A 43,751-nucleotide genomic window follows, 5' to 3' on the forward strand; every position below is an offset into this window, starting at 1 on the left:
ATGTGGGAAAGTGAAATGATTACCGGAAATCCTCGTAACTCGCAATATATCAGAGGTGAAGAAAATGAGTAAAGAAGGGGAGTTTTTTATTTATCTTTTGGAAAGATATGCAGATTTCAAAAAGCAAAAAGCAAGTGATATTTTAAAGCTATGGGATGAGGCAGACTTGACCAAGCTGATTTATGATTTATACGAAATTTATCATGTGGAGCGTTTGGAAAATGCCTTTGAAGATATAGATATCTTATTAAAAGAAAGAAGTGGCTTAGTAGAAGCCTAAAACAGAAAGGAAAACCCATGAATACATTTATTTGCTATGACCGTTGCAGTACCTGCAAAAAGGCGGAGGATTTTTTAAAGGCTCACAATATTTCTTTTGAAAAGCGTCCGATTAAGGAGCAAAACCCCAGCACCAAGGAAATCCATGATATGAAGGAGCGATCCGGCCTTCCCTTAAAGCGTTTCTTTAACACCAGCGGACAGCTGTACAAGTCCATGGAATTAAAGGATAAGCTGCCCAATATGCCCGAGGAAGAACAGGAAGCACTATTGGCTACAGACGGCATGCTGGTAAAGAGGCCTATATTCCTTTATGGGGAGAAGGTCTTGGTGGGCTTTAAAGAGAAAGAATGGGTAGAGGCTTTAGGAATTTAGGACATAAGAGATAAGAAGAACTAAGATAGAAAAAAGATACAAGAAAATACAAAAATAGAAAAAATCAAAGCTACAAGAAAAACTGAAAGCTTGAATAATTTTATAAGATCATAAGAAGAGAGGATCAGAAGATGGTACTGGCACGATTACGGATGAAGTTGGAGACAGAAGAAAGGCTATCTATGGGGATGTCCTCTCTTTTTCATGGACTTTTAATGGAGCTTATCGACGAGGATTTGGCGGGAAGACTGCATAGCGGAGGGTTACAGCCCTATACTCAACATTTGGAACTTTCTAAAGAGGGAAATTATTGGGTGGTCACCGCCTTTACAGAAGAAATCCTGGAGGGCATTATCAAGAAATCTTTGCTTTCTTTACAGGAATTCACTCTGAAAAAGCAGGGAATTCATGGGAGAATCGTGGAAAAACATTATGAGGAATTTCCCTTTCAGCAGTTGACCTCCGCCTTTTATACAGAAAAGGCGAATCCTTATATTTCCCTGCAATTTTTAAGCCCGACCTGTTTTAAGCAAAATGGAAACTATATTCATTATCCTGATTTACGTCTTTTATTCAAAAATCTCATGCATAAGTATGATGAGGCAGGCTTTGGGGAAGAGGGCGAGGATGAGGAAACTTTGAATGCCTTGGTAGAGGACGCTGTGGTAAGTCAGTATCATTTACGCAGTACGGTCTTTTATTTGGAAGGGCATAAGCTTCCTGCATTTACCGGAACACTGACTTTGAAAATGAAGGGGACACAGGCTTTATGTAATTTTGCCAGATTTTTATTTCGCTTCGGAGAATATTCCGGAGTAGGTATTAAGACTGCTTTAGGAATGGGAGCCTTAAAGCTTATGGAGGAAAATGACTATAAAAGAGAAAATCCTAAAGAAAAATCCTAAAGTAAAATTTCAAAGGAAATATATAAAGCAGAAATGATAAGGTGAATATTGTAAACAAATATCAGCTGAAATATGGATTTGAAATAATAGAGGGAAATAGCCGGAATGCAGAGGAAAGCGGCTGGCATCTAGAGGAAATTTAGCTGAAATCCAGAGGAAAAACAGCTATATCAAAAAATAAAAACCAATAGAGAGGAATGAGTATGGAAAAGCGACAAGTCCAACTAATTTACGGAAGTCTCTTGCATGACATCGGAAAAGCAGTGCAACGAGCCGGAGGAGAAGGAGGAACACATAGTAAAATCGGAGGAGATTTTATCGCCTCTCTTGACGGCAATTCTAACGCAGAAGGAGATGGAAGAACTAAGGACGATGCCATTCACTGGGCAGAAGAAACAGAAATCCTGAATTGTATTCGTTATCATCATGGTACATCTCTGGGAAGAGCTAAAGATTTAGCTCCGAACTCTTTAGCGTATCTAAGCTATATAGCAGATAATATGGCCTCTGCAGCAGACAGAAGAGAGAAGCAAAACGAAGGGGATGAGCAAAAATTCGGTTTCGACAGTTCCGTTCCTTTGGCTTCAGTATTTAAAGTCTTTAATGGCGTGAGTAAAGATAGTGAGGAAGATGGAAAATGGCATTTTGTTCGTCGGATTTTAAATCCGGAGAATCCTATTCCCTATCCGGAAAACAGAGCAGCTTGCCAAAGAGAAAATGATGAAATTTTCTATACAGAGGTTAAAAGAAATCTTCGGGAGAATTTAAGGGGAATGGAAATAAGGGAAGAATACATTTCCTCTCTTTTGTCCTTACTGGAAGCAAATTTATCCTTTATTCCTTCTTCTACGGCAGTGCAGGAGCAGGAGGATATTTCCCTTTATGACCATTTAAAGCTGACAGCGGCATTTTCTGAGTGTTTATTCCAATATTTAGAAGAGAAAAATATTTCCGATTATAAATCTTATGTGTTTGAACAGGTAGAGAAGGCTTGGGATAGCCCTTCCTTTCTTTTGTATTCCATGGATGTATCCGGAATTCAGTCCTTTATTTATACCATTAGCAGTAAGGGAGCTTTAAAGGGATTAAGAGCTAGAAGCTTTTATCTGGAAATCATGATGGAGCATGTAATGGATGAGCTTTTGGAACGGCTTAGCTTATCCAGAGCATCTTTACTGTATCAGGGGGGAGGGCATGCCTACCTGCTTCTTCCTAATACGGAAAAAATAAAGATAAGCTTAAAGTCCTTTAAGGAAGAACTGAATCAGTGGTTTTTGAAAAAATTTGATATTTCCATTTTTATGGCAGACGGCTATGCGGAATGTAGTGCCAATGTCTTATGTAATAGGGATGCCGGTAATACAGAGTCCTATACTGCACTTTATCGAAGAGTTTCAGAGGAAATTAGTAAACAAAAGCGGGCAAGATATACGGCAAAGGACATTTTAAGCTTAAATCAAGGGAAAACCTCTGGCGGGAGAGAGTGTAGTATCTGTCACCGCATGGAGAATGTGGAAACACTTCCCGATCATAGAGGAGAGGCTTGTCCCATTTGTCGAGCCTTAGAGAGCTTTGCGAAAGCCCTTTTTCAGGAGAAGAAGAACAGCTTTATCATCTTGGATCAGGATAAACTGAAAAATGCCAAAGCTATTAAAAGCTTAAAAAAAGAGCAGTATCTGCCCCTGCCTTCCAACAGACTTCTTCTGGTAGAGGAAGAAAAAGAGCTAATCAAGTGGATGAAAGAAGAAGCCTATGTTCGTTCCTATATCAAAAATGAGTATAAGACAGGAAATAAGCTTAGCACCAAGCTTTGGATAGCAGATTATGCGGAGTCGGAGGAATTGGATGAAGAGAGTAAGACGGTAACCTTCCAAAGCCTTGCCAAGAGTGCCAAGGGGATAGAAAGACTATCGGTATTGAGAGCGGATGTGGATGATTTGGGAGCAAGCTTTGTAAGCGGATTCCGAAATCCGGAGCTGGGAGGACGATTTAATACACTATCCAGAACCTCCACCCTGTCCAGACAATTATCTCTTTTCTTTAAGCTTTATCTCAAAAAAGTAATTCAAGGAGATGAAGGAAGTAGAATTTCAGAATCAGAGAAAGAACTCTACCATTTTTATAAAAAAGCTGAAGAATTTGGAAAAGATTCTAATGGAAGAGAGGAAGAGAAAAAGGAAACAAACAACTCCAAAACTTTTTTTGATGAAGGCTTTTGGAAAGAGGATAAAGAGAATAAGCCGGTGCAAAAACAAGAGAAAAGAAGTATTGCGGTGGTATATTCCGGGGGAGATGATGTCTTCCTGGTGGGAGCATGGAATGATGTTATTGACGTGGCTTTGGACTTACAGGAAGCCTTCAGACGATTCACGGGAGGAAAATTGCATTTTTCTGCCGGTATAGGATTTTATTCTCCAAGTTTTCCTATTCACAGGATGGCAGTGGAAACCGGAGAATTGGAAGATAGTGCTAAGCGAGTAGAATGGCAGAATCCGGAAACGCATAACTTAGAGAAAAAGAATGGAATCTGCCTTTTTGAAGAGAAAGAATGTTATTCCTTTACGCAATTTAGAAATACAGTACTGGGAGAGAAGTATGCGAAGATTGAGCGTTTCTTCCGGAGCACTAACGATTATGGAAAGGTGTTTTTATATCGGCTCTTGGAAATGCTTAGAGAGGCTCGAGATAAGAATGGAAAAGGATTTAACCGAGCCAAATTAGCCTACTACCTTTCCCGAATGGAGCCAAAGGATAAGGGAGAATATATGCAAAGCTTGTATCAAGACTTTGCTCATGCAATCTATACATGGGCTCCCCGGGAAAATGAAAGAAATGAACTGATTCTTGCGATCTATCTTTATGTATATTTGATTAGAGACCGTGAGTAAAAAAGCTAAAAAAAGGATACCGATGCTAGAAGGCGGCTAAAAAACTTAAACAAAACGCCGGAAAAAGAAAAGAAAGAGAATAAGCAGAAGAAAAAGGAGAATAGATATGGATCTTTCAAGCATCAGAGAGGAAATAATGGATATTGATTGGAAGGCGATAGATGCTAAAAAGAAAAGTTCAGAGAGCTTTAAACAAAAAGAATATTCAGGAGGAGGGAACAACATGGAGAATAAAAGTACCGGTGGATATAGCGGGGGAGGATATACGAAGTCTTCCAACTGTGCAGGGAACCGAGGTGGAAACTTTAACAAGAGTGCTTCTGTTCCTAAGGCAGAGGAGAAAGAAGCAGTATTCTGGATTACGGAGGAAAACTACTTAGACCATGCTGAGAAAGTAATTAAAGATTTGAAGGCTGAAAATGCCATGATTACCACCTCCCAAATTAGGAATATTTTGGCCAATATATCAGATATTTTTAATGTAGTGCAAAGAACGAAACAATCAGGAGATTTACCTTCGGAAGTAAGAAGTAAAATCAGAGAACTTACTATGCATTGCTACTATGCGGCAGGGAGAGAAGAGAAAGTCAAAAAATTCTTTCTTCGTTCCTCATTGTTTATGAATTTAAAGGGTATTTTAGAAGCTTCTTCAGAGGCGAATAAAGAAATACCGGAGACCCTACGGAAGGTAGGAGAAAAAGAACGATTCTTACTGCTTCATAAATATATGGAATCTTTGGTTGCCTTTCACCGTTTTTATGGAGGAAAAGACAGTTAAAAGCTTCTTTACCATTAGAGTGCGAAAATACGGACGATAGATTTATATTTCGATGAGATTATAAAGTCAGGATAATACACCCCACCATGGGGATAAAGGAGAATACTATGTACGGAAAGATTTTAATTGAAGGAAAGCTGGAAGTGGTTACAGGACTTCATATTGGAGGAGCCTCCAGTTTTGCGGCTATTGGAGCGGTAGACTCTCCGGTAGTGAGAAACAGTAGAGATAACCAACCCATGATTCCCGGAAGTAGCCTAAAGGGAAAGATGAGAAGCCTTTTGGCGAGACAAAGAAATCAAAAAATAAGTGGAAATATGGATGAAGATGAAGAGGGAATCTTACGGCTTTTCGGTTCTGCTAAAAATGGAAATGTTCGTGTAGGCAGATTGATATTTTCCGATTTGTTCTTGGCAGAGCAGGATAGTCTGGAAAGCCCGGTAGAGGTGAAATTTGAAAATAGTATTAATAGACTTACCGCTGTGGCAAATCCAAGACAATTAGAAAGAGTAATTCCCGGAACGCAATTTAACTTGAAATTACTTTATGAATTAAAGGATACAACAGATAGAGAGAAGGAGAAGCACTCGGAATATTATCAAGGGACAGAGGAAGAGCGGATTCTGAAAGACTTCCAATGCCTTATTGACGGCATGAAGCTTTTAGAATTGGACTATCTTGGAGGAAGCGGAACCAGAGGTTATGGCCAAGTACGGTTTTGTAACTTAAGTGCCGACTTGGTTTACGGAGATGAAGTTTTGGAAAAATATGCAGATCTATTAAACGATCAATTAATAGCATTGGAGGAGGAAAATGAATCATAGCATTATACGATTTAGCTTTTCCACTCCGGTGCACTTTGGGAAAAGTAAATTGGAAGATGGGGAGATGTGCTTTTCTGCCGACACCCTGTTTTCGGCTCTTTTTCTAGAGGCAATGAAAGAAGGGAAAGAAAAGCTTCTTTTAGAGTATGTCCAAGAGGAAAAGCTACTATTTACCGATGCCTTTCCCTTTTCTGTGAAGCAAGAAGGAAGCAAGGGCAAGAAGGAGTATTGCTACTTTTTCCCCAAACCTATGTGTCCGGTAGAAAAGGGAGAGGAAGAGGGGAGAGAGAAGGAACATTCTATTCTTAAGAAAGCCTACAAAAAGTTAAAGTACCTTTCCATGGACTCGATTTCCGACTATTTAGAAGGTAAGCTAGACCCGTTGGAAGAGCTTAAGAAACAAAACTTCGGTTCTTTTTTCAGTCAGGAAATGGTTCGTATCTTGGAGGATGAGGATAATCTGCCTTATCGAGTTGAACAATTCCAATTTGCTGAGGATGCGGGACTTTACTGTATTTTTTCTACAGAAGATGAGGATGTAGAGGATTTTCTCGTGGATTTACTGGAATCTCTCTCCTATGTCGGAATCGGAGGAAAAAGGGAATCCGGAAAGGGAAAGTTCAGCATTACAGCAGGAGCCCTTGGAGAGGAAATGGCAGAAAAAATCAAATTAGCCGGAGAAGTTAAAGAAGATGATTTATCTTCTGCTAGAGTCGAATCTTCGACTAAAAAGACAAAAGACAGTGACTTTCTGCTTCTCTCCTCTGCTATGGCTAAGACAGAGGAAGACCTGGAGAGTATCTTGGAAGATGCGTCTTATCTACTCCAAAAGCGATCCGGTTTTATATACTCTGAAAGCTATGCGAAAGAACAAAGAAGAAAAAAAGACTTTTTTAGCTTTCAAGCCGGCTCCTGTTTTAAGAAGCCTTTTTCAGGGGATATCTTTGATGTATCGGATGGGGGAAATCATCCGGTTTACCGTTACGGAAAAGCGGTCTTTATGGAGATATAAATATGAATCCTAAGAGAGAAGAAAATATAATGACTCCCTATTTAAAACGCTACAGAATGAAAATTACGGCAATTGGACCGATTCATGTGGGAGATGGGAAGCAATTAAAGAAAACGGAATATCTTTATGACAAACAAAGGAATAGAGTGTTTGTTTTAGACTCGATGAAAATGTATGCCTATTTGGAAAAGGAGAAACTACTGGACCGTTTTCAAGACTATGTTCTTGGCATGGGAAAAAATGCTAATTTATTTCCTTTTCTTCAAAATCAAAATATTCCCAGAGAAAGCTGGGAAAGTTGGAAAAGCTATGATTATGGCATTTCAGTACGAGAGAATACAAGCTTAAATGAAATTCACTCTTTTGTAAAAGATGCAAATGGAAGGCCTTATGCTCCCGGTTCCAGTATTAAAGGAATGATTCGCACGGCACTTTTATCCTATCTTCTTGGAAATAACAAAGAGGGTAGAGACGAAGAAGGGATGTTTTCCTACCGAGATATAAATGAGGGAAAAATACAATCTATACGCAGAACAGTGAAGCAGGGGAGAATAGATGGGGGAAAGCGAGGCTTGCGTAACGAAGTAGGAGAACTGGAGGCTTTGGCTTTTCATCAACTGGAGCTAAAGGATGGGACTAGATTGGAAAATCCAAGGAATGCCGTCTGCTCTATCCTTCGTGGACTTCTAGTACGAGACAGTCAGCCTTTATCTTTAATGGATTTGGATCTTGCTCAAAAGGTGGATTTATTTTCGGAAAATCCGAGTAGAAGAGATTCTCGTTTTTCTCGGGATGGTAAGGAAAAAACAAATGCTATCTCCACCTTTAAAGAGGTATTGCGCCCGGGGACTGAGATTTATTTTGATTTAATCTTAGATTCAAAGGTGTTCCCCTATTCCTTAGATACGATTTTAGCCGCATTGGATTATTTTAATGAGAAATGTTATTATTACCACTACAAGCATTTTCAACGCCCTACTTTAGAAAAGGGAATTGTATGGCTTGGTGGCGGTGCAGGTTACTGTACCAAAACAGTTAGCTATCCTCTTTTGCAAAAGGAAGGCTTGGAACTTGTAAGTGAAATACTGGTGAATAATTTTAAAAACCATCATCATGATAGGGATAAAGAGCTGGGGGTTTCGCCCAGAACAACACCAATCTTCCCTCAGTTAAATCATATCTACGATCAAGGGATGGGCAAGATAGAGCTAGTAGAATCGTAGTTTTGCACCGCAGGGCATAAAATCAAGGGTCAGAGCAGTTTACAAGCTTCGAATCCCCCGATTTTACCGGAGAAAACCTTTTGCACCGCAAAGTGCAGGTTTTCTCTATGCCCGGCAAGGTTTCCATAGGACAGAATAGAAATAAAAAAGATCCCCATAGGGGACGGAAACTTCACTAGCTTTTCTTATACGTTGAAGTGTGCTCATAGAAATAAAAAAGATCCCCATAGGGGACGGAAACTCTCTTTCCAGTCTTTATAGTTTCCTGTACTTGAATAGAAATAAAAAAGATCCCCATAGGGGACGGAAACTCATCTTTCTTTCGATGATAAATCAATTTCAAATTGATAGAAATAAAAAAGATCCCCATAGGGGACGGAAACATTACCGGCCAATAATGACAAACTGTCCATAGTGTTTTTATAGAAATAAAAAAGATCCCCATAGGGGACGGAAACTGAGAGGGGGAGAGAATAGATAATCAATCATCATAAATAGAGATAAAAAAGATCCCCATAGGGGACGGAAACATTTGCGAAAATTCATCTTTACGCATTTTCTTTTTCCTATAGAAATAAAAAAGATCCCCATAGGGGACGGAAACCAGCCTTCCTCAGACTTGAACCAGCCCTTGATCATAATAGAAATAAAAAAGATCCCCATAGGGGACGGAAACGATATCCATCTCCTTCCTTTATCCTTCTTGTTAGTGCCATAGAAATAAAAAAGATCCCCATAGGGGGACGGAAACATATAGATATAAAATCAATGAAATTTTCTATATTCAATAGAAATAAAAAAGAACCCCATAGGGGACGGAAACTGAAAGCGGATTGCCCTAATCACTATATCTTGCTGTTTATAGAAATAAAAAAGAACCCCATAGGGGACGGAAACCAAAAGTATTGTGTATTGAATGGAAAGAACCATCTAATAGAAATAAAAAAGATCTGATAGAAATAAAAAAGATCCCCATAGGGGACGGAAACACATTGATGTTAAACTTCTCTGTCACAATAACGCAAATAGAAATAAAAAAGCTCCCCCAAGGGGACGGAAAAACTGCATTATCAACAACTTCAACTTCCACTGGTTCTTATAGAAATAAAAAAGCTCCCCATAGGGGACGAAGTTTCTTTTCTTATGTTATACTTAATTTATAAGAAAAGAGAGTTCTTAATTGTCATGTTAGAAGGAAGTAGGACTAGAATAAGTAACATCTATATTTCTGAAAGAAAACTTGAAGAAGGAGAGCAAAAATGAGCTACGTGTACATCTGTGAACAGGGTAGTAGGGGTTGAAGGAAATCGTTTGCAAGTAAAGTACAAGGATGGTATGGTTAAGACCTTGCCCATAGAGCCATTGGAATCTATAGAGCTTTTTGGGCGAATTCAGGTATCTACCGCCTGTATGACGGAATGTTTGAAGAGAGGAATTACCTTAGGCTTCTTTTCCACCACGGGAGCCTATTATGGAAGATTGTTTTCTACCAATCATGTCCATGTGAAACGACAAAGGCTACAAGCTTCTATGTCTCCGGAATTCTGTCTGGGCTTAAGTAAAAGATTGGTGTCAGGAAAAATATCCAATCAAATGGTGACGGTAAGACGCTATAACCGATACCAAGAGATGGACTTAGAAGAAAATCTAAAAGCTATGAAGCGGAACTTGGAAAAAATTGAGCAGTGCAGTGGAATAGAGGAGCTTATGGGTTATGAGGGAGCTGCTGCAAGGATTTATTTTTCCTGTCTGGGCAAGTTGATAGACCGAGAATTTTACTTTGAAGGGCGTAATCGAAGACCGCCTAAGGATCCATTTAACTCTTTAATCAGCTTGGGATATGCTATTTTGCTCAATGAAATCTATGGAAAAATTGAGGCAAAGGGCTTAAATCCTTATTCTGGTGTTTTGCATCAAGATCGGGAAAAGCACCCTACTCTGGCCAGTGATTTTATGGAAGAGTGGAGAGCGGTGTTGATTGATTCCTTAGCAATGAGCTTATTAAATGGCCATGAGTTAAAGGAAGGGGATTTTTACAAGGGAGAGAATGGCGGTATTTTCCTGGAGAAATATGCCTTTAAACTATACCTGGATAGACTGGAAAAGAAGTTTCGCACAGATCAAAAATATTTAAGCTATGTAGATTATCCCACCAGTTTTCGAAGGGCGATAGAATTACAGGTCAATCAGTTTGTAAAGGCCTTGGAAGAAGAGGATTTCAACTTGTATGAGCCAATCTATATTCGCTAAGTCTCTGAGATAGGAAACGGTATGGAAAATTATTTTTGGAACACGGAAGAACAGCAATCTACAAAAAAGATTTTTGTTTTGGTGATTTATGATATTGTAAGTAATAAAAGAAGAAATCACTTTGCGAAGCTGTTGAGCGGATATGGGATGCGGATTCAGAAATCCTCCTTTGAAGCTTTGGTGGATAAGAAACTCTTAGAGAAGTTGGAAAAAGAGATTCCTAAAGCAATCAATCCGGAAGAGGACAGTGTCCGCATTTATCGGATGACAGGCTATGGAGAAGTGATTCTCTTTGGGCAAAATCAAAAACTGGAAAATGAAGAGGTAGTAATTCTATGAGTAAAATACTGTTTTCTCCTGTAGGAGGGACTGATCCCTTATCTAATGACAATTATCAGGATGGTGCTATCTTACACATTGTAAGAAATTATCGTCCGGAGCGAATCGTGCTCTTTCTTTCTCAGGAAATGTTACGATTTCATAAAGAAGATAATCGCTATATCAAGTCTTTGTATTTGCTTTACAGGGAGTTTTTGAAGCAGGAAGATCCGGAACAGTTGGAAAAGCTTACAGTGAATGCTTTAAAGCCTATACAGAAGCTACAATTAGAGGATGCAAGTTTAGAGCTTTATCAGATTGGAAATATGAAGGTGGAGACTATAGAACGGGAGGATTTATCGGAAGTCCAAGACTTTAATACATTTTACAGGGAATTTCCGAGGTGGATTCACTATAGTATGAAAGATTTGGGAGAGGCAGATACATTGCTCCTAAATGTTTCTTCCGGAACACCTGCTATGAAGGGCTGTCTTCTTAGTATGCAACTTTTACAGGATATCCATTGTAAGGTAATACAGGTTTCCACTCCTGTACGAAGAATGAATGAGCATCGCCATAGTGGCTTTGTTTTGGAGGATGCGTGGGAGAACAATATTGATAATTTAGAAGGCTTTACCAATCGTTGTACAGAGGTTAAGGTTCCGGATTTTGCCTATATGATACAGGAAAATCAAATCAAGAGACTGATTCAAGAGTATGATTATAAGGGAGCCCTTGCCTTAGCCAAGTCTTTACCGGCGGAGCGGACGGAAGAGTATTTATCCTTTTTGAAAATGGCGTTACAAAGAAGCCTTTTGGATATGGATTCTGTAGAAAGCTTTATTAAGCATAATAAGGGAAAATTTCAATTTCCTGTAAAGCAAGCCGGAGGTAAAGAAGCGGAGAAGTCTTGCTTAGTATTTGAGTATTGCCTTCAAATGCAGCTAAAACTTGCCAGAGGAGATTTTGATGGCTTTATTCGTTCCCTTACCCCTGTGATTTGGGATTTATTCTTTCAGATTATAGAGAAGGATTTAGGACTTCCAATTTCTAAATATATTGAGAATGTTTATAGTGATACAAAAGTAAAATATTGGAAATTGGATGTCTTACAACAGCAAACTAACGAGAATGAAAAAAAGATTTATACGGTTCTTCTCACAAAAATGAATTCTCAAGATCCAAATAAGAGAATGACGGTTTATTCCCCACATTTCTTGGCGTTAATCCAGGCGTATCACTCTCTGGACTTAGTGAAAAATACAGTAGGAGATCTTAGAACTGTAGAAGAAAACCTGCGTAATATGGTTGCTCACCAAATGATTCCGGTAACAGAAAAAATTATTTTAGAAAAAACCGGTTTCACGCCAAAAATCATTATGGAGAAAGTAAAATTGCTTTATTCCACAGCTTATCAAGACCTTGGAGAAGAAAAATGGGCCTCCTATGATAGGATGAATGAGAGCATATTACAATTACTTTCAAAGAGGACTTAAATATACTGTTTCTCCTGTATGGGCTAAAAAAGGGGGCTTACAGCCCCCTAATAATCTCACAGCACTTCTTCACATCCTCTTCTCTTGTGGACCAACTTGTACAAAAACGAATCACGCTGGAGTTTTCATCGTAGCGTTCCATGTAGGCGTATTGCGCCTGCTTTTTTAATTGTTCCATTTTTTCATGGGAAATGACAAAGAAGACCTGATTGGTGGGATAGTCTCCAAAGAGGGGGAGCCCCGCATCCTTTAAGGCTGCCTTGATTTCCCGGGCGTAGGCATTTGCCTTTTCGCCGATATGGAGGTATAGCTCATCCTTAAAGAGCTCATCAAATTGCATGCCCAGAAGCCAACCCTTGGCAAGGAGGGCGCCATGCTGTTTGATGGAGGTGAAGAAGTGAGGAAGTCTACCGGCATCCGGAATGACTACCGCTTCTCCGAACATAGCGCCACACTTGGTGCCTCCGATATAGAAGACATCGCAGAGCTTAGCCAGATCCGGAAGGCTGAGGTCATTTTCCGGGGCGGCAAGGGCATAGGCCAGTCGGGCACCGTCTAGGAAAAGCAGCAGCTGATGCTTTTTACAAAGCTCGGAAATGGCAGTAAGCTCGGCCTTGCTGTACAGACTGCCGTATTCCGTGGGCTGAGACAGATAAACCATGCCGGGCTGGACAGTGTGGGCTTTGTTTTCATCCAAGGTAAAGTTGGAAAGAAAAGCTTCCAGTGCTTTTGGGGAGAGCTTTCCGTCCTTTCCCTTTAAGGGAAGCACCTTGTGCCTTGTCAGTTCAATGGCTCCCGCTTCATGCACTGCAATATGTCCGCTGTCCGCACAGAGTATGCCTTGGTAGGAAGGGAGGAAGGAGTCAATCACCGTGGCATTGGTCTGGGTTCCGCCCACCAGAAATTCCACCTGAGCGGTAGGGCAGTGACAGGCCTTTCGGATTTTTTCTTTGGCAGCTTCGCAAATGCTGTCGCTTCCGTAGCCGGGATAGGGCTTTCTATATTCTTCCGTCAGGCGCTTTAAGATATTTTCGTGGCAAGCCTCTTGGTAATCGGACTGGAATTGCAGGATATCGGTATTCATTTTGCCTCCTTTTTTCGGAAAAACTTTTTTTCGATTTTTTTATTTTAAATAGGGAAGAAGAAAAACGCAAATCGGAAACATCGGATAAAGGAAAGGTCCAAACCGAAAATTCACAGGTGGAAGACAAAAAGAAAAAGCCCGATTCGATATGTACCGGAACAGGAAAAGAGATAAAAAATTAAATCAAACGCTTATCTTGTCAAAAACCTTGCCGATTATAATAAAGACGGATTCTTCCAGGGATTTCGGATTTAGAGACGAAGGAGAGTCTTCCGTCGAGGAATGTTACGCATTTTCCGGCTTTGCAGTTTAAGATAAAGCATTTTCCTCTTGTAAAGACAAGAGCTTTGCGAAACATTGGCCTCGACCTTTTTAGAGGTATAGAGTGTTTAAGGGAGTAGTTAAAAAACGGTTACGTTGGCTCAAGGCTTTGCAGCATATTGCAGAGCCGAATTACCCCTTAGGAATAGAGAAAAGTCGGTCAGGGAGGTCCTTCTTTTTTCCGGAATGGAGGCAAAATGAAGAAACAAGGAATAGACAGAGTACTGTTTCCCTTGGCTACGGCCATTCTGCTTGGTTTGTTCAGCGGACAGGCTTTCGCGGAGGGACAGGGTACTGCGGCTTCTGAAGGAAGATGGCAACAGGATGGAAACAACTGGAAGTACGTGGACGGAAACGGTCAGGAGAAGACCGGTTGGGTGGAAAGCAAGGGACAGTGGTACTTTGTGGATCCCCAGAGCAAGAATTTAAAAAGTGGATGGATGGAGAAGGACGGAAAATGGTTCTTCCTGGACACCAAGGCGGATTCTTTGGGAAAGATGGCTACAGGTTGGCAGTGGGTTGACGGCTACTGTTATTACTTTGCCGGTGATTCCGGAAGAATGTATCACAATGAAAAGACACCGGACGGCTTCTTTGTACAGGAGGGCGGAAAGTGCGCCAATGAGAAGGGCGAGCCTTTGTTCGATCTTTCCAAGGGCGTACAGAGCACGAAAGAAAAGGAAGCGGTAGCGGAGCAGGCCAGAAAAGAAGGCAAGAGTCTGGAGGAAATCGTAAGTCTTGTGGCGCAGGTAAAATCTGAGGCTACAGGAGCTTCCCAGTCCCAGGCTGCAGAGGCCAATGCAGGAGCGGTGAAGTTCTCCGGCGTGGTGAAGAGTGCAGGAGGCTCCGGCGGCGGAGGTGGCGGTTCCAGCTCCGGTGGCGGTGGCGGAAGCTTTTCCGGTGGCGGCTCCGGCGGCGGGGGAAGTTCTTCCGGAGGCGGAAGTTCCTCCGGTTCAAGCAGCAGTGCTTGGCAGACCAGCTATAACCCCTCTACCAAGAATCCCTTTGCAACAAAGGAAGAGCTGTATAGCTTCCATTTGCAAAATGAGCTACGTAGAAAACAAGGAATTGAGGAACGCTCTAGGGAACGTGCTAAGCAGGAACAAGAACGCCTGGATAGGCAGAGAGCGGAACAAAAAGAGGCTGCTAGAAAAGCAAGAGAAGCACAAGAGCGGAGAGACCGTGAAAATGCTGAGCTTTTAAGACAGCAGCAGGCTAAGAGAGAGGCGGCTTTCCAAGAGACTCAGGAGAAATTTAAAAACGGTTTAGCAGAGCCTTATCGCCTTCAAGAGATTAATAGGAAGGGAGACAGCAGATTCGCTTTATTTGCCAAGGGTGTCGATTTAAATGCAGGAAGCTTTAGAAAAGATGAGAATCTGGTTATTGCAAAGAATACTTACGCCTTTGAAAGCATTCCCCAAACCGCTTCTTCCGGCTTTTATGATACTGCGAATGTAGCGGAAAGAGTATATGGCGCAGGAGAAGAGAACTACATTTCCAGATTAAGCTACTATGCGGCAGAGCGAGATGCTTTACGGCATGCCCTTTTACAAAGAAGTAGTGACGTGGTGACTCTCCGGGGAACAAGCCCTCAAAGCGGAAGTTTTAAGGCGAAAATCTTTGGAAAACTCCATAGTCTGGATGAGCTTTATACCGAGGCCGTTGCTCCTACAAGGTCCAGTGCTTATGCCCTGTATCCAAAGACACAGGAAGCCGGTCAAAGCCAAAGAGCCAGCGCGTCCACCCTTTCTCGTTCAGAGGCAACAGCTTCCGCTTCCAACTTGAGAAGAGAGGAAGCACAGAATAGCACCCTTCCCCAGAACTTAAAAAATGAAGCTCTCTTTGATGAGCGGAAAGTTAATCCTTCCGACTTTTCCGAGAAGGTTTTGGAGCATTTGAAAAAGGGAGAGGTTCTGCTTCTGGAGCATAGTGGCTTTAATACAAGCGGAAATCAGATTGCCGTAGTTTACGGTGCAGAGTGGGATATCTACGGAGAATTAACCGCACTATATCTTACCGAGCCGGATGATAGCTTGCAGGCAATGAAGCGTTATCCTGTGAAAAAGCTGAGCAGTAATAATGAAGAAAAACTGGTCTTCACACCGGAGAAGAACGACAAAGTACAGTCTAAGCTGAAGTACTTCTATACGGTAGAGCTGTATGAGAAAGAGCCGGAGAATTTATTCTTTGACATAACAGACTAACAAGCTTTGGAATAATCATTTTTTCGAATAAGAGAAATAAAACATAGAAAAAGGTGCTGTAAAAATCAAAATTGCTTAGAAAATGTTTTTGATTTTACAGCGCCTTTTTTAATAATGATCCTTGCAGGAATAGATGTATAATACATCATCCTCAATAGCATAAATCAGCCGATCTTCTTCCGTGATACGTCTGGACCATTTTCCGCTAAGCTCGTATTTTAGAGCCTCCGGTTTGCCGATTCCTGAGAAGGGACTTCTTTCTATCGCCTCAATAAGGCGATGAATCTTTTTGATGGTACTTTTATTATTTTGGGCATACCAATAGAGGTAATCTTCCCATGCCTCATCGGACCAGGCTTTAATCATCTTCTTTTACCTCAAGCAAGTCATGGGTTTGGAATTGTTTTTTTCGGAATTGTGTATCTCCACGTCGTATTTTTTCCATTAAATAAGAATTGGATAGAATTCTAAGACTTTCTTGCAAACTGTCATATTCTCTTTTAGAGAGTACGACTACGGTATCCTCCGCATCCTTTGCGGTTACAATCAGCGCATCAGCATCTTCATTTACCTGCTTCATGTATTGCTTTAAATTCTGTCTGAAATTGGAATAGGCAACAGCTTCCATAGTTTTTCTCCTTCGAATTAGTTGTACAAAATATTGTACGACTAAAGCAAAAGAAAAGCAAGAGTAGCTCTTGCTTTTCTTTTCTGTATGCTTAACAAGTACTACCTGCAAAGCATGTAAATCTTCTTTTATTTCTCTTCTTTTTCTTTTATTTCTCTTCTTCTACAGACTCTGTAAGCTTTGCCACCTCCATGTTCTTAGGCAAAATCGCACTTAAAATCAAAGCAACAACAAAGACTACCGCTACGACATTTTCCCCGAATACGGTCTGTACGATGGAGGGGAAGATATGCCAGATGCTGCTCTCCGTGCTGGAGGTAAAGCCGATTCCTACTGCCAAAGAAAGAGAAGCGATAACGATATTTCTCTGGGTGAAACCGCAGGAAGCAATCATCTGCATTCCGGAGACTACGATGCTTCCGAACATCATGATGGTGCATCCCCCTAAAACGCTCTGGGGAAGGGAAGCGAAGAAATGTCCTACAGGGGGCAGAAGTCCTGCCAACAGCATTGCTGCTGCACCGGTTGCAATGGTGAAACGGTTTACCACCTTGGTCATAGCGATAAGGCCTACGTTCTGGGAGAAGGAGGTTACGGGAGCACAGCCGAAAAGTCCGGAAATGCTGGATCCGAATCCGTCACATGCCAGAGAACCGGAAATTTCCTTTTCGGTAATTTCTCTGTTTAGTCCGGAGGCTACCATGGCTGTGGTATCTCCGATGGTCTCTGCTGCGGAAACCAGGAAGATAATACAAACGGAAAGGATGGCTCCGATATTAAACTGTGGGGTAAAGGGGAAGAGTCTTGGTAAAGACACAAAGCCGTCAGAGAAAATCAGGCTTAAATCTACCTTGCCCATAAATATGGAAAGAATATATCCAACAATCAAGCCGGCCAATACGGAAAGCTGCTTCATATAGCCCTTTACGAAGATGCTCCAGCCGATGCAGGTAAGTAAAGTTACGGTGGCAATGATTAAGTTTTCTTTGGAACCGAAGTCATCTCCGTAGCCTCCGCCGAAGGAACGAGCACCTACGGTAAAAAGGGAGAAGCCGATGGCGGTTACTACGGTTGCGGCAACGATGGGAGTAATGATTCTCTTCCAATACTTTGCCAAAAGTCCTAAAACACCTTCAAAGCAACCGCCTACGATTACGGCACCGATGACGGTGGGGTAACCGAAGTTTGCGGCAATGGTGGATAGGATGGTCACAAAGGTAAAGCTTACACCCATTACGATAGGAAGCTTAGCGCCAATCTTCCAGACCGGATACAGCTGGATAAAGGTGGCGATACCTGCGGCAAACATCGCGTTTTGTAAGAGCATGGCGATTTCCTGCTGGGTAAGGGCGGGCTGAGCGGCTCCTGCGATAATAGTAATAGGGGCTAGGTTGGATACGAACATGGCTAAGACATGCTGTAAGCCGAAGGGGATGGCCTTTCCGATGGGCACTCTTCCGTCCAGCTTGTAAATGTTCTCCATGCGCGCTACTGACTTTTCTTGACTCATTTTTCCTCCTTCATTTGTTTGAAAAAGAAAAAAGATTCCTGAAATATCACCGGGGAATAGATATTTTCAATGGTTTGTGCCTAAGGAGCTTCCTGATTTGCTCCCAAGCAGCATTTTCCGATGTCGGACTGTAGAGCTTTCTTCCTTGAAAATGTAGCTATTCCTTTTTGTGATTTTTCATAGAAATCTTTCCTGTTTTTTCAAAAAGATAAAAAATCCTATAACAAGAATCTGGACTGTATTGTAACATCCTGTAAAGTGCTTGTCTATATTTTGACAATGCACCAAAAATTAGACAAGTTCACGGAAATTTCTAAAAATAAAGGAAAAACCTTGGAAATATTAAAATGGCATTTTGGCAAAAAATCCAGTAATATCAAGCTTGTAGGAAGATGCAAGGATAAGCTGTAATGGAAGGGATTTTTGCCAGTCAGTACAAAATTTTAGATTATCAAAAAAATTTTTTTGTTAAATTTATGACAGAAGCACCAAAAAAGCTTGGCAAAAACTGTGAATAGACTCCAGAAATGGGTGATTTTATACTTAGACAAAGCCATTCCGGAGGAAGAAGGCCTTGTATTTTCGTAATCAATGGATGCATTTGCAAACAGTCAGGAGGGTTTCCATGCGTGCAGTAGGGAAAGATAAGATTCGTGTTGATGCCTATGGAAAAGTCACAGGCGAAGCAAAGTATACTGCGGACTTAGAGCCGAAGAATATTTTGCACGGTAAGGTTTACCATTCCACCATCGGAAATGGTTTGGTAAAGAGCATTGATACCAGTGAGGCGGAGAAGGTACCGGGAGTCGTAAAGATTCTTACCTGCTTTGATGTGCCGGATATTCAATTCCCCACAGCAGGACACCCCTGGTCTGTAGAGAAAGCCCACCAGGATATCTGTGACAGAAAGCTTCTGAATCAGAGAGTCCGGATTTATGGAGATGATATTGCCTGCGTCATTGCGGAAAATGAAGTGGCCTGTGACCAGGCTCTTCGCCTTTTAAAGGTGGAGTACGAAGAATATCCTGTGATGACCACCGTGGAGGAGGCATTGGCGGAAGGAGCTCAGGCGCTTCACCCGGATCTTCGTAAGGACAATGTTATCGTTCATAGCCACATGACCATGGGAGAGAAGGATTATACCTTTGAGGAAGGTCTTAAGAAGGCCAAGGAAGAGTACGGAGAGGAAAACATCGTCACCCACGAGCAAGTGTATGATACGCCGAAGATTTCTCACTGCCATATCGAGCTTCCTGTATCCTTTGCCTATGTGGATGTCAATGATAAGATTACCATTGTCTGCTCCACCCAGATTCCCCATATCGTTCGTTTATATACCGCTATGGCGCTTGGGGTTCCTGCAGGAAGAGTTCGTATTATTAAACCCTATATCGGCGGCGGCTTCGGTAACAAGCAGGACGTATTGTATGAGCCGTTAAATGCTTACATGTCCATGCAGGTGGGAGGAAGACCGGTGCGCTTGGAGATTTCCCGTGAGGAAACCATTTACGGCACCAGAACCAGACATCAGATTACCGGACATACCAAGGCTGTGGTAACAAAGGACGGACAGATTCTTAGCAGAAAGATGGAAGCCTTTGCCAACAACGGAGGTTACGCTTCCCATGGCCACGCCATCTGTGCAAACTGCGGAAATGTCTTCAAAGAATTATATATTGATAAGATCGGTACAGAGGTAGACTGCTGGACTGTTTATACCAACGCGCCTACAGCAGGTGCTATGAGAGGATACGGTATTCCCCAGTCTGTATGGATTACCGAGTGCTTAATCGATGATTTAGCAAGAAAAATCGGAATGGATCCTCTGGAGATTCGTTTAAAGAACTGTATTCCTGCAGGATTTAAGGATCCGCACAATGGCATTACCTTCCACTCCTATGGATTAAAAGAGGCTATGTTAAAGGGGGCGGAGCTTGCCAAGTGGAAGGAGAAGAGAGCGGAGTACGATAAGCCTCAAAGCGGAGACAAGAGAAGAGGTATCGGTATGGCGATTTTCTGCTATAAGACCGGTGTTCATCCTATCGCTTTAGAGACTGCTGCGGCTCGTATGGTATTGAATCAGGACGGTTCCTGCCAGCTCTTTATGGGAGCTACGGAAATCGGACAGGGTGCGGATACCGTATTTACCCAGATGGCAGCAGAAGCCTCCGGTATTCGCTACGAGGAGGTCTATATCGGATCTACCCAGGATACAGACACCTCCCCCTTCGATACAGGAGCTTACGCTTCCCGCCAGACCTATGTTTCCGGTATGGCTTGTAAGAAGGTGGCAGAGGAGTTTAAGGATCGTATCTTAGACTATGCGGAATATATGTTAAACAATGCGGTACAGGATTTCTCCAAAACCGTATATGTTGAAGAGGTTAGCGCTGCGGCAAAGAAGATTCGAGAGCTTCTTTCCGTTTCCGAAGAGACAGAGATTTCCAAGGATTCCTTAGATTTGGTGGATTCTCAGATTGTGGAAAAGAAGAGCGGAAACCCATTACTTCCCCTTGCTATTTTGGCAGACACCGCGTTCTATTCTTTGGATAAGTCCGTGCATATTGCGGCGGAATGTACCAACCACTGTAAGAGCAATACCTTCTCCTCCGGTGTGTGCTATGCCGAGGTGGAAGTGGATATGCCCTTAGGTTTGGTGGAGATTTTACGAATCGTGGAAGTGCATGATTCCGGAATCATTATTAACCATGATACCGCAAGGGGTCAGGTTCACGGCGGAATGGCACAGAGCCTTGGCTTCGGTTTATCCGAGGATTTACTGGTAGATCCGAAGACCGGAAAGGTATTAAATGCCAACCTCTTAGACTTTAAGATTCCTACCGCTATGGACGTTCCCGATCTGGAAGTGGATTTTGTAGAGCTGGAGGACCCCACCGGCCCCTACGGTAATAAGTCCTTAGGAGAGCCTCCTGTTATTGCAGCGGCTCCTGCAGTAAGAAACGCTATCTTACAGGCTACCGGCGTTGCCATGAATGTGGCGCCGATGACCAGCCAGAGACTCACAGATGCCTTCCGCGAGGCAGGATTAATTAAGACAATCTCTGTAGACTAAGGAGGAAAGCGATAGGGAGGGCTTCCTCCCTATGCCGGTTTCTTCTCAAGATTGTATAGAACATAGAGGACAGGGGCTCCTGTTTTAAGCGGGATTCCCGTCCGTAAAACACAAGAGTGATATTTATCTTATGGTAAAGGAGAGGATAAAGACATGTTTGATTTACAGGGATTTCATGAAGCAAAGGATGTAGCGGATGCGGTGCAGGCCTTAACTGCCAATCCCAATGCGGAAATCATTTCCGGCGGAACCGATGTATTGATTCGTGTTCGTGAGGGAAAGGATGCGGGGAAAGTGCTGGTATCAATTAAAAATATTGAAGAAATAAAGGGCGTAAAGCTTTTGGACAACGGAGACCTTTTCATTGGAGCAGGAACCTGCTTTACCCATTTGACCAATGACCCTCTGGTACAAAAGCATATCCCCATGCTGGGAGAGGCCGTGGACACCGTTGGAGGTCCCCAGATTCGAAATATGGGAACCATCGGCGGAAACATCTGTAACGGAGCAACCTCCGCAGACTCTGCAGCAGGCATGCAGGTTTTAAATGCCATTGTTTGCCTGACAGGCCCCAATGGGGAGAGAAGAGTTCCGATTTCCGAGTTTTATACCGGCCCGGGAAAGACTGTCCGGGAGCAAAATGAAGTTTGTACCGGCTTCTTAATCAAGAAAGAAGATTACGAAGGCTTCAGCGGAAAATACATTAAGTACGGAAAGAGAAAGGCAATGGAGATTGCCACTCTGGGCTGTGCGGTAATGGTAAAGCTGGACAAAGAGAAGAAGCATATTGAAGAAGTAAGACTGGGCTACGGTGTAGCGGCTCCTACGCCCATTCGTTGTCCGAAGGCGGAGGAAAGCCTGAAGGGTGCGGCTTGCACCGATACGGAAAGAATTGAGAACTATGTAAATATCGCCTTAACAGAGGTTCGTCCCAGAAGCTCTTGGAGAGCTTCCAAGGAGTTCCGTTTACAGGTGATTTCAGAGTTGGCAAAGCGTGCTTTAAAGGAAGCCATTGTTTTACAAGGAGGACAGATCAATGCTTAAAATTATTCATTTTAAGGTGAATGGAAGAGATGTGGAACTGGCTGTAGATGAGAGAGAGTCTCTCCTGGATGCCTTGAGAGTGCGTCTTGACTTAACTTCTGTAAAGAAGGGCTGTGAGGTAGGAGAGTGCGGAGCTTGTACCGTTTTGGTAAACGGAGAGGCAGTGGACAGCTGTATCTACCTGGCTATGTGGGCAGACGGAAAGTCCGTTCTTACCGTAGAAGGTCTTAAGGGGCCAAACGGAGAGTTAAATCCGGTTCAGACCGCATTCATCGAAGAAGCAGCGGTGCAGTGCGGCTTCTGTACTCCCGGACTGATTCTTACCGCTGTGGAGATTGTGGGAACAGGAAAGGACTATACCAGAGACGAGTTAAGAAAGCTCATTTCCGGACATTTATGCCGTTGTACAGGTTATGAAAATATTTTAAATGCCGTAGAAAGAGTAGTGAAGGAAAATCTTCAGAAAGCAAACTAAAAAATATTTTGGTTTTGCCTAAAAATTTGTTAGGCAAATCGCACAAAAGTTTTTACTCTCTTTTGGAAAAAAGGGAAGTCTTTGCGGTGAGGGTGGTAACTCTCACCGCTTTCGTTTATAATCATATTGTTAATTTGTAAACGACATAATTATTTTTTAGATTACAGGAGCGACCTAAAAAATAAAGAGATATCCTGCAGGGGTACAGATTGCGATAAGCAAGCGAAGGCTTTTCAAAACAATGAAAAGCTTAGTCGATAAGAAAAGGAAACATTCCTTTATCTGCATTGGCTTAGGAGAGAGTAAAAAGGGAAGAGGATACCTTCGTCGTTAAATTGAGTTTAGGAAGTAGGAGATGCTTATGGAAGAGATGGATGTATTTCGTTTTATTGTAAACGGAAAAGAGGTGGAAACAAAGGAAGATAAGCCTTTGCTTCGTTTTCTTCGTGACGATTTAAAGTGCAAGTCCGTAAAAGACGGTTGTAGTGAAGGAGCCTGCGGTACCTGTACCATTTTGATTGATGGAAAGGCTGTACGTTCCTGTATTTTGTCCACCAAAAAGGCAGTGGGAAAGAACATTGTTACCGTTGAGGGACTGAGCCTTCAGGAGAAGGAAGCCTATGTCTATGCCTTTGGACGTGCCGGCTCCGTACAGTGCGGATTCTGTATTCCCGGTATGGTGATGAGCGCCAAGGCTTTAATTGACGTGAACCCGAATCCCACAGAAGAGGACATTAAGAAAGCCATCCGTTCCAACATTTGCAGATGCACAGGCTATAAGAAGATTATTGAAGGAATTGCGCTTGCCGCAAAGGTACTTCGGGGCGAAGAAAAGATTCAGTCCGATCTGGAGACCGGAGAAGACTTCGAGGTTGGACAGTCCGCCTTCCGTGTGGATGTTCGAGAGAAGGTTCTGGGAACCGGAGAATATCCTGATGACGTGGAAATGGAAAACATGGTTTACGGTGGGGCTGTTCGTACAGAGTATCCGAGAGCCAAGATTTTGAAGATTAATACAGAGGCGGCGGAGAGCCTTCCCGGTGTTCTTGCTATCTTAAAGGCTGAAGATGTTCCCAACAACAAGGTGGGACATATTCAGCAGGACTGGGATGTTATGATTGCTGAAGGCGACACTACCCGTTGCATCGGAGACGCCCTTTGCTTAATCGTTGCAGAGACTCCTTCTATTTTAGAGGCTGCTAAGAAGCTGGTGAAGGTGGAGTACGAAGTGCTGGAACCGGTAAGAAGTATTGCAGAGGCTAAGGCGGAAAATGCTCCTAAGCTTCATCCTAACGGAAATCTTTGCCAGCAAAGACACGTAACCCGTGGAGATGCCAAGGCGGCCATTGCGGGAGCAAAGTATGTAGTAACCGACAGCTTTAAGACCCCCTTTACCGAGCATGCCTTCATGGAGCCGGAGTGCGCCATTGCCTTCCCTTATAAGGACGGCGTGAAGGTTTATACCAGTGACCAGGGTGTATATGACACCAGAAAAGAAATTTCCATCATGATGGGCTGGGATCCTTCCAGAATCGTGGTAGAGAACAAGCTGGTAGGCGGCGGATTCGGCGGTAAGGAAGACGTTTCCGTACAGCATATTGCCGTGCTGATGGCTTTAAAGGTGGGAAGACCGGTAAAGGTAAAGTTTACCCGTCAGGAATCCATCAACTTCCACCCCAAGCGTCATGCCATGGAGGGTACCTTTACTCTGGCTTGTGATGAAAACGGTATTTTCCAGGGCTTGGATTGTGAAATCTACTTCGATACCGGAGCTTATGCATCCCTTTGCGGACCGGTACTGGAGAGAGCTTGTACGCACTCTGTAGGTCCTTACACCTATCAGAATACCAATATCTATGGATACGGTTATTACACCAATAACCCGCCTGCAGGAGCATTCCGCGGATTCGGTGTGTGTCAAAGTGAGTATGCATTGGAAATGTTGATTGATAAGCTGGCTGAGAAGGTAGGCATCAGCCCCTGGGAAATTCGTTTCCGTAATGCCATCGAGCCGGGAAAGGTTCTTCCCAACGGACAGATTGCGGACTCATCTACAGCCCTTAAGGAAACCTTATTGGCTATAAAGGACATCTACGAAGCCAACAAGGGTAGAGCAGGTCTTGCCTGTGCCATGAAGAATGCCGGTGTAGGTGTAGGTCTTCCGGATAAGGGAAGAGCCAGAGCGGTTATTAAGAACGGCGTGGTAGAGTTGTATACTGCGGCTTCCGATATCGGACAGGGCTGCCGTACCGTATTTATGCAGATGATGCACGAAAGTACCGGTCTACCGGTGGAGAAGATTGATCTTTCCAAGGGATCCACAGAGGATTCTCCGGACTCCGGAACTACTTCCGGATCCCGTCAGACTCTGATTACCGGTGAGGCGGTAAAGGGAATTGCCTTAGAGATTAAGGGAGATTTGGACAAGGTAGGCGGAGACCTTTCCGCATTGGAAGGAAAAGAATACTTCTTCGAGTTCTTTGATCCCACAGATAAGCTTGGCGCTGACCTCCCCAACCCCAAGTCTCACGTGGCCTATGCCTTTGCAACCAATCTGGTACTCTTGGATGAGCAGGGACAGGTAACGGATGTGTATGCTGCCCATGACTCCGGAAAGGTTGTAAACCCGGTTGCGATTCAAGGACAGATTGAAGGTGGAGTATTGATGGGAATGGGCTATGCCTTAACTGAGGACTTCCCCTTAAAGGATTGCGTACCCACTGCTAAGCTTGGAACCTTGGGACTGCTTCGTGCAAACCAGATTCCGAATATTCACGCCATCTATGTAGAAAGAGATACTCCTATCCCATTTGCATACGGCGCTAAGGGTATCGGAGAGATTGCCAGCATTCCTATTGCTCCGGCCATTGCCAATGCTTATTATGCCTTTGACCATGAGTTCAGAACTAAGCTTCCTATGGACAATACATTCTATAGAAAGAAGAAGGCATAACCCGGAATAGCAAAAATATAAGCTCATGAAGAAGGGACTATAAAAATCAAAAAAAATAGATTTTCGGCAATATAGGTCTAAATGAGGGGGTAGTCTGAGCCCGTCGGTACTTGCGAAAAACAAGCAAAACGCAGTTTTTCGCTTAGTATCCGCTACGAGGCGAAGCTAGCGAGAGCGTGCCCCAAATTTAGACCTATATTGTTTAGAAAACTATTTTGATTTTTACAGTCCCTTCTTATAATTAAAGGAAAACCCCGAGGTTAGGGAAAAAACCTGGATTATGGGAAAAAGCTTCCGAATAACGGTAGAAATAAAATTAATTTTTTGTTAAAATAGGAGCATTATGAATCTTACCGCAATGCCAAAGGAGTAAAAATGGATAAGGAAGCATTGAAGAAAAGAATATTTGCAGAAGGAGAAAAGGCTAAGGGCGGTGTAAACCGCTTTCTGGAGGAAGAAAAGCAGGAGCTGTCGCATGAACCGGAACGGAAGGTAGAACAGCCACAAGCTATCCTTCAGAACTCGGAAAAATCCGGCCTTTCCTTTAAAGCGCGAAAAGCCAGAAGGTGCAGATTTTTTAAGACAGCAAAGGAAAAAACAGAGGCATTTATCGAAAAAGCCACCGCTCATGCAGAGGAAAGAGGCGTAAGAGGGCTTCCGGAAAGAAAGTTTATTGCTTTAAAGAAGAGAAAGAAGGTGTTGCATGCCTTTGTCATTCCCTGCTATGGAGAATCCTCTTATCTGGAAGCATGCATTCAATCTCTTTTAAAGCAAAAAAATCCATCTCCTATTTATCTTTGCACCGCAACTCCCAATGCATTTTTAAAGAGGATTTCCAGAGAATATCGTTTGCCCTTGTTTGTTCGAAACGGAGAGCCCTCTTTGGCAAGGGATTGGAATTTTGCTTTGGAGGTAGGCAGAAAGAGAGCAAAACTGGTGACCATTGCCCATCAGGACGATTTGTATCATGAAGATTACACTAAGGCTGTGGAGCATGCCTATTCCCTCTATCCGGATGCCAGCTTGATTTTTACTGCGGTGCAGGACATTGACGGTATGGGACAGAAGCTGCCGAATGTTACCGAGAAAGTGAAAAGAATCCTACGACTTCCCTATCATTTTACCCATCATACGGAAAAGAGTCTCTGGAAAAAGCTTCCCCTGCTTTTTGGCAACAGCATCTCCTGCCCCAGCTGTACCTATGTGACAGCACATTGCAGAAGATTATTATTCAAAAATGACTATCGTTTTATTACGGATTGGGATGCCTTCCTGCATTTGGCGGATAAAGAGGGGCGTTTCCTCTATATTAAGAAGGCTTTGCTTTCCTATCGAAGACACGAAGAGGCGGAAACCAGAAAGCAAATGAAGAACAAAAACCGCCTAAAGGAAGAAAAGGAACAATTCAGGAAGCTTCACGGCAAGTTTTTGGGAGGTCTTTTGGCGAAGATTTACAGCCTGTCCGGAAAATGGGCGTAACTTCTTTTAGGCCAAGCTGAGGCTTCGTTTCATAGCTTGTCTTTGTAAGAGGAGGGACACCAGTACGCAGGACAGCAATTTATCCACCAAGTTTCCACTGACTGCTCCAAGGTAAACGGAGGTAAAGAGCTCTTGACCGGATTGCTTTAAGGCCATAATCACCAAGTCTGTTCCGGATCCGGTCAGTCCTCCGAAGAGGAAGATACGAATGGGAGCTCCAACCATTGGGCATAAAATGGCTAAAAGCAGTCCTGCAAGGATTGCCTTGGGAAGGCTGAAGCCCTTCTTTCCGGCTTTACTGATCAGGGCTACCACGACTGCAACCACTACATTAACCAAGGCAAAGGGGATTGCGCTGGGGCTGGCTGTAAAGCCCATCAAAAGGTTGGTGGCCACACCGGTAAGAACGCCATAGCCCATACCGTAGCATGCCGCAATGAAAATGGTGCCGATGGTATCCATAAAAAGAAGGGGTATCTTTAGCATGCTGACAAAATCTCCAAAAACCACATTTACCACCACTGCAAGTGCACAAATCAACAAAATCTTCGTATTTTTATTTAGCTTATTCATTATTCTCTCCTTCATTTTCTTTCTATTCTGCTTTTTTTATCTTATCTCCATTACTTATTTCTGCTTTCTCTTCTACCTGCTATCCCTGTTCTTAATACATGGATTTTTGTACAGTTTCATTTCGTTACTATTTCTTGCTTTTCTTTTTATTGCCGTTTCTCTGCGTTTTATCCATAGTTTCCTGCTTTTCCTCTAAAAAGGAAACAAAGTAGGCTCTAAGTTCTTCCCATTTTCCGTCCTTCTCCTCTTCGTCATAAAATACCGGCACTTCGAAACAGGCCTGTGTCCAGTTTCTTCTTTCCATTTCTTCCATGTATTTTTCCATTAGAATTCCTGGGGGAGAGGAAAGAGAACAGCTGGGGCTTTCCTGAATCCCTAAAACACCAAGATAGCCATAACCGTTTTTCTGATACTCCTCCAACTGCCAAAAAACAGGCTCTAAAATCCTTCGGCAATGTTCGGCATAGCCTTCCGTCTTCTCATACTCAGCCTTATTCATTGAAGGACGATTGCTTCCCAGATACAAGAATTCCGGACAGGGAAGCTGAATTATGCCTATTCCCCTCTTTAGAATTTCTTCGACCAGGGGAAAGGCGCCTTTTGCACGCTCCAAGCCATGCACCACAGCATTTTGATTCAAAACACAGTGACTGACTACAATGATTTTCTTTAATGGATAAATAGCTATATCCTCCTTATAAACATTTTTATTCTAAATGCTTTTCCAATCTGTATGTTTTTAAAACCCTCTTCTTTAGCTTGAAAGAAAAGGGATATAAAAAAAGAAAGATGAATTATAAAGCATATTAGAGATGAAATATCAGAGATGCCAAACAGCATAGGTCTAAAACGGGGGCAATCTGAGCCCGCCGGTACTTAGTGAAAGCGAGAAATAAGTGTTTTTAACAAATAATTATTTTCCACATGATACTATCAAGATTAAAAATATTTGTCCAATTTTAAAACATAATAGAAGGCATTGATTATTTAAAATGACTATAATTATAAAGGAATTGTAAAATTCTTAAAAAGCTCAGCGAGGGAGCATCTTCCGGAAAAAGAGAAAAAGCAAAATATTATTAAAAAGCTTATATATAATTGCAAAATGTGCCGATAATATAATTACTTATCAGAATATTGTGAAGATAAGGGTTAAAAGAACTGCCAGGGAAGGCAGGCCGTAGAGAGAGTAAGAAGGACTAAGCTTAGCGGTAAAGAAGAAAGTAATTTAGGAAGAAAGTCGCTTAGAAAGAAAGTCTCTTAGAAAGAAAGTCTCTTAGAAAGAAAGTCTCTTAGAAAGAAAGTCTCTAATGAAGTAAGTCAGTAAAGTAGGAGGAAAGGAAAGAGGAAAGAAAGCATGAAGGGAAAAAAGAGAATACAATTTATCGGTTTTTTTCTCTGCCTTTTGTTGGGGAATTCGTTGTTTGTTCCGAAGAGCTATGCCGCCGTTGCTCCGGTAAAAGTGGAGATTCCGGTGAACTTGTATGCCGCGGGAGATTCATTCCCGGAGGAAGAATTTACGGTGGAGCTGGAACCGGTGATATCCGGTTCTAATTTGGTGCCGGATGAGAAAGAGATTCATCTCACTTTAGGCGCAGGAAAAACAAAGGAGGAGAAACGTTTTGCCCCCGTTTCCTTTTCGGAGGAGGGAATCTATCAGTACGATATTCGCCAGAAAAAGGGTGATACGGAATATATGACCTATGACGATAGGGAGTATCTGGTTTCCGTAAAAGTGGAATTGCAAAACAAGGATAGTGCGGGAAATCCAAGACCTGCCTATCTCACTGCGGTATTGATTGTAACGGATCGAAATGATCCTCTAAAGCAGGATATGAAAAGAGGGGAAATTGCCTTTCACAACCGTTATGACAAGCCGAAGCCTCCGGAGCCGGAAACGCCGCCGGAGACAGTGCCGCCGGAGCCAACTCCTCCGAATCCGAATACCCCGCCCGGACCGGGTAGGCCTCCCGGGGAAAGCGGCAAGCCCCCCGCTCCCATAGTGAGCCATGATCCCGGAGTTTTAGGGGTAAAGAAGCTGGAAATTTTTAATCCGATAGTGGAGATTCCGAAGATTTGTACCAAGATTTATCGTACGGCCAGAAATGTTGCCACCGGAGATGAAAGCGGAATGTTTTTCTTCGGCGTGTCCTTCAGCCTTTCCCTTTTTGGCATCAGCCTATATTTTTATAAGAGAAGAGGAAAGGATTTATCTTCCGAATAAGCGATAGGAAGAAAGTAAGGAGAGAAGCTTCCGAATAAATATTAGGAAGAAAAGTAAGGGATTTATCTTCCGACTATGCCTCGTAAAGAGCTAAAAAACAGTCTAAATCGAAAGAATTTCTAAAGACCTTGACACCCTCTTAGGAGGGTGTTATTCTTTGAAAAGATTTAGCACTCGAAAATGATGATTGCTAACAAATGAGAAAAAACGTAAAGGAATGAGGAAGAAGAGAAGAAGCTTTTTCCTTGTTTCAGAAGGGATATGTATATGAGTATGCAAGATATTTTGGAACAAATCCGTTCCCTTTTAAAAAAGAAGAAAAGGGGGCGGATTTCTGCCATTTCTCGGGATATTCCTCAGGATATGCTAAAAAAGCAAAATTCTAAACAGGGAAATGAAATACAAAGCCCCCAGGGTCAAAGCTCTGAAGTACAAAGCTTTTCAGACCAAAAATCCGGCGAGCAAAATAGGGAAGGCCGGGAAGCTGCATTAGGAAGCTCTTCGGAGAAAGCTGCCGAAGGACAGGAGGGACAAAAGCTCCATGAACAAGAGGCGGATGCACGAATGACGGCTCAAAATGCTGCCGGAGGGAATACAGTAACGGTTCAAGCTGTAGCGGAAGATTCGACAGCGGAAAAAAACACGGCCGGGCAGAGTACAGAGGGGCAAAATAGTATAGAGCGGACGAAAAATAATATGACAGAGTATAGAGGAGGAAAAATGATGCGGGTAATTCCAGTTTATAATATGATGGTTCTTCCCCATTCCTACATTTATTTTCAGGTACAAAGCTTTAAAAATATTGCAGGACAGGAAATCAGACAGGACGACCATGTATTACTGGCTGTTTTAAAGGAAGACAGCTTTAATACCAAGGATTTAAGGAAGGAAGAGTTCCACTCCGTTGCGGTAGAGGGAAGCGTTACGGAAATCAGCGGAGACGGCTATGTGGTGGTTCGTACAGGACAGAGAGTGAAAATTCTGGAGCTGACTCAAAAAGAAGGGGAGCCCCTGCTGTTGGAAACTGCCCCATTAAGGGATATTGAGGACTTGGATCGGGAAGATTCCGACAGAAAGCTAAAGGAAATCAAGGCGGAATTAAAGACTTTGGTGGACCGTTTTAGGGCGGGAAGCATTATGCAAACCATGATAGACCAGTACGGCTCTATCCAAGAGGTAGCTTGCATTCTTTCCCCCTGGCTTAGTTTGAAAAATGAAGAACGCTACCAGGTTTTGAAGGAGGACAGACTTTCCGTTCGTACCAAGATGCTGGAGCAGATTCTTTATGAATATGTAGAGGTCACCAAGGTTACCTCCGATGCTAGAAATCAGCAGCAGGAGGACTACCAGAAGCTCTATAAGGAGCAGGCTTTACAGAAGCAAATCGACTATTTGCAAAAAGAACTGGATGAGATGCACCCGGAGAAGGTTTCCGATTTAAGAAAGCTGGAGCTTAAGATTGAAGAATCCGGCATGAATGAGATTGCCAAGAAGGAAGCCTCTAAGATTTTAAATCGTTTGAAAAATGAAGGTACCAACGGTCAAGAGGCAGGTATGCTTTATGACTACATGGACTTTGTGACAGGACTTTCCTGGAAGAAGGAAGAGCAGAAGAGCATTGACTTGGACGAGGCGGAGAAGATTCTCTCCGAAGACCACTTCGGCTTAAAGAAGGTTAAGGAAAGAATGATTCAGCAGATTGCTGTCATGAACTTAAAGAAGCAGCAGTCCGGTTCCATCCTTCTCTTTGTAGGTGCTCCCGGAACGGGAAAAACCAGTATCGGAAAGAGCATTGCCAAGGCTCTTGGCAGAAAATATGTCCGGGTAAGCTTGGGTGGCGTGCGAGATGAGGCGGATATTCGAGGCCACAGAAGAACCTATCTGGGAGCTATGCCCGGAAGAATTATGGACGGTATCCATAAGGCGGGAGTTTCCAACCCGGTTATGGTATTGGATGAGGTAGATAAGCTTTCCTCATCCTATAACGGAGATCCGGCAGCAGCCTTGCTGGAGGTTTTGGATCCGGAGCAGAACAATACCTTTACGGATCACTATATGAATGTACCTTATGATCTTTCCGATGTACTCTTCATTTGCACCGCAAACACCACGGACAGTATTCCCGCACCTCTCCTAAACCGTATGGAGGTGATTCAGTATCAGGGCTATACTCCCAGGGAGAAATTTGAAATCGGTAAACGGCACCTGATGAAGAAGGCTTTAAAGAATGTAGGACTTCAGCCGGAAAATGTGGAGCTCAGCGATGAAGCTTTGGAAAGCATCATCTCCGACTACACCAGAGAAGGCGGTGTGCGAGGACTGAAAAAGCGTTTGGATACCCTTTGCAGAATTGCCGCTGTACATTTGGTAAGAGGAAAGGGCGAGAAGATTACGGTAGGGAAAGAGGATCTTCAGGAATATCTGGATATGAATCCTCTTCATCATAGAGCTGTGGAAGAAAAGGGAATAGCCGGCGTGGTCACAGGTCTTGCTTGGACCGCAGTGGGAGGAGAAATCCTCTTTATCGAGACTCTTGCTACCAAGGGAGAGGGCAAGCTCACCATTACCGGACAGCTGGGTAATGTAATGAAGGAATCTGCCCAGATTGCCATCAGTCTGGTGAAGTCCATGTTCCCGGAGAAGGCAAGCTTCTTTAAGGAAAATGACTTGCATATCCACGTTCCTGACGGAGCAACCCCAAAGGATGGCCCATCCGCAGGAGTAACCCTCACCGTAGCCTTATCCTCCTTGGTAATCGGACAGGCGGTTTGCCCTCAGATTGCCATGACAGGAGAAGTTTCTCTGGAAGGAAAGGTAAACCCAATCGGAGGACTTCCCGAGAAGCTGATGGCTGCGGAGCGTGCAGGGGTAAAGACTGTCTTGATTCCCAAGGCAAATGTAGATGACCTTCGAGATGTACCGGAAGAGGTAAAGGATAAGCTGGAGATTCGTCCCGTGGAAAATGTGGATGAAGCTTTATCCATCTGCGGTATCGAAAAAGGAAAGGACGCTCTTACCGAAGAAAAGTCCGAAGAATAAAAATGAGGCTGTAAAAAATCTATTTTGATTTTTACAGCCTCATTTTTTTATTTTAGAGGAAGAAAAGATTAAAGACAAAATAGATAAATAATTATCAAATTGTTAATAAAAAATTATACATATTTACAAATCTGCTATTTGGAGATATAGTCCTTAGTGTTAGAAAAAACAAATTTATTCCTTGAAAGGAGCTGCACATGTCTACAACATCAGTACAGAAGCATACGAAATCCGGTTTTACTACATTGGGAATCGCAATCACGGCAGTGTTGATTGCACTATCTACTTTGCTTACGATGTTTACCAAGATTCCCGTACCCGGAATACGTGGATATTTCAATGTAGGAGATGCGGTGATTATGTTGGCGGCGCTTCTCTTGGGACGAAAAGAAGGAACGCTGGTGGGGGCTATCGGACCGGCCTTAGCAGATTTGCTTCTGGGCTATGCGGTATTTGTTCCGATTACCTTTTTGGTAAAGGGAATTGAAGGCTTTTTGGTAGCTACCGTCTACGGCAAAAAGAAAAGCTTTTCCTCCGCTCTTTTGGCGACGCTTATCGGTGGAGTGATTATTGTAGCAGGATACTTTGTAGCGGAAAGCTTCGTCTTTGATTTTGGCGTAGCCTCTGCAGGAATTTTGACCAATACCATTCAGGCGGTGATGAGTGTGTTGATTTCCATGCTTCTCTATACCGCTCTTCGGAAGATTCCTTTCATTGCGAACCTTTCCAAGCAGGTGCAAGAGTAAAGAAATTTCTTGAATTTTTCAAGTTTCTTAGTATAATAAGCAAGGAAACTATTTTTTACTGTTTTCTGCCTAGATTTAAGAAATCCACTTGAATTCTTTGGCAAAGAAGCTTTGCACGTAAGTGCCCTGACCTTAGGAAAAGAGCTTAGGGCGACCGGAAAAAAGGAGGAACTGCATATGGTTTTAGTACCCGTTATCCTTATCGTAATTGTTCTTGTTTGGTTTATCGGACAGAGCAATATGCTGAATCGTTACATGGTCATTATCGAAGAATCCAAGAAGACCGTGGATATTACCTTGGTGAAGCGGTTTGACACCATTTCGGAAATGTTAAAGGTGGCTAAGGCCTATGCCAAGCATGAGGAGAAGGTATTTACCGAGCTGGTAGCTTTGCGTCAGGGTGGAAGTATTCAGGATACTAACCGGGCGATTGCCAATCAAAATGATGTATTGGCACAGATTCGTATGGTAGGAGAGAATTATCCGGAGCTTCTATCTTCCAAGCAGTTTTTAAACCTGCAGTCCGAGATTGCCAGTGAAAATGAAGATTTGGCGGCAGCAAAGCGGATTGTCAACAGCAATGTGCGTATCATCAATCAGGCCATTGTAAGCTTCCCCACAAGCATAGTTGCAGGAATCAAGGGACTTAGAAAGGTGGATTTTCTGGAAGAAGATTTACAGGGCAAGAGAGATTTAAAGGATTTGGATTACAATATGGATTAAGGAAAGAAAAGCATTTGCTCATAAGGGGGAAATGGCTTAAAGTCCGAAATATGGCAGGCGGAAAAGTCGAGATATAGGGATTTTTCTGCCTGCTTTTCTAATCGTAAGGAAGCTATACCGGAGAGTTTGGAAGAGACGAAACAATACATGAAGACTAATGAAAGTTGGGGAGGAGAACTATGGAGGATAGCCAAGAGTTTCAAATGAAATATGAGACCATGCGGAAGAAGGTACTGGCTTTGATGAAATGGGCTGTTGTGAAGCCTTTAATGGCTCTATCCTCTTTTGCAGGATTAATGCTTCCAGGAGGAGGAACCGCGTCTGCCGTCCTTATGATAGCTCTTCCGGTCCTGATTTTCCTTTATTTTTACAAGACAAATCCCGGATTCTTTAGGGAGAAGCGAAAAAAGATTCAAGATGTTTATATGGAAGAGTTCATAGAACCTATGTTAAGGGATTGGTATCCTGATGTAACTGTTGAGGAGAAGGAAAAAATACCCTTTGAGGAAGTCAAGAAGTTCCTTCCCTCTTCTGAAGAATATACACAGAATACAGCAATACAATTTCATGATGAAAAGGATCTTAGAATACAAAATTGTTCTGCCTGGCATCAAAAATCGGGAAAGAATAGAACGTATATTCGTGATTTTTTAGGACAGGTTTTTTGTATGAATAGTCCTGTTTCCATAGAAGGAGAAGTCCGTATTGTGCCCACGGGCCGATCCAAATTCATGAATAAAGAAGTGCAACGACGTTATCCTCCTTGTGAAAGAGGGGAAAAGAAAATTGATACGGAAGATATTCAAAATAATGAGAGATACGATATTTACACTAACGATGAGATGGGCGCCAGGCGTTTCTTAACGCCGGGAAGGCTTAGGAAGTTTACGGAGCATTTTTCCGAAAGGGAAATCTCGGTTTATCTAAAGGGGAGCAAGTTGTATGTTGCTGTTAATAGCGGATATTCCCTGTTTCGCGTTTCTTTGAATAGTCTGGAATTTTGGCAAATGAACTATGAAGAGGAATGCGAAAGATTTCGTGATTCTTTAGGGGATATTAAAGATATCTGTGAGGGATTTGAAGAATAAGAAAAGATATTTAGGAAATAAAGGATAAGCGCTCGAGGAATACTTTAACAACAAAGATATAGTTTAGCAGTAGCCTTAAAGAATAGAAAGGACATTTATGTTAGGAACTTTGGAAGAGGATTTAAAGAAAATTGAGGACATGGAGGACAGTGCGGAGTTTCAAATCAAACTCCAAGCACTTCGTAAGAAAATGTTGGAAATTAAAAGGTGGTCTACAGCAAAATACCTTGTTCCGTTTTTTCTGATTCTTATGCCTCGTCTTATCGGGCGGGACAGTATGATCCTTTGCTTTATTTTGATTGGTAGCGGTCTTTTGTTTTATTATCTAAAATACCATAAGATGCCGGAGTTCTTCAGTAATATGGAAAGCCTTCAGGATGTTTATGCCAAGGATGTGCTGGAGCCGCTGTTACAGAACTTCTATCCCGACCTAACGGTGGAAAAGAAGGGAATTGCTCTGGAGGATGTAGTGAGGTTCACCCCAAAGTCTCAAAAATATCTGCAAGATACCTTTTTGTTCTTTCATGATGACAGAGGACTTCTTATAGGAAATCTGGAGTCCTATCATACAACAGGCGGAAAGCATTCCACCACGGTGTATGATTTTACAGGACAGCTGTATTGCATGAAGAGCCCGGTGGCGGTGCAGGGAGAAGTTCGCATTGTCCCTACGGATAGAGCTTTTCTTTTAAAAAATGAAGTCCAGTACAGATATCTCGGCTGCGGAAAAGGGGAGATGAAGCTGGATACGGAAGACATTCAGCACAATGAGCATTTTGACATCTATGCCACGGATGAGTTTGGAACAAGACGCTTTTTAACCCCGGAAGTGCTCAGGGTATTTTCCGAAAAATTTGCGGGACAGGAGCTTTCAATCTATATCAAAGGAGATCTGCTCTATATCGCCATTTACAGCGGCCACAAAATGTTTAGAGCCCCTTATACAGAGGCAGATATTAATAACCTCTCCTTCACGGAGGAGTATAAGAAGCTTCGGGGCTCCTTAGAGTATATCGAAGACATTTGCAAGGCCTTCGAAGAAAAATAATAGAGGGATGGAAATATTCAAGGCAATGTGATTCTATTTCATGCGTAACGGTCTAAAAAGAGGGTAATCTGAGCCCGTCAGTACTTAGTGAAAGCGAACAAAGTGAAGCTTGAACTTAGTACTGTAAGGACAGACTTTTCATCAGAAAAGTCGTCCTGATACAGACCAACTTTCGAAGGAAGTTGCTTTGCGAAGCAAAGTGAGCAGTGGTTAACATAAACCACTGCTCAGTCAAGGCGAAGTTAGCGGGAGCGTGCCCGAATTTTAGACCGTTACGGTATGAAATGTATTACCTTTATTCCATCTCTCTATTATTTTCCATCCCTCTATTTCTCCTCAAAGGCCTTACAAATGCCTCTTACTCCTCCAGACGCTCCGGAGCGTAATATAACACCTGTGTGCCGTCATTTTCAAAGGAGAAGGGCACATGAATCAAGTTCTTCATGGCTTCTAAAACCTTTCCCTGCTTTTCCTTCTCCACATAGAAGAGGAGGAAGCCGCCACCGCCGGCACCCAGCAGCTTTCCGCCTAAAGCTCCGGCCTTGCGACCCTGTTCGTAAAGGGCATCAATGCTGTCGGTACTGATGGTTTTTGCGGTCTTTCGCTTTAATTCCCAGGTCTTATGGAGAAGACGACCGAAGTCGTTTAAATCCTTGTGCTTATCCTGCAATACATCCTCTGCCTCCACCAGCAAAGACTTCATCTCGGACAAAAGACTTAGCTTGTCCTGGGGGGAGGACTTTTTATTTTCCTTCTGTACTTCGGAGGAAAAACGGGTAAAGCCGGTGAAGAAGAGCATCAGATTCTCTTCCAAGGCCTTCTTTCTATCCGGGAAAATGAGAATGGGGCTTACGGTATAGCCGTTTTGGGAAAATTCGATATGATTAAGTCCCCCAAAGGCTGCGGCAATCTGGTCCTGCCAGCCGCCGGATTCATTACAGAGTACCCTTTCCAGATAAATGGCTTCATCTGCCAGGGTTTTCTTTCCCACATACTTTCCCTTTAAGGCATGGAAGGCATGGAGCATGCCCACTGCAAAGGAAGAGCTGGTGCCAAGGCCGGAACGGGCGGGAAGATCCGCCTCGTAATTCAAACGAATCTTCTGCATATCCAACATTTTCATAGCCTCCCGGATAGCAGGGTGCTGGATTTCCTCAAGAGAAGAGACTCTTTCCGTCTTGGAGTAGGAAAGCTCGGTGCTATAGTCAAAAAAAGGAGGCAAATGCCGGACATTTACATAACAGTATTTGTCAAAGGTGGTGGAAAGCACCGCTCCGCCATGCTCCTTGAAATATTCTTCCATATCGGTGCCGCCACCGAAAAAGGACATTCGAAAGGGGGTTTTGGTAATAATCATGTTTGCTCCTTATGGAAAATTGATGTAGCTGTCAGAATGAGGGGGATAGCCCTCTTATGCACCCGCCGGGTGGCTTACAAGCTCCTACACATATTAGCCTGTAATTTTGCTTTTACAGTATAGCATTTAATCGGAAATATCCAAATCTTGGGTAATCAGAAACTGATAGCCGGGAAATTTCTCTTCCAGCTCTTTTTGGATGCCGGCAATAAGGCCATCACGGTCCTTTTCTTCGAAATCCACCACAACATCCATGTGAACCCGTTTCTTCTCTTCTTCTACATAAAAGCCATGCATCTGTAAAACATGCTCCTTGGATAAAACCAAATCATGAATTTCCTGCTGGAGCTTCAGGAGGGCTTTATTTTCCGTGTTGCGGGAGTAGATGCTGATTCCCGCCATAATCACATGGAAGTTTTTATAGATTTTCCTTTCAATCTTCCGCATTAAGGCATCCAGCTCTGCGGCGTGCATGGTATCCGCCACCTCGATATGGGCGGAGGCCAGATAGGTGTCCGGCCCATAGTTATGGAGAAAGAGATCATAGGTTCCGAAAACTCCGGGAATGGCATTGATGGTTTCTTTAATCTCCTTAGTCAAGTTGCTGTCCGCTCTTGCACCAAGAATCTGGGAAAGGGTTTCCTGTAAAAGCTCCCAGCCGGCTTTTAAGATAAAGAAGGAAATCACAACACCCACATAGGCCTCTAAGGAGATACCGGTAAAACGGAAAAAGAGGGCGGATAAAAATACGGATAAGGACAGGATGGCATCATTTCCCGCATCTTCACCACTGGCAATAAGATTTTGGGAATTTACCTTTTCACCTCTTCTTTTTACAAAACGGCTCAAGAAAAATTTGACCAAAACCGCTACAAAAATGATTACTAAGGAAATCATACTGTAGCTGGGCTCCTCCGGATGAAGGATTTTCTTTCCCGATTCAATTAAAGAAGTGAATCCGGCATAGAGCACCAAAAGACTGATGACACTGGCGGTGAGATATTCAATTCGTCCGTGCCCCAAAGGATGCTCTCTGTCCGGTGCCCTGTTGGCCAGGCGGGTTCCTACAATGGTTATGACTGAGGACAGGGCATCCGTTAGATTATTTACTGCATCCAGAGTAATGGAAATGGAGTTGGAAAGAAGTCCGACTCCTGCTTTAAAACCGGCCAAAAACAGATTGGCCAGAATACCGATGATACTGGTTTGTACAATGACTTTTTCTCTATTGTTATTCATAAAGTTACTCTATTTTATGTTTTGCAGAATTCCTTTCGCTTTCTCTCAACTGTTTTCTGCAGAAATCTCCCTTCTCTTTACTATCTTATTTCCAAAAGATGTTTTTCGGAAGCTTTACCTCCGGCTTGTCAAAAAGCTTGTCTTTAATGGCAAGCTTCTTCGCCTCTTCATCGTAAATGGCCATAGGCTTCTGTCTGTCCTTGATGGCAAGGATAATGGGCACAAGGAAAATGGCCACCACACCTCCGGCAAAGCCGTTGTTATAAAGATTTGTCCCATTATAAAGAATTCCAACATTTAAGGCAACGGAAGAATGAAGAAAACCGGCTGCAATTCCCCAGAAAATGCCGAATTCTCCTGCAATGGGAGCCAAGGTAGTCACAAGAATCAGGGTGAGGGTAGAGCTGGGATCCTGCACGGACCAAACCTTCAAGAATCCTGCAAGAATTACGCCGAAGATTACCGGTAAAATATTTCGCAGATGCTTTCCGGTGGCACTAAAGCCCACCAGACAGAAGATGGAACCGATGGTGGGACCGTTAAAGTCTCCGCCTAAAATGTAGAGAATTAAAGTCATGGCAAGACCGTTTACCCCCATGTTGAAAATGGTAGGATAGTCTCCGTATTTCTTTAAATAGTCCGGATTTCCCTGTCCGCTTTCCTTCAGGATATCCCGATAGCCAAGAATTGTTTCCTTTCGTCCAAAGAAAAGGGAAAGGAGCATCAAGACGAGAAAGAGCGCAAGCAGACTGTAGAAGCCAAAGAGCCTGTGGGTGGTATCCCAAACCAGTCGGGACTCGATTTTTACCCCGAAGGATTTCATCAGGGAAATGACGATGGTGGCGATAATACCGCAAGCGAAACCGGCATTGTAGAGGGAATAGCCCATGTGAGCGTGCTTGGTGTGGAGGGAAATGGGAACCAGAACATAACCGATGACAAGTCCCACAGCAAGCGCCAAAAGAAGCTGCAGGACATCCGGAATATTGGGAATCAGCAGAATCTGGGTGATAATCGGAGAAAGGGTGGTACCGCAAAGCCCGATATGAAGATATTTTCGGAAGGGAACCCGGTGAATTTTGGCATAAAGGGCATAGCCCAGAATTATCGCCCAGATATTTAAAAGATTCTTTCCGAAAAGAGAAAAGCCGAACATCAGGCAGGAGGCCATAATACAGCTTCCGTCAAAATTGGATTTGGCGATACAGAGTAAGCCCAGGGAAATAATGGTGAGGCATCCCGCATTGAAAAAGGCTGCGCCCACGCCGCCTACCACAAAATAGTCCGTAATCAAAATATCCGGTTGCACAATGATTTCCCGTACACCTTCAAAAATGCTCATAGGGTTTTGCTGGGTAAGACTGATGAGCATAAAATAAATAGGCACGATGGACATTAAAAGATAACGCTCCCAGTTCGGGAGAAAATGATGTAAAAGCAACTTGCTGTCTTCTGTGTTTTTCATGAAAAAATTCTGCTCCTTCACTGCCGGGGGAGGGGGATTTTCCTAGCCGATTCTCCAATATGAAACTATTAAAATAGTACAAGAAAAAGAAAAAATAAGCAATTATAAGAATTCTAAGCAATTCCGGAAGAAAGACTTGCCTTTCTGTAGACTTTGTGCTATCTTGGTACGGCTAAGGGGTACGCCCTGACAAAGTGCTATTATTTATAGATAGCACATGCATTATGAAAACCAAGGAATCCCCAAGAGGGATAGACGAACCGCATGGTTGGCAATCATGCAGAAAGAGGGAGAAAATGAGAGAAGGTATTCATCCAACTTATCACCAGGCAACCGTAACATGTAACTGTGGAAACACATTTGTAACAGGATCCACAAAGCCGGAAATTCACGTGGAAATCTGCTCCAAGTGTCATCCGTTCTACACAGGAAACCAGAAGCTGGCATCCGCTAAGGGTAGAATCGATAAGTTCAATAAGAAGTTTGGAATGCAGCAGCAGTAAAAAGCAGGGCCTCGGCCCTGTTTTTTTGTTAATCTTTATGAAAAAAGCGTGATACTTTCTTGGGAACGATTGTTCAAAGGCCGGTACTTTAGTATAATTCTTCCTATTCCGGAAAGATAATTGGTTTATTTCCCGTTGAAACTTCTGTGTGTTTTGAAAATGCTCGGAGTTTGGAAATCATCTTCAAAATAGAAAAGAAAGAATAGAAATCTTTTTGTATAGCCGGATAGTAAGAGCTTTGGAAAGGAAGAATTTTGAAAAAACAGGTATATAGCGGTATCGGCGGTCAGGCAGTGATCGAAGGCATTATGATGAAGAATAAGGAGGACTATTCCGTTGCGGTACGAAAGCCGGACGGCAGTATCGATGTGATACAGGGAGAGTATCTGTCTTTAACGGACAAATACCCTTTCTTCCGCCTTCCTTTTTTACGGGGAATTTTATCCTTTTACGATTCTATGGCACTGGGGATGAAGTGTCTTAGCCATAGTGCCAGCTTCTATGAGGATGATGAGGGAAGCGAGCCGGGAAAGTTGGAGCAGTTTTTGGATAAGCTTTTCGGAGAGAAGGTGGAACAGGTGCTTTCCGCCTTAGTGATGGTCTTTTCCTTTGCTATGGCTCTGTTTATTTTTGTGGCTTTGCCCACAATTTTGCTAAGCTTTGTGAAGAAATTTCTTCCTATTGAATCGGCTCTGGCCTTCTTGGAGGGCTTACTTCGTATTTTGATTTTTGTTTTGTATATCAAGCTGATTTCCCGGGCTAAGGATATTCGCAGGACCTTTGAATACCATGGGGCGGAGCACAAATGTATTAACTGTGTGGAGCATGGACTGGACTTGACCGTGGACAATGTGATGGCTTCCTCCAAGGAGCATAAGCGTTGCGGCACCAGCTTTATTGTCTATGTAATGATGATTTCCATCTTTTTGTTTATGTTTTTACGTTTTGACAGCCTCTATTTAAAGATCCTTTCCCGACTGCTTTTGATTCCGGTGATTGCGGGCATCAGCTATGAGGTACTTCGTCTGGTGGGAATGGTGGACAATCCCATTACCCGACTGCTCTTTATTCCCGGTATGTGGATGCAGGGCTTAACCACCAAGGAGCCGGAGCGGGACGAGGTGGAAGTGGCCATTGCGGCGGTGGAGAGGGTCTTTGACTGGAGAGCCTTTCAGAAGAAGGCCTTTCCGGAGAAGCTGATTTCAGAGCAGATGTCTTCGGGGAATGCGAATTCAGAGCAGACGGCTTCAAAACCGGCTTCGGGGAATGCGGTTTCGGAAAATATGATTTCTGAGCAGGCGGTTTCTGAGGAAGGGGAAGCGTGATGGAAGATTGGATAGCTTCCTGGGAAGGTCTGGGCTTTCCGAAGCTTAAGGAAGCAAGCTTGCAAAAAATAGAAACAACGGGGAAGAAGCTCCTTGTGGAAGCAGGGGTGGAAGAAGAGGAGGCGGCATTGGAAGTCCGCCTCCTTTTACAGGAAAGCTTTTCTCTGAATACCGCAGGCTATCTTCTTAGAAAGCAGGAGCTCTTATGCAAGGCGGACAGGGAAAACGTGGAAGCAGCCGACATTGAACAAACGGAAATATTGGGAAAGCTTCATTCCTTTTTTGAATACTTTGAAAAGCGGAGAAGACGGATTCCCTTGGCGCAAATTCTGGGAAGACAAAGCTTCTACGGACTGGATTTTTTTGTCAATGAAGATGTACTGATTCCTCGGGCAGATACAGAGTGTTTGGTGGACCTGGTCTTGGAAGACTATGCAGACTTGGCGAAGCAGGCCGGAAAAACTTATTCGGAAAAGCGAAATTCGGAGCATGTTTCGAATAAGCATGAGGATAATGTGGAAAATGAAGCAAATTCTTCTTCCTTAAATATTTTGGATCTATGCACAGGCAGCGGTTGCATCGGGATTTCTGTGGCAAAGCATTTGCCTTATCAGGAACTGCTTTTGGTGGATCTTTCGGAAAAGGCTTTGGCGGTGGCCAAAAAAAATGCGGAAAAGCATTTAGGGGAAAATGTTACGCTCTTGCAAAGTGACTTATTGACGGGGGTGCAGGGAAAGAAATTTTCCCTATTGCTCTCCAATCCTCCTTATATCGTCAGCAGGGTGATTCCGGGCTTGGATCGGGAAGTTTCGGAGTATGAGCCTAAGATGGCATTGGACGGGGGGGAGGACGGACTGGTCTTTTATCGCCGGATTGCCAAGGAGGCAAAGGCGGTTTTGCTTCCGGGAGCAAGGCTTTACCTGGAAATCGGCTACGACCAAGGAGAGAGCGTAAAAGACATTTTCCAAAAAGAAGGATATGAAGCGATGGAAGTTTTTCCGGATCTTTCCGGAAATCCCAGAGTGCTTCGAGGGATTTTCCCCGGAAAATAGTTCGTTTTTTCTACTGAAGAAAGAGTGATTTTTTATTTTTAAAAACTTAGGCTTCTTAGGGGGCATTATCGGGAGAAACAGTAGTTATTTCTTGACACGATATGCCCAATCTATTAGTATAAGGATTGCGATTTAATCTATAGATTCTTAAAGGAATCTTAAAATTGGTTTCTGGCAAAGCCATAGGCTTGCAAGAGAAAGAGAGGGTAAGATGAGCTACTTAGAGATTGAGAAGGTCATTGGAAGAGAG

At 43.1% G+C, this 43,751-nt stretch carries 34 protein-coding genes, 1 pseudogene and 1 CRISPR repeat array; of the genes and pseudogenes, 26 read left to right on the forward strand and 9 right to left on the reverse strand.

Going from position 1 to position 43,751, the window contains the following annotated elements; genetic code table 11:
* Window positions 1-64 precede the first annotated feature (64 nt).
* From RDQ32_RS04410 to RDQ32_RS04460, 11 genes are all read left to right on the forward strand, one after another.
* A complete protein-coding gene (locus RDQ32_RS04410) occupies window positions 65-280 on the forward strand; it encodes a DUF3791 domain-containing protein (protein WP_007157749.1) in 216 nt (71 codons plus the stop codon).
* 17 nt (window positions 281-297) lie between these two features.
* Window positions 298-654 carry an arsenate reductase family protein gene (locus tag RDQ32_RS04415; RefSeq protein ID WP_308579258.1) on the forward strand — a complete coding sequence of 119 codons (357 nt, stop codon included), beginning with the start codon at window positions 298-300 and terminating at the stop codon, window positions 652-654.
* A gap of 131 nt (window positions 655-785) precedes the next feature.
* Window positions 786-1,559, forward strand: a complete 774-nt coding sequence (gene cas6, locus RDQ32_RS04420; RefSeq protein WP_308579259.1) for a CRISPR-associated endoribonuclease Cas6 — start codon at window positions 786-788, stop codon at window positions 1,557-1,559.
* Between the two features lie 203 nt (window positions 1,560-1,762).
* Window positions 1,763-4,447: a type III-A CRISPR-associated protein Cas10/Csm1 gene (cas10, locus tag RDQ32_RS04425; RefSeq protein WP_308579260.1), complete on the forward strand. Its 2,685-nt coding sequence runs from the start codon at window positions 1,763-1,765 to the stop codon at window positions 4,445-4,447.
* Window positions 4,448-4,553: 106 nt separating this feature from the next.
* Window positions 4,554-5,225 carry a type III-A CRISPR-associated protein Csm2 gene (gene csm2, locus RDQ32_RS04430; protein ID WP_308579262.1) on the forward strand — a complete coding sequence of 224 codons (672 nt, stop codon included), beginning with the start codon at window positions 4,554-4,556 and terminating at the stop codon, window positions 5,223-5,225.
* 107 nt (window positions 5,226-5,332) lie between these two features.
* A complete protein-coding gene (gene csm3, locus RDQ32_RS04435) occupies window positions 5,333-6,049 on the forward strand; it encodes a type III-A CRISPR-associated RAMP protein Csm3 (protein ID WP_308579263.1) in 717 nt (238 codons plus the stop codon).
* Window positions 6,039-7,061: a type III-A CRISPR-associated RAMP protein Csm4 gene (gene csm4, locus RDQ32_RS04440; RefSeq protein ID WP_308579264.1), complete on the forward strand. Its 1,023-nt coding sequence runs from the start codon at window positions 6,039-6,041 to the stop codon at window positions 7,059-7,061. Before csm3 ends, csm4 begins: the two co-directional genes overlap by 11 nt.
* A 2-nt stretch (window positions 7,062-7,063) precedes the next feature.
* The gene (csm5, locus tag RDQ32_RS04445) at window positions 7,064-8,284 is read left to right on the forward strand and encodes a type III-A CRISPR-associated RAMP protein Csm5 (RefSeq protein WP_308579265.1); all 1,221 of its coding nucleotides are present in this window, start codon (window positions 7,064-7,066) and stop codon (window positions 8,282-8,284) included.
* A gap of 135 nt (window positions 8,285-8,419) precedes the next feature.
* Window positions 8,420-9,418: direct repeats of the CRISPR family, unit length 36 nt; unit sequence ATAGAAATAAAAAAGATCCCCATAGGGGACGGAAAC.
* A gap of 177 nt (window positions 9,419-9,595) precedes the next feature.
* Window positions 9,596-10,534, forward strand: a complete 939-nt coding sequence (gene cas1, locus RDQ32_RS04450) for a CRISPR-associated endonuclease Cas1 (protein ID WP_308579266.1) — start codon at window positions 9,596-9,598, stop codon at window positions 10,532-10,534.
* 21 nt (window positions 10,535-10,555) lie between these two features.
* A complete protein-coding gene (gene cas2 / locus RDQ32_RS04455) occupies window positions 10,556-10,873 on the forward strand; it encodes a CRISPR-associated endonuclease Cas2 (protein ID WP_308579267.1) in 318 nt (105 codons plus the stop codon).
* Window positions 10,870-12,348, forward strand: a complete 1,479-nt coding sequence (locus RDQ32_RS04460; RefSeq protein WP_308579268.1) for a hypothetical protein — start codon at window positions 10,870-10,872, stop codon at window positions 12,346-12,348. Before cas2 ends, RDQ32_RS04460 begins: the two co-directional genes overlap by 4 nt.
* 37 nt (window positions 12,349-12,385) lie before the next feature.
* Here the strand turns inward: RDQ32_RS04460 and RDQ32_RS04465 are convergent, their stop codons facing one another.
* Window positions 12,386-13,432 (reverse strand): beta-eliminating lyase-related protein, encoded by a 1,047-nt coding sequence (locus tag RDQ32_RS04465; RefSeq protein ID WP_308579269.1) that lies wholly within the window; start codon window positions 13,430-13,432, stop codon window positions 12,386-12,388.
* A 518-nt stretch (window positions 13,433-13,950) separates the two neighbouring features.
* Here RDQ32_RS04465 and RDQ32_RS04470 point away from each other — a divergent pair.
* A complete protein-coding gene (locus tag RDQ32_RS04470) occupies window positions 13,951-15,957 on the forward strand; it encodes an N-acetylmuramoyl-L-alanine amidase family protein (RefSeq protein ID WP_007157746.1) in 2,007 nt (668 codons plus the stop codon).
* 108 nt (window positions 15,958-16,065) lie between these two features.
* Here the strand turns inward: RDQ32_RS04470 and RDQ32_RS04475 are convergent, their stop codons facing one another.
* The 3 genes from RDQ32_RS04475 to RDQ32_RS04485 form a co-directional block, all read right to left on the reverse strand.
* Window positions 16,066-16,323 carry a Txe/YoeB family addiction module toxin gene (locus tag RDQ32_RS04475; RefSeq protein WP_308579270.1) on the reverse strand — a complete coding sequence of 86 codons (258 nt, stop codon included), beginning with the start codon at window positions 16,321-16,323 and terminating at the stop codon, window positions 16,066-16,068.
* Window positions 16,316-16,585 (reverse strand): type II toxin-antitoxin system Phd/YefM family antitoxin, encoded by a 270-nt coding sequence (locus RDQ32_RS04480; protein WP_007157744.1) that lies wholly within the window; start codon window positions 16,583-16,585, stop codon window positions 16,316-16,318. The genes RDQ32_RS04475 and RDQ32_RS04480 overlap by 8 nt, the downstream gene beginning before the upstream one ends.
* A 148-nt stretch (window positions 16,586-16,733) precedes the next feature.
* Window positions 16,734-18,095 carry a nucleobase:cation symporter-2 family protein gene (locus tag RDQ32_RS04485; RefSeq protein WP_308579271.1) on the reverse strand — a complete coding sequence of 454 codons (1,362 nt, stop codon included), beginning with the start codon at window positions 18,093-18,095 and terminating at the stop codon, window positions 16,734-16,736.
* A 625-nt stretch (window positions 18,096-18,720) separates the two neighbouring features.
* On the opposite strand from RDQ32_RS04485, the gene xdhA reads away from it, so the two are divergent.
* The 5 genes from xdhA to RDQ32_RS04510 all read left to right on the forward strand — a co-directional run bounded on the left by xdhA (window position 18,721) and on the right by RDQ32_RS04510 (window position 27,119).
* The gene (gene xdhA / locus RDQ32_RS04490; RefSeq protein ID WP_007157740.1) at window positions 18,721-21,168 is read left to right on the forward strand and encodes a xanthine dehydrogenase subunit XdhA; all 2,448 of its coding nucleotides are present in this window, start codon (window positions 18,721-18,723) and stop codon (window positions 21,166-21,168) included.
* A 153-nt stretch (window positions 21,169-21,321) separates the two neighbouring features.
* The gene (xdhB, locus tag RDQ32_RS04495) at window positions 21,322-22,212 is read left to right on the forward strand and encodes a xanthine dehydrogenase subunit XdhB (RefSeq protein ID WP_007157739.1); all 891 of its coding nucleotides are present in this window, start codon (window positions 21,322-21,324) and stop codon (window positions 22,210-22,212) included.
* Complete coding sequence (gene xdhC / locus RDQ32_RS04500; protein ID WP_308579272.1) at window positions 22,205-22,687, forward strand: xanthine dehydrogenase subunit XdhC; 483 nt, start codon at window positions 22,205-22,207, stop codon at window positions 22,685-22,687. The genes xdhB and xdhC overlap by 8 nt, the downstream gene beginning before the upstream one ends.
* A gap of 370 nt (window positions 22,688-23,057) precedes the next feature.
* Window positions 23,058-25,640: a selenium-dependent xanthine dehydrogenase gene (gene xdh, locus RDQ32_RS04505; protein WP_308579282.1), complete on the forward strand. Its 2,583-nt coding sequence runs from the start codon at window positions 23,058-23,060 to the stop codon at window positions 25,638-25,640.
* A 375-nt stretch (window positions 25,641-26,015) separates the two neighbouring features.
* Window positions 26,016-27,119: a glycosyltransferase family 2 protein gene (locus RDQ32_RS04510; RefSeq protein WP_308579273.1), complete on the forward strand. Its 1,104-nt coding sequence runs from the start codon at window positions 26,016-26,018 to the stop codon at window positions 27,117-27,119.
* A gap of 6 nt (window positions 27,120-27,125) precedes the next feature.
* On the opposite strand, the gene RDQ32_RS04515 is transcribed toward RDQ32_RS04510, so the two are convergent.
* Both RDQ32_RS04515 and RDQ32_RS04520 read right to left on the reverse strand, forming a co-directional pair.
* A complete protein-coding gene (locus RDQ32_RS04515) occupies window positions 27,126-27,692 on the reverse strand; it encodes a CD3073 family putative ECF transporter S component (protein ID WP_308579274.1) in 567 nt (188 codons plus the stop codon).
* Window positions 27,693-27,819: 127 nt separating this feature from the next.
* The gene (locus tag RDQ32_RS04520; protein ID WP_330700280.1) at window positions 27,820-28,380 is read right to left on the reverse strand and encodes a CD3072 family TudS-related putative desulfidase; all 561 of its coding nucleotides are present in this window, start codon (window positions 28,378-28,380) and stop codon (window positions 27,820-27,822) included.
* A 669-nt stretch (window positions 28,381-29,049) separates the two neighbouring features.
* On the opposite strand from RDQ32_RS04520, the gene RDQ32_RS04525 reads away from it, so the two are divergent.
* The 6 genes from RDQ32_RS04525 (at window position 29,050) to RDQ32_RS04550 (ending at window position 36,560) form a co-directional block, all read left to right on the forward strand.
* Window positions 29,050-29,916 (forward strand): FctA domain-containing protein, encoded by an 867-nt coding sequence (locus tag RDQ32_RS04525; RefSeq protein ID WP_308579276.1) that lies wholly within the window; start codon window positions 29,050-29,052, stop codon window positions 29,914-29,916.
* 723 nt (window positions 29,917-30,639) lie between these two features.
* The gene (lon, locus tag RDQ32_RS04530; RefSeq protein ID WP_308579283.1) at window positions 30,640-32,955 is read left to right on the forward strand and encodes an endopeptidase La; all 2,316 of its coding nucleotides are present in this window, start codon (window positions 30,640-30,642) and stop codon (window positions 32,953-32,955) included.
* Window positions 32,956-33,152: 197 nt separating this feature from the next.
* A complete protein-coding gene (locus RDQ32_RS04535; RefSeq protein ID WP_308579277.1) occupies window positions 33,153-33,701 on the forward strand; it encodes an ECF transporter S component in 549 nt (182 codons plus the stop codon).
* A 177-nt stretch (window positions 33,702-33,878) separates the two neighbouring features.
* Window positions 33,879-34,424, forward strand: a complete 546-nt coding sequence (locus tag RDQ32_RS04540) for a LemA family protein (protein WP_308579278.1) — start codon at window positions 33,879-33,881, stop codon at window positions 34,422-34,424.
* A gap of 179 nt (window positions 34,425-34,603) precedes the next feature.
* Window positions 34,604-35,512, forward strand: coding sequence for a DUF3137 domain-containing protein (locus tag RDQ32_RS04545; RefSeq protein ID WP_308579279.1), 909 nt, complete (start codon window positions 34,604-34,606; stop codon window positions 35,510-35,512).
* 97 nt (window positions 35,513-35,609) lie between these two features.
* Window positions 35,610-36,560: a DUF3137 domain-containing protein gene (locus tag RDQ32_RS04550; protein WP_007157726.1), complete on the forward strand. Its 951-nt coding sequence runs from the start codon at window positions 35,610-35,612 to the stop codon at window positions 36,558-36,560.
* A gap of 358 nt (window positions 36,561-36,918) precedes the next feature.
* Here the strand turns inward: RDQ32_RS04550 and RDQ32_RS04555 are convergent, their stop codons facing one another.
* The 3 genes from RDQ32_RS04555 to RDQ32_RS04565 all read right to left on the reverse strand — a co-directional run bounded on the left by RDQ32_RS04555 (window position 36,919) and on the right by RDQ32_RS04565 (window position 40,621).
* Window positions 36,919-37,917: a kinase gene (locus RDQ32_RS04555; protein ID WP_007157725.1), complete on the reverse strand. Its 999-nt coding sequence runs from the start codon at window positions 37,915-37,917 to the stop codon at window positions 36,919-36,921.
* Between the two features lie 126 nt (window positions 37,918-38,043).
* Window positions 38,044-39,156: a cation diffusion facilitator family transporter gene (locus tag RDQ32_RS04560; RefSeq protein WP_007157724.1), complete on the reverse strand. Its 1,113-nt coding sequence runs from the start codon at window positions 39,154-39,156 to the stop codon at window positions 38,044-38,046.
* Window positions 39,157-39,241: 85 nt separating this feature from the next.
* Complete coding sequence (locus RDQ32_RS04565; RefSeq protein WP_308579280.1) at window positions 39,242-40,621, reverse strand: DUF1576 domain-containing protein; 1,380 nt, start codon at window positions 40,619-40,621, stop codon at window positions 39,242-39,244.
* 296 nt (window positions 40,622-40,917) lie between these two features.
* Here RDQ32_RS04565 and rpmE point away from each other — a divergent pair, with 296 nt between their 5' ends.
* The 3 genes and pseudogenes from rpmE (at window position 40,918) to prmC (ending at window position 43,501) form a co-directional block, all read left to right on the forward strand.
* Window positions 40,918-41,124 (forward strand): 50S ribosomal protein L31, encoded by a 207-nt coding sequence (gene rpmE / locus RDQ32_RS04570; RefSeq protein ID WP_040649303.1) that lies wholly within the window; start codon window positions 40,918-40,920, stop codon window positions 41,122-41,124.
* A gap of 254 nt (window positions 41,125-41,378) precedes the next feature.
* Window positions 41,379-42,449 (forward strand): annotated as a pseudogene (locus tag RDQ32_RS04575) (DUF1385 domain-containing protein); the annotation flags it as partial.
* The gene (gene prmC / locus RDQ32_RS04580; RefSeq protein WP_308579281.1) at window positions 42,449-43,501 is read left to right on the forward strand and encodes a peptide chain release factor N(5)-glutamine methyltransferase; all 1,053 of its coding nucleotides are present in this window, start codon (window positions 42,449-42,451) and stop codon (window positions 43,499-43,501) included. The pseudogene RDQ32_RS04575 and the gene prmC, both read left to right, overlap by 1 nt.
* Window positions 43,502-43,751: the final 250 nt, after the last annotated feature.

The sequence above is a fragment of the uncultured Oribacterium sp. genome, assembly GCF_902481605.1.
GTDB classification, from domain to species: Bacteria; Bacillota; Clostridia; order Lachnospirales; family Lachnospiraceae; genus Oribacterium; species Oribacterium sinus.

What these genes read in the sequence shown, in the direction of transcription:
- RDQ32_RS04535 (WP_308579277.1), top strand. Translation starts at nt 33,153, where the DNA reads ATGTCTACAACATCAGTACAGAAGCATACGAAATCCGGTTTTACTACA.
- cas10 (WP_308579260.1), top strand. Translation starts at nt 1,763, where the DNA reads ATGGAAAAGCGACAAGTCCAACTAATTTACGGAAGTCTCTTGCATGAC.
- xdhC (WP_308579272.1), top strand. Translation starts at nt 22,205, where the DNA reads ATGCTTAAAATTATTCATTTTAAGGTGAATGGAAGAGATGTGGAACTG.
- cas6 (WP_308579259.1), top strand. Translation starts at nt 786, where the DNA reads ATGGTACTGGCACGATTACGGATGAAGTTGGAGACAGAAGAAAGGCTA.
- RDQ32_RS04465 (WP_308579269.1), bottom strand. Translation starts at nt 13,432, where the DNA reads ATGAATACCGATATCCTGCAATTCCAGTCCGATTACCAAGAGGCTTGC.
- RDQ32_RS04540 (WP_308579278.1), top strand. Translation starts at nt 33,879, where the DNA reads ATGGTTTTAGTACCCGTTATCCTTATCGTAATTGTTCTTGTTTGGTTT.
- RDQ32_RS04545 (WP_308579279.1), top strand. Translation starts at nt 34,604, where the DNA reads ATGGAGGATAGCCAAGAGTTTCAAATGAAATATGAGACCATGCGGAAG.
- RDQ32_RS04525 (WP_308579276.1), top strand. Translation starts at nt 29,050, where the DNA reads ATGAAGGGAAAAAAGAGAATACAATTTATCGGTTTTTTTCTCTGCCTT.
- RDQ32_RS04460 (WP_308579268.1), top strand. Translation starts at nt 10,870, where the DNA reads ATGAGTAAAATACTGTTTTCTCCTGTAGGAGGGACTGATCCCTTATCT.
- RDQ32_RS04480 (WP_007157744.1), bottom strand. Translation starts at nt 16,585, where the DNA reads ATGGAAGCTGTTGCCTATTCCAATTTCAGACAGAATTTAAAGCAATAC.
- xdh (WP_308579282.1), top strand. Translation starts at nt 23,058, where the DNA reads ATGGATGTATTTCGTTTTATTGTAAACGGAAAAGAGGTGGAAACAAAG.
- xdhB (WP_007157739.1), top strand. Translation starts at nt 21,322, where the DNA reads ATGTTTGATTTACAGGGATTTCATGAAGCAAAGGATGTAGCGGATGCG.
- RDQ32_RS04550 (WP_007157726.1), top strand. Translation starts at nt 35,610, where the DNA reads ATGTTAGGAACTTTGGAAGAGGATTTAAAGAAAATTGAGGACATGGAG.
- prmC (WP_308579281.1), top strand. Translation starts at nt 42,449, where the DNA reads ATGGAAGATTGGATAGCTTCCTGGGAAGGTCTGGGCTTTCCGAAGCTT.
- RDQ32_RS04470 (WP_007157746.1), top strand. Translation starts at nt 13,951, where the DNA reads ATGAAGAAACAAGGAATAGACAGAGTACTGTTTCCCTTGGCTACGGCC.
- RDQ32_RS04475 (WP_308579270.1), bottom strand. Translation starts at nt 16,323, where the DNA reads ATGATTAAAGCCTGGTCCGATGAGGCATGGGAAGATTACCTCTATTGG.
- RDQ32_RS04560 (WP_007157724.1), bottom strand. Translation starts at nt 39,156, where the DNA reads ATGAATAACAATAGAGAAAAAGTCATTGTACAAACCAGTATCATCGGT.
- RDQ32_RS04515 (WP_308579274.1), bottom strand. Translation starts at nt 27,692, where the DNA reads ATGAATAAGCTAAATAAAAATACGAAGATTTTGTTGATTTGTGCACTT.
- csm5 (WP_308579265.1), top strand. Translation starts at nt 7,064, where the DNA reads ATGAATCCTAAGAGAGAAGAAAATATAATGACTCCCTATTTAAAACGC.
- csm3 (WP_308579263.1), top strand. Translation starts at nt 5,333, where the DNA reads ATGTACGGAAAGATTTTAATTGAAGGAAAGCTGGAAGTGGTTACAGGA.
- RDQ32_RS04555 (WP_007157725.1), bottom strand. Translation starts at nt 37,917, where the DNA reads ATGATTATTACCAAAACCCCCTTTCGAATGTCCTTTTTCGGTGGCGGC.
- cas2 (WP_308579267.1), top strand. Translation starts at nt 10,556, where the DNA reads ATGGAAAATTATTTTTGGAACACGGAAGAACAGCAATCTACAAAAAAG.
- RDQ32_RS04510 (WP_308579273.1), top strand. Translation starts at nt 26,016, where the DNA reads ATGGATAAGGAAGCATTGAAGAAAAGAATATTTGCAGAAGGAGAAAAG.
- csm4 (WP_308579264.1), top strand. Translation starts at nt 6,039, where the DNA reads ATGAATCATAGCATTATACGATTTAGCTTTTCCACTCCGGTGCACTTT.
- xdhA (WP_007157740.1), top strand. Translation starts at nt 18,721, where the DNA reads ATGCGTGCAGTAGGGAAAGATAAGATTCGTGTTGATGCCTATGGAAAA.
- csm2 (WP_308579262.1), top strand. Translation starts at nt 4,554, where the DNA reads ATGGATCTTTCAAGCATCAGAGAGGAAATAATGGATATTGATTGGAAG.
- rpmE (WP_040649303.1), top strand. Translation starts at nt 40,918, where the DNA reads ATGAGAGAAGGTATTCATCCAACTTATCACCAGGCAACCGTAACATGT.
- RDQ32_RS04410 (WP_007157749.1), top strand. Translation starts at nt 65, where the DNA reads ATGAGTAAAGAAGGGGAGTTTTTTATTTATCTTTTGGAAAGATATGCA.
- RDQ32_RS04565 (WP_308579280.1), bottom strand. Translation starts at nt 40,621, where the DNA reads ATGAAAAACACAGAAGACAGCAAGTTGCTTTTACATCATTTTCTCCCG.
- RDQ32_RS04415 (WP_308579258.1), top strand. Translation starts at nt 298, where the DNA reads ATGAATACATTTATTTGCTATGACCGTTGCAGTACCTGCAAAAAGGCG.
- RDQ32_RS04485 (WP_308579271.1), bottom strand. Translation starts at nt 18,095, where the DNA reads ATGAGTCAAGAAAAGTCAGTAGCGCGCATGGAGAACATTTACAAGCTG.
- lon (WP_308579283.1), top strand. Translation starts at nt 30,640, where the DNA reads ATGCGGGTAATTCCAGTTTATAATATGATGGTTCTTCCCCATTCCTAC.